52 protein-coding genes (1 of these 52 only partly in view) are annotated in these 56745 nt (G+C 68.9%); 27 read left to right on the top strand and 25 right to left on the bottom strand.

Annotated elements, in window-relative coordinates:
- The 7 genes from ACLJQ7_RS37430 to ACLJQ7_RS37400 form a co-directional block, all read left to right on the top strand.
- Positions 1-1581, top strand: partial view of a (Fe-S)-binding protein gene (locus tag ACLJQ7_RS37430; protein ID WP_410652909.1) — the 3' portion only. The gene continues 519 nt to the left of window position 1, outside the view; only the last 1581 of its 2100 coding nucleotides appear in the window; its start codon lies beyond the left edge, outside the window; the stop codon is at positions 1579-1581.
- A 48-nt stretch (positions 1582-1629) separates the two neighbouring features.
- Positions 1630-2544, top strand: coding sequence for a metal ABC transporter substrate-binding protein (locus ACLJQ7_RS37425; protein ID WP_410652908.1), 915 nt, complete (start codon positions 1630-1632; stop codon positions 2542-2544).
- A complete protein-coding gene (locus ACLJQ7_RS37420; RefSeq protein ID WP_410652907.1) occupies positions 2541-3284 on the top strand; it encodes a metal ABC transporter ATP-binding protein in 744 nt (247 codons plus the stop codon). The genes ACLJQ7_RS37425 and ACLJQ7_RS37420 overlap by 4 nt, the downstream gene beginning before the upstream one ends.
- Positions 3281-4150: a metal ABC transporter permease gene (locus ACLJQ7_RS37415; protein ID WP_410652906.1), complete on the top strand. Its 870-nt coding sequence runs from the start codon at positions 3281-3283 to the stop codon at positions 4148-4150. The genes ACLJQ7_RS37420 and ACLJQ7_RS37415 overlap by 4 nt, the downstream gene beginning before the upstream one ends.
- Before the next feature lie 72 nt (positions 4151-4222).
- Positions 4223-5038, top strand: a complete 816-nt coding sequence (locus ACLJQ7_RS37410; protein ID WP_410652905.1) for an ABC transporter ATP-binding protein — start codon at positions 4223-4225, stop codon at positions 5036-5038.
- A 17-nt stretch (positions 5039-5055) separates the two neighbouring features.
- Complete coding sequence (locus tag ACLJQ7_RS37405) at positions 5056-6033, top strand: ABC transporter substrate-binding protein (protein WP_410652904.1); 978 nt, start codon at positions 5056-5058, stop codon at positions 6031-6033.
- The gene (locus ACLJQ7_RS37400) at positions 6033-8048 is read left to right on the top strand and encodes an iron ABC transporter permease (protein ID WP_410652903.1); all 2016 of its coding nucleotides are present in this window, start codon (positions 6033-6035) and stop codon (positions 8046-8048) included. Before ACLJQ7_RS37405 ends, ACLJQ7_RS37400 begins: the two co-directional genes overlap by 1 nt.
- Before the next feature lie 83 nt (positions 8049-8131).
- On the opposite strand, the gene htpG is transcribed toward ACLJQ7_RS37400, so the two are convergent.
- From htpG to ACLJQ7_RS37380, 4 genes are read right to left on the bottom strand one after another with little or no spacing between them, the layout of a single operon-like run.
- Positions 8132-9997 carry a molecular chaperone HtpG gene (gene htpG / locus ACLJQ7_RS37395; RefSeq protein WP_410652902.1) on the bottom strand — a complete coding sequence of 622 codons (1866 nt, stop codon included), beginning with the start codon at positions 9995-9997 and terminating at the stop codon, positions 8132-8134.
- Positions 9998-10026: 29 nt separating this feature from the next.
- Positions 10027-11622: an alkaline phosphatase D family protein gene (locus ACLJQ7_RS37390; RefSeq protein ID WP_410652900.1), complete on the bottom strand. Its 1596-nt coding sequence runs from the start codon at positions 11620-11622 to the stop codon at positions 10027-10029.
- 50 nt (positions 11623-11672) lie between these two features.
- Positions 11673-12290, bottom strand: coding sequence for a hypothetical protein (locus tag ACLJQ7_RS37385; protein WP_410652899.1), 618 nt, complete (start codon positions 12288-12290; stop codon positions 11673-11675).
- Positions 12287-13513 carry a YncE family protein gene (locus ACLJQ7_RS37380; RefSeq protein ID WP_410652898.1) on the bottom strand — a complete coding sequence of 409 codons (1227 nt, stop codon included), beginning with the start codon at positions 13511-13513 and terminating at the stop codon, positions 12287-12289. Before ACLJQ7_RS37380 ends, ACLJQ7_RS37385 begins: the two co-directional genes overlap by 4 nt.
- A 105-nt stretch (positions 13514-13618) precedes the next feature.
- On the opposite strand from ACLJQ7_RS37380, the gene ACLJQ7_RS37375 reads away from it, so the two are divergent.
- Positions 13619-14797 (top strand): PucR family transcriptional regulator, encoded by a 1179-nt coding sequence (locus ACLJQ7_RS37375; protein ID WP_410652897.1) that lies wholly within the window; start codon positions 13619-13621, stop codon positions 14795-14797.
- Positions 14798-14859: 62 nt separating this feature from the next.
- Complete coding sequence (locus ACLJQ7_RS37370) at positions 14860-16521, top strand: sulfatase (RefSeq protein ID WP_410652896.1); 1662 nt, start codon at positions 14860-14862, stop codon at positions 16519-16521.
- 18 nt (positions 16522-16539) lie between these two features.
- Here ACLJQ7_RS37370 and ACLJQ7_RS37365 read toward each other — a convergent pair whose 3' ends face one another.
- Positions 16540-17499, bottom strand: coding sequence for a helix-turn-helix transcriptional regulator (locus ACLJQ7_RS37365; RefSeq protein WP_410652895.1), 960 nt, complete (start codon positions 17497-17499; stop codon positions 16540-16542).
- A 61-nt stretch (positions 17500-17560) separates the two neighbouring features.
- On the opposite strand from ACLJQ7_RS37365, the gene ACLJQ7_RS37360 reads away from it, so the two are divergent.
- Both ACLJQ7_RS37360 and ACLJQ7_RS37355 read left to right on the top strand, forming a co-directional pair.
- A complete protein-coding gene (locus ACLJQ7_RS37360; protein WP_410652894.1) occupies positions 17561-18718 on the top strand; it encodes an epoxide hydrolase family protein in 1158 nt (385 codons plus the stop codon).
- An 88-nt stretch (positions 18719-18806) separates the two neighbouring features.
- Positions 18807-19295, top strand: a complete 489-nt coding sequence (locus ACLJQ7_RS37355) for a hypothetical protein (protein WP_410652893.1) — start codon at positions 18807-18809, stop codon at positions 19293-19295.
- A gap of 196 nt (positions 19296-19491) precedes the next feature.
- Here ACLJQ7_RS37355 and ACLJQ7_RS37350 read toward each other — a convergent pair whose 3' ends face one another.
- Positions 19492-19851 carry an arsenate reductase family protein gene (locus ACLJQ7_RS37350; protein WP_410652892.1) on the bottom strand — a complete coding sequence of 120 codons (360 nt, stop codon included), beginning with the start codon at positions 19849-19851 and terminating at the stop codon, positions 19492-19494.
- A 51-nt stretch (positions 19852-19902) separates the two neighbouring features.
- On the opposite strand from ACLJQ7_RS37350, the gene ACLJQ7_RS37345 reads away from it, so the two are divergent.
- Positions 19903-20511 carry a YdeI/OmpD-associated family protein gene (locus tag ACLJQ7_RS37345; protein WP_410652891.1) on the top strand — a complete coding sequence of 203 codons (609 nt, stop codon included), beginning with the start codon at positions 19903-19905 and terminating at the stop codon, positions 20509-20511.
- Position 20512: 1 nt separating this feature from the next.
- On the opposite strand, the gene ACLJQ7_RS37340 is transcribed toward ACLJQ7_RS37345, so the two are convergent.
- Entirely contained in the window at positions 20513-21718 is a 1206-nt protein-coding gene (locus ACLJQ7_RS37340) for a PP2C family protein-serine/threonine phosphatase (RefSeq protein WP_410652890.1), read from the bottom strand.
- Between the two features lie 9 nt (positions 21719-21727).
- Positions 21728-22423 carry a TetR/AcrR family transcriptional regulator gene (locus ACLJQ7_RS37335; RefSeq protein WP_410652889.1) on the bottom strand — a complete coding sequence of 232 codons (696 nt, stop codon included), beginning with the start codon at positions 22421-22423 and terminating at the stop codon, positions 21728-21730.
- Positions 22424-22481: 58 nt separating this feature from the next.
- Here ACLJQ7_RS37335 and ACLJQ7_RS37330 point away from each other — a divergent pair, with 58 nt between their 5' ends.
- The 8 genes from ACLJQ7_RS37330 (at position 22482) to ACLJQ7_RS37295 (ending at position 31964) form a co-directional block, all read left to right on the top strand.
- The gene (locus ACLJQ7_RS37330) at positions 22482-23279 is read left to right on the top strand and encodes a thioesterase family protein (RefSeq protein WP_410652887.1); all 798 of its coding nucleotides are present in this window, start codon (positions 22482-22484) and stop codon (positions 23277-23279) included.
- Positions 23280-23357: 78 nt separating this feature from the next.
- Positions 23358-25400 (top strand): hypothetical protein, encoded by a 2043-nt coding sequence (locus ACLJQ7_RS37325; RefSeq protein ID WP_410652886.1) that lies wholly within the window; start codon positions 23358-23360, stop codon positions 25398-25400.
- A gap of 55 nt (positions 25401-25455) precedes the next feature.
- Positions 25456-25878 carry a DoxX family protein gene (locus ACLJQ7_RS37320; protein WP_410652885.1) on the top strand — a complete coding sequence of 141 codons (423 nt, stop codon included), beginning with the start codon at positions 25456-25458 and terminating at the stop codon, positions 25876-25878.
- A gap of 422 nt (positions 25879-26300) precedes the next feature.
- Entirely contained in the window at positions 26301-27593 is a 1293-nt protein-coding gene (locus ACLJQ7_RS37315; protein ID WP_410652884.1) for a sugar ABC transporter substrate-binding protein, read from the top strand.
- Positions 27590-28576, top strand: a complete 987-nt coding sequence (locus ACLJQ7_RS37310) for a carbohydrate ABC transporter permease (protein ID WP_410652883.1) — start codon at positions 27590-27592, stop codon at positions 28574-28576. The genes ACLJQ7_RS37315 and ACLJQ7_RS37310 overlap by 4 nt, the downstream gene beginning before the upstream one ends.
- A complete protein-coding gene (locus ACLJQ7_RS37305; RefSeq protein ID WP_410652882.1) occupies positions 28573-29403 on the top strand; it encodes a carbohydrate ABC transporter permease in 831 nt (276 codons plus the stop codon). The genes ACLJQ7_RS37310 and ACLJQ7_RS37305 overlap by 4 nt, the downstream gene beginning before the upstream one ends.
- A gap of 3 nt (positions 29404-29406) precedes the next feature.
- Positions 29407-30852: a glycoside hydrolase family 3 protein gene (locus ACLJQ7_RS37300; RefSeq protein ID WP_410652881.1), complete on the top strand. Its 1446-nt coding sequence runs from the start codon at positions 29407-29409 to the stop codon at positions 30850-30852.
- 137 nt (positions 30853-30989) lie between these two features.
- Positions 30990-31964 carry an LLM class flavin-dependent oxidoreductase gene (locus ACLJQ7_RS37295; protein WP_410652880.1) on the top strand — a complete coding sequence of 325 codons (975 nt, stop codon included), beginning with the start codon at positions 30990-30992 and terminating at the stop codon, positions 31962-31964.
- A 313-nt stretch (positions 31965-32277) separates the two neighbouring features.
- On the opposite strand, the gene ACLJQ7_RS37290 is transcribed toward ACLJQ7_RS37295, so the two are convergent.
- From ACLJQ7_RS37290 to ACLJQ7_RS37275, 4 genes are all read right to left on the bottom strand, one after another.
- On the bottom strand, positions 32278-33132 hold the full coding sequence (locus ACLJQ7_RS37290) for an NAD(P)-dependent oxidoreductase (protein ID WP_410652878.1): 855 nt from the start codon (positions 33130-33132) through the stop codon (positions 32278-32280).
- A 194-nt stretch (positions 33133-33326) separates the two neighbouring features.
- The gene (locus tag ACLJQ7_RS37285) at positions 33327-34064 is read right to left on the bottom strand and encodes a GNAT family N-acetyltransferase (protein WP_410652877.1); all 738 of its coding nucleotides are present in this window, start codon (positions 34062-34064) and stop codon (positions 33327-33329) included.
- A gap of 54 nt (positions 34065-34118) precedes the next feature.
- Entirely contained in the window at positions 34119-35123 is a 1005-nt protein-coding gene (locus ACLJQ7_RS37280; protein ID WP_410653024.1) for a glycosyltransferase family 4 protein, read from the bottom strand.
- Positions 35124-35270: 147 nt separating this feature from the next.
- Complete coding sequence (locus ACLJQ7_RS37275) at positions 35271-36059, bottom strand: inositol monophosphatase family protein (protein WP_410652876.1); 789 nt, start codon at positions 36057-36059, stop codon at positions 35271-35273.
- 18 nt (positions 36060-36077) lie between these two features.
- Between ACLJQ7_RS37275 and ACLJQ7_RS37270 the strand changes: the two genes are divergently transcribed.
- Positions 36078-36773 carry a creatininase family protein gene (locus tag ACLJQ7_RS37270; protein WP_410652875.1) on the top strand — a complete coding sequence of 232 codons (696 nt, stop codon included), beginning with the start codon at positions 36078-36080 and terminating at the stop codon, positions 36771-36773.
- A gap of 9 nt (positions 36774-36782) precedes the next feature.
- On the opposite strand, the gene ribA is transcribed toward ACLJQ7_RS37270, so the two are convergent.
- Genes ribA through ACLJQ7_RS37245 form a run of 5 tightly spaced genes read right to left on the bottom strand, consistent with a single transcriptional unit; the run spans position 36783 to position 41628 of the window.
- The gene (ribA, locus tag ACLJQ7_RS37265; RefSeq protein ID WP_410652874.1) at positions 36783-38351 is read right to left on the bottom strand and encodes a GTP cyclohydrolase II; all 1569 of its coding nucleotides are present in this window, start codon (positions 38349-38351) and stop codon (positions 36783-36785) included.
- Positions 38348-39166 (bottom strand): SAM-dependent methyltransferase, encoded by an 819-nt coding sequence (locus ACLJQ7_RS37260; protein ID WP_410652873.1) that lies wholly within the window; start codon positions 39164-39166, stop codon positions 38348-38350. The genes ribA and ACLJQ7_RS37260 overlap by 4 nt, the downstream gene beginning before the upstream one ends.
- Entirely contained in the window at positions 39163-40230 is a 1068-nt protein-coding gene (locus ACLJQ7_RS37255) for a glycosyltransferase family 4 protein (RefSeq protein ID WP_410652872.1), read from the bottom strand. The genes ACLJQ7_RS37260 and ACLJQ7_RS37255 overlap by 4 nt, the downstream gene beginning before the upstream one ends.
- Positions 40227-40625 (bottom strand): 6-pyruvoyl trahydropterin synthase family protein, encoded by a 399-nt coding sequence (locus tag ACLJQ7_RS37250; RefSeq protein WP_410652871.1) that lies wholly within the window; start codon positions 40623-40625, stop codon positions 40227-40229. Before ACLJQ7_RS37250 ends, ACLJQ7_RS37255 begins: the two co-directional genes overlap by 4 nt.
- A gap of 22 nt (positions 40626-40647) precedes the next feature.
- Positions 40648-41628, bottom strand: a complete 981-nt coding sequence (locus ACLJQ7_RS37245; RefSeq protein WP_410652870.1) for a zinc-dependent alcohol dehydrogenase — start codon at positions 41626-41628, stop codon at positions 40648-40650.
- 60 nt (positions 41629-41688) lie between these two features.
- Here ACLJQ7_RS37245 and ACLJQ7_RS37240 point away from each other — a divergent pair, with 60 nt between their 5' ends.
- Complete coding sequence (locus ACLJQ7_RS37240) at positions 41689-42384, top strand: CDP-alcohol phosphatidyltransferase family protein (RefSeq protein ID WP_410652869.1); 696 nt, start codon at positions 41689-41691, stop codon at positions 42382-42384.
- Here ACLJQ7_RS37240 and ACLJQ7_RS37235 read toward each other — a convergent pair whose 3' ends face one another.
- The 3 genes from ACLJQ7_RS37235 to ACLJQ7_RS37225 form a co-directional block, all read right to left on the bottom strand.
- Complete coding sequence (locus tag ACLJQ7_RS37235) at positions 42385-42747, bottom strand: tautomerase family protein (RefSeq protein ID WP_410652868.1); 363 nt, start codon at positions 42745-42747, stop codon at positions 42385-42387.
- A gap of 1 nt (position 42748) precedes the next feature.
- Positions 42749-43312 carry a TetR/AcrR family transcriptional regulator gene (locus tag ACLJQ7_RS37230; RefSeq protein ID WP_410652867.1) on the bottom strand — a complete coding sequence of 188 codons (564 nt, stop codon included), beginning with the start codon at positions 43310-43312 and terminating at the stop codon, positions 42749-42751.
- Between the two features lie 414 nt (positions 43313-43726).
- A complete protein-coding gene (locus tag ACLJQ7_RS37225) occupies positions 43727-46303 on the bottom strand; it encodes an EAL domain-containing protein (protein WP_410652866.1) in 2577 nt (858 codons plus the stop codon).
- A gap of 134 nt (positions 46304-46437) precedes the next feature.
- Between ACLJQ7_RS37225 and ACLJQ7_RS37220 the strand changes: the two genes are divergently transcribed.
- The 3 genes from ACLJQ7_RS37220 (at position 46438) to ACLJQ7_RS37210 (ending at position 49046) form a co-directional block, all read left to right on the top strand.
- Complete coding sequence (locus ACLJQ7_RS37220) at positions 46438-47589, top strand: beta-ketoacyl synthase N-terminal-like domain-containing protein (RefSeq protein WP_410652865.1); 1152 nt, start codon at positions 46438-46440, stop codon at positions 47587-47589.
- A gap of 109 nt (positions 47590-47698) precedes the next feature.
- Positions 47699-48364, top strand: a complete 666-nt coding sequence (locus ACLJQ7_RS37215; protein WP_410652864.1) for a DUF998 domain-containing protein — start codon at positions 47699-47701, stop codon at positions 48362-48364.
- Between the two features lie 55 nt (positions 48365-48419).
- Positions 48420-49046 carry an AAA family ATPase gene (locus tag ACLJQ7_RS37210; RefSeq protein WP_410652863.1) on the top strand — a complete coding sequence of 209 codons (627 nt, stop codon included), beginning with the start codon at positions 48420-48422 and terminating at the stop codon, positions 49044-49046.
- Positions 49047-49180: 134 nt separating this feature from the next.
- On the opposite strand, the gene ACLJQ7_RS37205 is transcribed toward ACLJQ7_RS37210, so the two are convergent.
- From ACLJQ7_RS37205 to ACLJQ7_RS37185, 5 genes are all read right to left on the bottom strand, one after another.
- Positions 49181-50335 (bottom strand): 4-hydroxybenzoate 3-monooxygenase, encoded by a 1155-nt coding sequence (locus tag ACLJQ7_RS37205; protein WP_410652862.1) that lies wholly within the window; start codon positions 50333-50335, stop codon positions 49181-49183.
- Positions 50336-50399: 64 nt separating this feature from the next.
- Positions 50400-51347 (bottom strand): DNA polymerase domain-containing protein, encoded by a 948-nt coding sequence (locus ACLJQ7_RS37200; RefSeq protein ID WP_410652861.1) that lies wholly within the window; start codon positions 51345-51347, stop codon positions 50400-50402.
- Positions 51348-51595: 248 nt separating this feature from the next.
- Entirely contained in the window at positions 51596-52111 is a 516-nt protein-coding gene (locus ACLJQ7_RS37195) for a lytic polysaccharide monooxygenase auxiliary activity family 9 protein (RefSeq protein ID WP_034317732.1), read from the bottom strand.
- A gap of 211 nt (positions 52112-52322) precedes the next feature.
- Positions 52323-54935 (bottom strand): CHAT domain-containing protein, encoded by a 2613-nt coding sequence (locus ACLJQ7_RS37190; protein WP_410652860.1) that lies wholly within the window; start codon positions 54933-54935, stop codon positions 52323-52325.
- Positions 54936-55016: 81 nt separating this feature from the next.
- The gene (locus ACLJQ7_RS37185) at positions 55017-55190 is read right to left on the bottom strand and encodes a hypothetical protein (RefSeq protein ID WP_410652859.1); all 174 of its coding nucleotides are present in this window, start codon (positions 55188-55190) and stop codon (positions 55017-55019) included.
- A gap of 366 nt (positions 55191-55556) precedes the next feature.
- On the opposite strand from ACLJQ7_RS37185, the gene ACLJQ7_RS37180 reads away from it, so the two are divergent.
- Together ACLJQ7_RS37180 and ACLJQ7_RS37175 are read left to right on the top strand one after the other, a co-directional pair.
- Entirely contained in the window at positions 55557-56189 is a 633-nt protein-coding gene (locus ACLJQ7_RS37180) for a hypothetical protein (protein ID WP_410652858.1), read from the top strand.
- Positions 56107-56526 carry a hypothetical protein gene (locus ACLJQ7_RS37175; protein WP_410652857.1) on the top strand — a complete coding sequence of 140 codons (420 nt, stop codon included), beginning with the start codon at positions 56107-56109 and terminating at the stop codon, positions 56524-56526. The genes ACLJQ7_RS37180 and ACLJQ7_RS37175 overlap by 83 nt, the downstream gene beginning before the upstream one ends.
- Positions 56527-56745 lie beyond the last annotated feature (219 nt).

Below are 56745 nucleotides of genomic sequence, written 5' to 3'. Positions count from 1 at the left end.
GCGGTCGGCGTCTTCCCGTACGAGTCGGGCGCGTGGGTTTCCCTTGGCGTGGGCGAACTCCTGGAACCGCTGGGCCCGTCGGTCACCGAGCCGCTGGAGACCGTGGGGCTGCTGCTGCACATCGGCGTGATGCTGGCGTTCCTGTCGATCGTGCTCTACTCAAAACACCTCCACATCTTCCTGGCGCCGGTCAACGTCACGGCGAAGCGGCTTCCGGACGCGCTCGGCCCGTTGCTGCCGATGGAATCGGGCGGCAAGCCGATCGACTTCGAGGATCCGGGCGAGGACGACACGTTCGGCCGCGGCAAGATCGAGGACTTCACCTGGAAGGGCATGCTCGACTTCGCCACCTGCACCGAATGCGGCCGCTGCCAGTCGCAGTGCCCGGCGTGGAACACCGGGAAACCCTTGTCCCCCAAGCTGTTGATCATGGACCTGCGCGACCACCTCTTCGAGAAGGCGCCGTACATCCTGGACGGCGAGGAAGCGCCGGAAGAACGTCCTCTGGTCGGCACCAAGGAGGACTTCGGTGTCATCGATCCGGACGTCCTGTGGTCCTGCACCACGTGCGGTGCCTGCGTCGAACAATGCCCGGTCGACATCGAGCACGTCGACCACGTCGTGGACATGCGCCGCTACCAGGTGATGATCGAGTCGGCGTTCCCGAGCGAACTCGGCGTGCTGTTCAAGAACCTCGAAACCAAGGGAAACCCCTGGGGCCAGAACAACTCCGACCGCCTGGCGTGGACGAAGGACCTCGGCTTCGAGGTGCCGATCTTCGACGGCGAACTCGCCGACGACGTCGAGTACGTCTACTGGGTCGGCTGCGCGGGCGCTTTCGACGACAACGCCCGCAAGACCGTCCGCGCCACCGCCGAACTGCTGCATCTCGCCGGCGTGAAGTACACGATCCTCGGCACCGACGAGTCGTGCACCGGCGACCCGGCGCGGCGTTCGGGCAACGAGTTCCTCTTCCAGATGCTCGCGCAGCAGACGGTCGAGACGCTGAACGCGGTGTTCGAAGGCCGCGAACCGGGCACCCGCAAGATCGTCACCACCTGCCCGCACTGTCTCAACACCCTAGGCCGCGAGTACCCGCAACTGGACGGGCACTACGAGGTCCTGCACCACACACAGCTGCTGAACCGGCTCGTCCGCGCGGGCAAGCTGACCCCGGTCAAACCGGTCGACGCCGGACCGGTGACCTACCACGACCCGTGTTACCTCGGCCGCCACAACAAGGTCTACGAGCCGCCGCGCGAACTCGTCGGCGCGACCGGCGCGACGCTCAGCGAGATGCCCCGGCACGCCGACCGCGCACTCTGTTGCGGTGCCGGCGGCGCGCGGATGTGGATGGAAGAGCAGATCGGCAAGCGCATCAACCTCGAACGCGTCGACGAAGCACTCGGCACGGACGCCGAAACCATCGTCACCGGCTGCCCGTTCTGCCGCGTGATGCTGAATGACGGCCTCGTCCAGCGACAGAGCGAGAAACGTGGGGAGAACGTCACCGTGCGCGACGTCTCCCAGCTGCTGCTGGAGACCGTGCGGGAGCGGGATCGGACGACCACCGAGATTTGAGGCACACGAGAGTTGGAAGTTCGGCGCGCCGAACTCTAGACTCACGGAATGGCGAATCTGCGCAAGACCGTGTGCGCGCTGGCGGCGTCCGCGCTCGTCCTTTCCGCGTGCGGCGGTCCCGCCGGAGGGACGGACGACAAGCGGCCCGTCGTGCTGACCACGTTCACGGTCCTGGCGGATATCGCCTCGAACGTCGCGGGTGACAAGCTCCGGGTCGAGTCGATCACCAAACCCGGCGCCGAAATCCACGGCTACGAGCCCACCCCGGACGACATCAAGAAGGCCGCGAAGGCCGACCTGATCCTCGACAACGGGCTGAACCTGGAGGCGTGGTTCGCCCGGTTCGTCAAGGAGATCGACGCGCCGCACAAGGTGGTCAGCGAGGGTGTCCAGCCCATCGCCATCGGTGAGGACGCCTATCAGGGAAAACCGAACCCGCACGCGTGGATGTCTCCGACGAATGTGGGTATCTACGTGGACAACATGGTGAAGGCGTTCAGCGAGCTCTCCTCCGGCGACGCCGCCGTGTTCAAGGCCAACGGCGATGCCTACAAGGCGAAACTGAAGGAGGTGCGGGACGAGATGACGGGTGCGCTGAACGGCCTGCCGCAGAACGAGCGAGCGCTGGTCACCTGCGAAGGCGCCTTCTCCTATCTCGCGCGCGACACCGGCCTCACCGAGCGGTACATCTGGGCGGTCAACGCCGAACAGCAGGCCACACCGCAGCAGATCACCCGCGCCATCGAATTCGTCAAGCAGAACAAGGTCCCCGCGGTGTTCTGCGAATCGACCGTCTCGGACGCCCCGATGCAGCAGGTCGTCTCCGCGACCGGTGCCGCGTTCGGCGGCGTCCTGTACGTCGATTCCCTGTCCGGTCCGGAAGGTCCCGTGCCTACGTATCTCGACCTCATCCGCCACGATTCGAAGACGATCGTCGCCGCCCTCACCGGAGCCAAGCCGTGACAGCCGCGATCCGCGTCGAGGACGTCACCGTGCACTACGGCGACGTCCTCGCGCTCGACGGCGTCGACGTCACGCTCGAACACGGTCACGTCTGCGGGCTGGTCGGGATGAACGGCTCCGGCAAGTCGACGCTGTTCAAGACCATCATGGGCATGGTCCGGCCGGACACCGGCACGGTGTCGATCGACGGCGGCACCCCCGCCCGCGCCCGCAAGACCGGCGTGATCGGGTACGTGCCGCAGAGCGAGGACGTCGACTGGTCGTTCCCGCTGTCGGTGCGGGATGTCGTGATGACCGGCCGCTACGGGCGGCTCGGCTTCACCCGGCGTCCGCGCCGCGCCGACCACGAAGCCGTCGACCACGCGCTGGAGCGGGTCGAGCTGACCGAACTCGCCGGACGCCAGATCGGCCAGTTGTCCGGCGGACAGCGCAAACGCGCGTTCGTCGCGCGCGGTATCGCCCAAGGCGCCCGTGTCCTGCTGCTGGACGAGCCGTTCGCCGGCGTCGACAAGCGGTCCGAAGCCACCATCACCCGGCTGCTCAAGGAACTCGCGGCCGACGGTGCCGCGGTCCTGATCTCCACGCACGATCTGCACGCGCTGCCCGGCCTGGCCGACGAGGCGATCCTGCTGATGCGCAAGGTGCTCGCGCACGGCTCCCCCGGCGAGGTGCTCCGGCCCGAGAACCTCGCGCTGGCGTTCGGACTCGATGTCCTGCAACGGGAAGAAGAACCCGCGTGAGTTTCTACGACCTGTTCCTCGAACCGCTGAGTTACGACTTCATGGTGCGGGCGCTGGCGTCCACGGTCATCGCGTCGGCGGTCTGCGCGGTGCTCTCCTGCTGGCTGGTGCTGATCGGCTGGTCGCTGATGGGCGACGCGGTCTCGCACGCCGTGCTGCCCGGCGTCGTGCTCGCGTACGTCCTCGGCGCGCCCTTCGCACTCGGCGCCGTCGTCTTCGGATTCCTCGCCGTGGCGCTGATCGGTGTCGTCCGCGACACCAGCCGTGTCAAGGAGGACGCCGCGATCGGCATCGTGTTCACCACGCTGTTCGCGCTCGGGCTGGTGCTGATCTCGGTGACGCCGAGCCAGACCGACCTGAACCACATCATCTTCGGCAACCTGCTCGGCGTCGACACCTCGGACCTGATCCAGATCGGCGTCCTCGGCGCGATCACGCTCACCCTGCTGGTGCTCAAACGCCGCGATTTCACCTTGTTCGCCTTCGATCCCACGCACGCCCACGCCATCGGGCTGAACCCGCGGGTGCTCGGCGCCGCGCTGCTCGGGCTGCTCGCGCTGACCGCCGTGGTGGCGCTGCAGGTGGTCGGCGTGATCCTCGTCGTGGCGATGCTGATCATCCCCGGCGCGACGGCGTACCTGCTGACCGACCGGTTCGGCCGGATGCTCGTGATCGCGCCGTCGTTCTCGGTGCTCGCGGCGGTGACCGGGCTGTACCTGAGCTACCACCTCGACACCGCGTCCGGCGGGATGATCGTGCTGGTCCAGGGCGCCGGGTTCACGCTGGTGTACCTGTTCGGGCCGCGGCACGGGATCGTCGGGAAGCGGCTGGCCAAGCGCAGGCGGGAGTTGTCCCGGGCAGCGTGACCGCGCGATCACCCCGCGCTCTGTGTCTCTCGCGACATGGGTCTGAACGCAGCCTTAGGTTAGGCTCCCCTCATGTCTACGGAAGACGCGCTGCTCACCGGCCATGACCTGGTGCTCGCGCACCAAGAGCGGGCCGTGGTGGACGGCGTGTCCCTGTCGCTGCGCGCCGGCGTGGTGACCGCGCTGGTGGGCCCGAACGGCTCCGGCAAGTCGACGCTCCTGCGTTCGCTGGCGCGGCTGCACAAGCCTCGCGAGGGCGGCGTCCGCCTCGGGGAACGCGCCGTCTGGGGCGGGAACGCGTTGTCCGGCAAGGAGTTCGCCCGGCGGGTCACGTTGCTGACCCAGCACCGGCCCACGCCGAGCGGGGTTTCGGTGCGCGACGTCGTCTCCTACGGCCGGTACCCGTACCGCTCGGGCTGGCGCGGGGTCGACGTCGACGGCGCCGCCGCGATCCGCCGCGCGATGGAGCTGACCGGCGTGACGCCGATGGCCGAACGCGGCGTCGACGAGCTCTCCGGCGGCGAACTCCAGCGCGTCTGGCTCGCGTCCTGTCTCGCCCAGCAGACCTCCGTGCTGCTGCTCGACGAGCCCACCAACCATCTCGACCTGCGCTATCAGGTCGAGATCCTCGACGTCGTCCGCGACCTGGCAGGAGAAGGCGTCGCGGTCGGCGTGGTGCTGCACGACCTCGACCACGCGGCGATCATCGCCGACGAGGTCGTGCTGCTGAGCGAGGGAACCATCGTGGCCACGGGTGACATCGGGCAGGTGCTCACCACCGAGCACCTCTCCCAGGCCTACGGCGTCACCGTCCACGTCGCGAACGACCCGGTGACGGGCGCGATCCACTGCAGGCCACTCGGGCGGCATTCGCCCAGGCCCGCCTGAGAAATCCAGGAAGAACCATGCGTTTGCCAACCCTTGCCGCCCTCGTCGCGGCGACGGCCCTGCTGCTGTCCGCCTGCGGCACCACCGAGAACACCGCCGCCGCGCCGAGCGACACCGCCGCCGCGACCGGACCGGTCACGGTGACCGACGCGCGCGGAAAGGCCGTCAACCTCAAGGCCCCGGCCAAGCGGGTCGTCGCGCTCGAATGGGGCGAGGCCGAGATGGTCGCGTCGCTCGGGGTCATGCCGGTCGGCGCCGCGGACGTCGCGGGCTACAACGTCTGGGACAAGGCCGCCCCGCTGACCGCCGAGGTCAAGGACGTCGGCAAGCGCAACGAGCCCAGTGTCGACGCGATCGTCGGGCTGAACCCCGACGTCGTCATCATGGCCGAGGAGCGCGACTCGACGCTGGTGCCGCAGATCGAGAAGTACGTGCCGGTCGTGGTCACCAAGGCCAGCGACGCGAGCCGCAACTTCGACCGCCTGCGCGAGGACTTCAAGCTGATCGCGAAGACGGTCGGCAAGGAGTCCGAAGCGGACAAGCAACTGTCCGAAATGGACGCCAAACTCGCCGAGGGCAAGAAGGCCGTCGAGGCCAAGGGCGCCGCGGGCACCCCGTTCCTGATGGCCGACGGCTATCTCGAAGGCAGCACCGTCAGCATCCGCCCGTTCGGCAAGGGCTCGCTGGTCTCCGACACCGCCGAGGCCGTCGGCCTGAAGAACGCCTGGACCGGCAAGGTCGACCCGCAGTGGGGTCTCGGCCAGACCGACGTCGAAGGGCTGACCGCGCTCACCGACCCGAAGACCGTGCTGTTCTACAGCGCGGCCGAAGAGGACGTCTTCACCACCGGGCTCGCGCAGAACGCCGTCTACCAGCGTCTGCCGTTCGTGGTCTCGAAGAAGATCCACAAGCTGGAGGCCGGCACGTGGACCTTCGGCGGGCCGAAGTCGGTCATCATGACCGCCGACCAGATCGTGAAGGCAGTCACGGCCTGATGCGTGCCCGCACCATCGCGGTGTCGGCGGGGCTGGTGGTGCTCATCGTCGTCCTCGCCGGCGTCCACCTGACTCAAGGCACCTCGACGTCCGGGCCGCTCGACGTGGTGAAGGCGATCTTCGGCCAGGGCGACGCGCAGACCCTCGCGGTACTCGAGGGTTCGCGCGTCCCCCGGCTGCTCGCCGCGTTGCTGCTCGGGGTCGCGCTCGGCGTCGCGGGCGCGGGAATGCAGTCCGTGGCACGGAACCCGCTCGCCTCACCCGACACCCTCGCGGTCAACGCCGGCGCGCATTTCGCCGTGGTCGCCATCTCCGCGTTCGGTCTCTCGCTGCCGCTCGTGCCGGTGGGCGGAGCGGCGTTCGCGGGCGGGCTCGCCGCGGCCGTCGTCGTGCTCGGTCTCGCCGGCGGCGGTTCCGCGAGCCCGCGGCTGGTGCTCGTCGGTTCGGCGATGCTGCTGGCGCTCCAGTCGGTGACCATCCTGCTGCTGCTCTTGTTCGAGGAGGAGACGAGCGGGCTGTTCGCCTGGGGCAGTGGCTCGCTCACCGTCGCCGATCTGCGCGCGACCGGCCAGATGACGCCGATCGTGGTGATCGCCGTGGTGGCGCTCATCGCGATGGGCCGCAAACTCGACGTCCTCGCCCTCGGCGACGACAACGCGACCGTGCTCGGCCTGAGGGTCCGCCGCACGCGGGTCACCGCGGTCGTGCTGACCGTCGCGCTGACCGCGGCGGCGGTGACCGTCGCCGGGCCGGTCGGGTTCGTCGGGCTGAGCGCGCCGGTGATCACCCGGCTGCTGCTGCCGATCGCCAAACATCGCGCGCTGCTGCCGGTCTCCGGGCTGGTCGGCGTCGTCACGGTACTCGGCGCCGACGTCGTCCTGCGGGCGATCATGGGCTCGGCCGCCGCCGTGCGGGTACCGACCGGTGTGGTGACCACGATCGTCGGCGCCGTCGTGATGGTGTGGCTGGCGCGGCGCGGGCGGGGAAGCGGCTCGCGTCGTCCGGCTCCGGCCGGACGGGTCGGCGTCGCCGGATCGACCAGGCGGCTCGTGGTCGTTTCCGTCGTCCTGGTGGCGTTGCTCGCCGTGGTCCCGGTGGCAGGCCTGATGCTGGGCGACCGCATGGTGCTGCTCGGCGACCTCGCGAACTGGGTCACCGGCAACACCGGGACCGCGCTCACTTTCGTGCTGGACCAACGACTTCCGCGGGTGCTGGCCGCGCTGCTCGCCGGTGCCGCGCTGGCCGTGTCGGGCTGCGGTATCCAGTCGGTCAGCCGCAACCCGCTCGCCGAACCGGGGTTGCTCGGCATCACCGCGGGCGCGGGGCTCGGCGCGATCACGCTGATCACCATCGTCCCCGCGGTCGGCGCCTGGTCGATCGCCGGTGCCGCCGGCCTCGGCGCGACCGTGGTGTTCCTGCTGGTCTACGGGCTGGCCTGGCGGTCGGGGCTGGATTCGGACCGGCTGGTGATCATCGGTATCGCGGTCTGGTCGGCCGGGATGGCGCTGATCACGCTGCTGATCGTGGTCTCCGACCCGTGGAACTCGGCCAAGGCGCTGACCTGGCTTTCCGGGTCGACCTACGGCCGCACGCTGGAACAGGTCGTGCCGGTGACGCTCGCGCTCGTCGCGCTGACGCCGTTGCTGTGGATCAAGCACCGCGAACTCGACCTGCACGCCCTCGACGAGGACACCCCGCGCGTGCTCGGGATGCGCGTCGAACGGTCGCGGCTGGTGGTGCTGGGAGCTTCCGGGATCCTGGCGGCGACCGCGGTGTCCGCCATCGGCGTGGTCGTCTTCGTCGGTCTGGTCGCTCCGCATCTGGCTCGTTCGCTGGTCGGTGGGAGGCACGTCCGGGTCGTCCCGGTGGCCGCGGCGCTCGGTGCGCTGCTGGTGAGCGTCGCGGACACCCTCGGGCGGACGGTCATCGCCCCCGCCCAGATCCCGGCGGGGCTGGTCATCGCGATGGTCGGGACGCCGTACTTCGTGCTGGTGCTCTGGAAAACCCGGCCGTAGACCTCCCCTGCCCCCTTACCCGGCCCAAGTCCGTGAAGGCCTCCTTGAGGGACTCTGGGTCCCTCAAGGAGGCCTTCACGGAACTACAGGGTTTTCTGGAGGTGGGTGGCCAGGAGTTTCGTGAAGCGGGCGGGGTCGCCCAGTTCGCCGCCTTCGGCCAGCAGAGCCATGCCGTACAGCAGCTCCGCGGTCTCGGCGAGCCCGTCGTTCTCGCCCTTCTCGGCGAACGAGGACCGCAGCCCGGAAACCAGCGGGTGGCCGGGGTTGAGTTCCAGGATCCGCTTGATCTGCGGCATTTCCTGGCCCATCGCGCGGTACATCTTCTCCAGCGTCGGGGTGACGTCGTTCGTGTCACCGACGATGCAGGCGGGCGACGTCGTCAGCCGCGACGAGAGCCGGACCTCCTTGACCTGGTCGGAAAGGGTCTTCGTGAGCCAGGTCAGCAGCCCGGAGAACTCCTCCTTCTGCTCGTCGGTGGTGTCGGAGTCGAGTTCGACCTCGCCCTTCGCGACCGACTGGAACTGCTTCTCCTCGAAGCCCGGGACCGCGTCGACCCACATCTCGTCGATCGGGTCGGTGAGCACGAGCACCTCGTATCCCTTGGCCTGGAAGGCTTCCAGATGCGGGGAGTGCTCGATGCTCTGCCGCGACTCGCCGGTCAGGTAGTAGATGTGCTCCTGGCCGTCCTTCATCCGCTCGACGTACCCACGCAGCGACGTGAGCTTCTCGGGATCGTTCGTCGAGGCGAACGAGCAGATGTCGAGGATCGCGGCACGGTTCTCGTGGTCGTCCAGCAGGCCTTCCTTGACGGCGCGGCCGAACTCCTTCCAGAACGTCTCGTACTTGTAGGGGTTCTCGTCGGCCATCATGGTCTTGACCGTCGAGAGGACCTTCTTGACCAGGCGGCGGCGGATCAGCTGGATCTGCCGGTCCTGCTGCAGGATCTCCCGCGAGACGTTGAGCGAGAGGTCCTGCGCGTCGACGACACCCTTCACGAAGCGCAGGTACTCCGGCATCAGCGCTTCGCAGTCGTCCATGATGAAGACGCGCTTCACGTACAGCTGGACGCCGCGTTTGCGCTCCCGCATGAACAGGTCGAGCGGCGCGTGGCCCGGCAGGAACAGCAGCGCCTGGTACTCGAAGGTGCCCTCGGCCTGGAGCCGGATCGTCTCCAGCGGATCGTTCCAGTCGTGCGCGACGTGCTTGTAGAACTCGTTGTACTCGTCTTCGGTGACGTCGCTGGACGAGCGGGCCCACAGCGCCTTCATCGAGTTGACCGTGACGACCTCTTCGCCTTCGGTCATCCGGATGGGCCAGGTGATGAAGTCCGAGTACTTCTTGACGATCTGCTTGATCTTCGTGGCCGAGGTGTAGTCGAAGAGCTGGTCTTCGGCGTCTTCGGGCTTGAGGTGCAGGACGACCGACGTGCCCTGCGGCAGGTCCGGCACCGTCTCGATGGTGTACGTGCCCGCACCCTCGGACTCCCAGCGGACGCCTTCGTCCGAGCCGGCCCGGCGGGTCAGCAGCGTGACCTTGTCGGCCACCATGAAGCTGGCGTAGAAGCCGATGCCGAATTGGCCGATCAGATCCTGCGAAGCCGCGGAATCCTTGGTCTCCTTCAGTTTCTTCAGGAATTCGGCGGTGCCGGATTTCGCGATGGTGCCGATCAGCGCCACGACGTCGTCCCGGCTCATCCCGATTCCGTTGTCCCGCACGGTGAGGGTGCGGTTTTCGGGGTCGGTCGCGATCTCGATGTGGAGATCGTCGGTGTCCGCCCGCAGTTCCTTGTCGCGGAACGCTTCGAGGCGGAGTTTGTCCAGTGCGTCGGAGGCGTTGGACACCAGCTCCCGCAGGAAGGTGTCCTTGTTCGAGTAGATCGAGTGGATCATCAGCTGGAGCAGCTGACGTGCCTCCGACTGGAACTCGAGTGTTTCGGCAGAGGTTGTCACGCGCCGATATTACCCAGCGCGGACCGGGCTCAGGCCAGCCTCCGCCCGGCCACCTCGACGAGTCCGTCGCCGGTGGCCTGTTCGATCGTCGTGACGCACGTCCGGCCCTCGGTCTCGACCGTGGCGATGACGTTGCCGAAATGCGGCCCGGACACCTTGGACCAGGTCAGCGGTTCGGGTGTGACCCCGCCCCGGCGGGCCCAGCGGCGCGCGAGCGCCGCCACCGGGGACGACCAGGTGGCGGCGAAGGCCAGCCGGAGTGGACGCGGCATGGCGTTGTGGACCGGGGAGCAGGTGAGCTGGAAGACGCTCGAAGTCACCGGCTCGGGATAGTGCGCCTCGGCGATGTAGGCGTGATGGACGTCGCCGGAGAGCACCGCGATGGTGGCGGGCGGATCCTCCCGGCGTCCCTCGCGCGCGATCATGGCGGCGAGCCGGTCGAAGGAGTCGCGGAACGACGCCCAGTGCTCGAGGTCGCCCGCCTGCCGGATCTTCTCCGCGAGCCTCCCCCGCCACCCGGGGCGCGCGCAGGCCCGTTCGTTGAGCGACTGGAGATGGGAGATGACCGGCGGCAGCAGCCACGGCAGCGACGAGCCGATCAGGAGGTGGTCGCAGGCGTCGGCGTCGTTGGCGGCGTTGTTCTCGATCCAGTCGAATTCGTCGTCGTCGACCATGCACCGCGCGCCGCCCGCCAGGATCCGCCCCGCCCGGCTGTCGATGACCAGCAGCCGCACTCCACCGAAGTCGCGGCGGTAACTCCAGCGCGCGCCTTTGGTCCCGTCGCGGTCATCGTCGGCCTCATCGACGAACGCGGTGAGCAGGCCGGCGTTGTCCCCGCCGGAGATGAGGGCCTTCTGGAAGGTCGCGTCCTCGGCGAGTTCGGCGGGGCCGAGGTTCCCCAGATGCTGGTAGACCCAGTACGACATGATCGCCCCGCGCAGCCGCTCCCGCCACCACGGCTGCGCGCGCATCCGCTCCCGCCACGTGTGCGAGGTGTTCCAGTCGTCGCGGACGTCGTGGTCGTCGAAGATCATCGACGTCGGCACGGTGGAGAGCAGCCAGCGGATCGTCGGCTCGCCCCAGGCTTCGAGGTAGAGGTGGGTGTACTCCTCGAAGTCCGTCACCTCGGTCCCGGGCGGCTTCGAGATGTCACGACGCCGGGAGAGCCATTCCTGCGTCTCGTCGGTGGTTTCGTCGGCGTACACCTGATCGCCCAGCATCAGCAACGCCTGCGGCCATTCGGATTCGTCGCCGTCGGCCATCCGGCGGGCGTACGCGGCCAGCGCGTCCGGGCCGAAGGTGTCGCCGTCGTGCGGTTTGCGGCAGGAGCCGAACACGAGCCGGACCCGGGACTCGTTCTCGGGCAGGGTCCGGATGCGGCTCGGCGGGAACTCGGAATCCGGCAGCGGCCAGGCCTTTTCACCGTCCACGCGCACCTCGTACTCGGTGCTGGTGCCGGGTTCGAGGCCGGTCAGCACGAGCAGGGCGTAGTGGTGGCCCTTGATCTCGAACGTCCTCGCGGTCGTGCCGAGTACCTCGACCTCACTCGCCGTGTCGGTCTCGACCCAGACCGTCGCCGACGTCTCGTCGACATGGCGCAGCAAGGGTCCCAGTCGCAGGCTCATTCCCGAAACGGTGCCACAGGGAAGCCAAGATCGTGCGCTGAGCGGACTCGTCAGCCGAGTCGCGAAAAGATCTCACGGATCTCGGCCAGCGCCTTTTCCCGTTCGGCGTCGTCCTCGTACCAGCCGTCGGCGGCCCGGTCCTCGACGATCACCTCGGGGGTGAACTCCTCGCCGAACCGGTAGTCGCCGAGGCAGTAGGTGAACCCCGACTCGCTCAGCGGGTCCAGGTCTTCCCGGCGGCAGTGTTCCAGGAAGCCATCGGCCTGCGCCCACCTCGTGCCGTCGAACCAGAACACGCCACCGGCGTAGTGGATCGCCGCTCCTGTCTCCGCGTCGACGAGGTTCAGGGACTCGTAGTTCTCGGGGCGGTTCCGCACCAGCGCGACGAGGTGTTCGGGGACGCCGCGGTAGAGCGCCTCCTGCACCGAGTAATCCTCCTCGGCGAACAGGTTCAACGCCGACTCGTGGTCGAAGGTCAGCAGCAGCGCCTGGTTGTCCGGCGTGAAGTACCAGACGGCCGACTCCCCACCACCGTTGTTCCAGGCGTAGCGCACCGCGCCGTCCACCTCGACCGGCTCGATCTCGGTGATCGCGTCGATCACCGCGGCACGCCGCCGCACCTCGTCGAGTGATGTCGCACCGAGGGCCGCCCAGATCTCTTCGCTCACCCGCGCAGACTACCGGTGCGCACGTGGCCGATCCGGATCCGCTGCGGGTGGTCGCCGACCGGGACGGACTTCACCTTCTCGCCGGTCGCGAAGTCGATCGCGGTCACCTGGTCCGAGGCGCTTTCCGAGATGACGCAATGCCTTCCGTCGCCGCTCACGGTCGCCCAATAGGGCTTCGCCGCCGTCACGAGCGGTCCTTCCCGCAGGCTCGCACGGTCCACAATGGTCGCGTAGTCGTCCATCGTCCCGGCGACGCAGAGCTTGTCGCCCGCGGGACTCATCGAAAGCCCGTGGTGGCGCGAGTCGTTGACCCAGGTCGTGCGGTCTTCACTGGTGTCCGGGTTCTTCGGCAGCGTCTTCGACCTCGTGATCCGGTCGCCGGCGACGTCGTATTCGAGTAGCCCGTTGAAGAAGGACACCTGGAAGTACAGCTTCGACTCGTCCGGGGTGAACGCCACCGGCCGGACGGCGTCGGACAGATCGCCGCGCCCGAAGGCGTCCAGGCGCGGGCGCATGTCGATCACCTTGACCTGCTGGAAGGTCTTCGCGTCGACCACGGTGAGCTTCCGGTCGCCCTTGGTGAAGTCCTGCCACGGCGCGTCGAGCGCGGTGTTCACCTCACCGATCGAGCTGTTCCAGAGGTAGCGACCACCGTCGGTGTAGGTGTTCTCGTGCGGTTTGTCGCCGGTCTTGAACGAGCCGAGCTGCCGTCCGGTCTCGATGTCGAGCACGTGGACGGTGTTCGACGTCGAAGCGGAGACCGCGATGCTGCGGCCGTCCGGCGACACCGCCATGTGATCGGACCGGAAACCCGACACCGGGAACCGCCAGTTGACCCGGCCGGTGGCGAGGTCGATCGACACGACGTCGGCGAAGCTCGGGCGGGACGCGACGACCGCGCGGCCGTCCGGGGTCGTGTAGAGGTCGTCGACGAGCTGGTCGTGTCCCTCGCCGACGCCGTTGCGGATGCCGAGGAAGAACGCGAGTTTGATCGGGTTCAGATAGATCTCGGTGAGCCGTTCGTCCTTGTCCGGCACCATGTTCACGCGCGCGATCTTGGCGTAGTCGCCCGACGGCGCGATGACGTCCGCGGTCCCCTCCCAGTTGTTGCCGACGAACAGGACCTGCCGCAGGCCGTCGTCCGCCGCGGCGGCGGGCACCGAGCCCAGGGCCGCGGCCAGGCAGGACACGAGGACAGTGGTCAGCAATCGGCGTTTCCGCATCGGGCGCACCTTTCGGCGAGGGCCTGTTACCTTTCGGTAGCTCACAGGAAACCAACCGGCCGGACACCCTCGGTAGGGGACGGTCGCCAAGGACCGCCGGCTTCGTTGTGCACCGCGCACAATCCGCGCGGGAAGGCGGTGGCGATGGCGCGCCGGTCGCTCCACGACGTGCTGGCCGAGATGGCGGCCGACGCCGAGGTCGTCGATGAAGTGGTGCGGGCCGCCCGCACGGAGTCGCCCGAAGTGGCGCGGTTGCCGGTGGGCGAGAACCGGCGGCACGTCGCGATCGTGCTCGCGGCCGGGCTCGCCTCGTTCGACCGGCCGGGCGGAGCCGGGGAGCAGGACTACGTCGCGGCCGCCGTGCTCGGCGCGGACAGGGCCGCGCAGGGCGTGCCGCTCGCCGCGCTGCTGCGCGGGGTGCAGGCGGGCCGCAGCCGCGCGGTCGAGATCGCCGTCGAACGCGGCAAGGCGGCCGGGGTGCCGGACGACGTCATGCTGGCGGCGCTGGTCGATTTCGACCGGAACACCCGCGCGCTCGAACGCCAGGTCATCGCCGGGTATCACGAAGCCGAACTCGAACTCTCCCGCACGGTGCACGACAGCCGCGCCCGGGTGCTGCGGCGGTTGCTGGGCGGCGACACGACGGCGCCGTCGGCCGAGGAGGTCGCGAACGCCGGGCTGAACCCGGGCGGGCGCTACCACTGCCTGCTCTCCGACGTCGGCGATCCGTACCAGGCAAGGGTCGTGGAGCGACGGCTCGGCGCGACGGGTGGCGTCTTCGGCCTGGTCGAGGGGCGACTGGCCGGGTTGGCGCCGCGGCTCCCCACGCAGGCGGCACTCGGGGACGACGTCCTCATGGTGGCCTCTCCCGCCGTCCCGCTCGCCGAAGTCCGCGGCACGTACGCCCTGTGCGTGATGGCTCTGCGGACGGCCGCGCGATCCCGCGGTCTGCACGCCGTGGCGGATCTGGCCGTGGAGACCGCGCTCGCCGCCCAGCCTGGGCTCGCCGCGTTGCTCGAAGGCATCTTGCTGAACGCGCTGGCACCAGGCGATCCCTTCCACGGACAGCTCGTCTCGACCGCGCTGGCCTACCTCGACCACGGGCGGCGGCTCGACCAGACGGCCGCCGCCCTGCACGTCCACGCGAACACCGTCCGGTATCGGCTTTCCCGGTTGGGCGAGATCACCGGAACGTCGCTCGACCCGCCGGAGGACGACGGCGGAGCGCATGTGCGGCACACCGTCAGCTGGTGGTGGGCGCTGCGCACGTGGCGCTCGGGCTGAACCGCCGGGGCCCCTCGTCCGTGTGACCCGACGAAGGCAGTCCACCCCGGAAGGAACCCGCCTTGTCGGTTTTACCGCGTCCCGCACTGGCCGGCCTGCCCGGCGACCGGACGACAGCCCGCGAAATCGCGTCCAGCGCGGCGACGACCGCGTCCGCGGTGCTCGTGCTGTTCGCCCTGCTCGCGCCGGACGGCCTCGACGGGCTGACGCCGGAGGCGTTCGTGCGGCTGCCGGTGGAGGCGCTGCTCGGGGTGGCCGTCGTGCTCATGCTGCGCGACCGCGCGCGGCGCGTCGTCGCGGTGTCGGCCGGCGTGGTCCTCGGGCTCCTGACCGTGCTCAAGGCCATCGACATCGGTTTCGGGCTCACGCTGAACCGGCGGTTCAACCCCGTGTTCGACTGGGGTGTGCTCGGCAACGGCGTCGACCTGCTCGGCACGTCGATCGGCCGGGCGGGCGCGCTCGCGTCGTTCGCCGGGCTGGCGCTGCTGGCCGTGGTCGTGATCCTGCTGATGGCGCTCGCCGTCCTGCGGCTGAGCCGGGTGGTGGCCGGACGGCGCACCGCGTCGACCCGGATGACGGCCGTGCTCAGCGTGCTTTGGATGGTCTGCGCGGTCTCCGGCGCGCAACTCGCTCCGGGACAGCCGTTCGCGTCACGCAGCGCGGTCGCCTTCGCCTACGACGACCTCCGTCAGGTCCGGGCCGGTATCCGGGACAGGGAGGCCTTCGCCGAGGAAGTCGCTGTCGACGCCTTCCGGGACACTCCGGCTTCCGGGCTGCTGAACGCGTTGCGCGGCAAAGACGTGCTGTTCACCTTCGTCGAGAGCTACGGGCGGGTGGCCGTCCAGGATTCGGACATCGCGCCGAAGGTCGACGCGGTGCTCGACGCCGGGACGACGCGGCTGAAGAACGCCGGATACGGTTCGCGCAGCGCGTTCCTGACCTCGCCGACGACGAGCGCGGGCAGCTGGCTGGCGCATTCGACGTTCCAATCCGGGGTGTGGGTCGACAGCCAGCACCGCTACGACGACTTCGTGAAGACCGACCGGTTCACCCTCGGTGGCGCTTTCGAACGCGCGGGCTGGGAGACGGTCGGCGTCGTCCCGGCGCATACCGAGGACTGGCCGGAAGGCAAGGTCTACGGCTACGACCGCTACTACGACTCACGCGGCATCGGCTATCGCGGCCCGCCGTTCTCCTACGCCACGATGCCGGACCAGTTCACCCTTTCGGCTTTCCAACGCGCCGAGCGCGCGAAGCAGAACCGGCCGCCGCTGATGGCGGAGATCGACCTCGTCACCAGTCACTGGCCGTGGACGCCGCTCCCCCGCCTGGTCGACTGGACCGCCGTCGGGGACGGATCGATCTACCACCCCATGCCCTCGCAAGGGAAAACGCCCGAAGAGGTGTTCACCGACCCGGCCAAGGTGCGCGGCGCGTACGGCGACTCGATCGCCTATTCGCTGAACTCACTCATCTCGTACGTGGAGACCTACGGGGACGACGATCTCGTGCTTGTGTTCCTGGGCGACCATCAGCCGAACCCGATCGTCGCCGGCGCGGGCGCGGATCACGACGTCCCGATCACGGTGGTCACGCGGGACAAGGCGGTACTCGACAAGATCGCCGGCTGGAACTGGCAGGACGGCCTGAACCCGGACCCGAACGCGCCGGTCTGGCGGATGGACACGTTCCGGGACCGCTTCCTGACTACCTTCGCTCACTGAAGCCCCGCATTCAGAGGACTAAACGCGGGTCGCGTCGCGATATCGGTCGGCCAACTCGCGCAAGTAGTCGACTAATTGCGGGGGTTCGGTGACCCGGAACGGGAGGTTGAGAAGTCCTAAGTGGACGGCCAGGGTCTCGATGGTGTCCGCGCCGGTGTGCAGGACGCACGTGGTCGCGTCGACGGCCACCACCGTCCCGACGGCCGGGTTGATCCGTGCGGTCACCTCCGCCGCGGACGCGTGCACGGTGACCTCGGCCCGGTACCGCCACGCGGCGGACGAGACGCCGCGCCGCACCCGGTCCGTGACGTCCTCGGGCAATTCGCGCGCGGTGAACCGCGGGCCGGTGGGGACACGCGGCGTCAGCCTGTCGACGCGGAACGTGCGCCAGTCGCCGCGGTCGAGATCCCAGGCGACGAGGTACCAGCGGCGGCCCCAGTTCACCAGGCGATACGGCTCGACCTTGCGGACGCTTTCCGAACCGTCGTGGGTCAGGTAGCCGAAGCGCAGCACCTCCCGATCCCGGCAGCACGCCGTCAGCACGGTGAGCGTTTCGGCGGCGACGCGCGGGCCGGGCTCGTCCCTCGGCACCGGGACCGTGTACGCCTGCAAGGCGTTCACCCGGCGGCGCAACCGGGACGGGAGCACCCGCTCCAGCTTGGCGAGCGCGCGCAACGACGTCTCCTCCACACCCGCGATGGTGCCGCCCGCCGCGGTGCGCAGGCCGATCGCGACGGCGACGGCCTCCTCGTCGTCCAGCAGCAACGGCGGCAGATCGGCGCCCGCGCCGAGGCGGTAGCCGCCGACCGAACCACGGGTCGCGTTCACCGGATAGCCGAGCGCGCGCAGCCGCTCGACGTCGTTGCGGATCGTCCGGGCGCTGACCTCCAGGCGTTCCGCCAGTTCGGTGCCCGTCCAGTCACGGGGAGTCTGCAGGAGGGAGAGCAAACGGAGTAGTCGTGCCGAAGTTTCCAACATTTCTTCAGGCTGCTCCTCCATTAGGAACGGGATGTTCCTAATGGCACCCTACCTTGGTCTCATGAACGAAAACACGGAGATCAAGCCCTTCCGCATCGACATCCCTCAGGCCGAGCTGGACGATCTGGCCGACCGCCTGGCCCGCGTCCGCTGGGCGAACGAACTGCCCGCCGACCAGGTGACCGACGGGGTGCAGCGCGGACCGGTCACGCCGGGCTGGGAGTACGGCGTGCCCCTGGAGTACGTGCGGCGCCTGGTCTCGTACTGGCGCGAGGGCTACGACTGGCGCAAGTGGGAGGCGAAGCTCAACGAGTACCCGCAGTTCACCACGGTCATCGATGGGCAACGGATTCATTTCCTGCACGTCCGCTCGCCGGAGCCGGACGCGACGCCGCTGATCCTCACGCACGGCTGGCCGAACTCGGTCTTCGAATACCTCGACCTGATCGACCAGCTGACCGACCCGCGCTCACATGGGGGTGATGCGGCCGACGCCTTCCACGTCGTCATCCCGTCGCTGCCCGGGTTCGGGTTCTCCGGCCCGACGCGGGAAAAGGGCTGGAACCGGTATCGCACCGCTCAGGCTTGGGCCGAGCTGATGCGCCGCCTCGGCTACGAGCGCTACGGCACGCACGGGAACGACGCCGGTTCGTTCGTCGCCCCCGAGGTCGGCCGCGTCGACGCGGAGCACGTGATCGGCGTGCACGTCACGCAGCTGTTCTCCTTCCCCAGCGGCGACCCGGCGGAGTTCGAGGGCATGACCGAGAAGGAACTGGAGTACCTGCAGTTCCTCCAGACCTTCAACGACGACATGTCCGGCTACGCCAAACTTCAGGAGAGCGCGCCGCAGAACCTCGCGCACGCGCTGGCCGACTCGCCGACCGGACAGCTGGCGTGGAGCGCGCAACTGCTTTCGGCCACGAGCGACGACCACGTGCTCACCAACGCCACGCTGTACTGGCTCACCAACACCGCGGCCTCGGCGGCGCGGTTCTACTACGAGGACAAGCACAGCGAGCACCCGGCCGAACCGACCACCGCGCCGACCGGCCTGGCGAGTTTCGCCTACGACTTCCGGCCGCTGCGGCGCTTCGCCGAGCGGGACCACGCGAACATCGTGTCGTGGCAGGAATTCGACCGCGGCAGCCACTGGGCGACGCAGGACGCGCCGGACCTGCTGCTGGGCGACATCCGGCAGTTCTTCCGCAAGCTGGCGTGACCGCTCGCGCGTCCGTGAAGGCCTCCTTGAGGGACCCAGAGTCCCTCAAGGAGGCCTTCACGGACCTGAGAACTCACTCGGCCAGGCGGTGCAGCAGGAAGATCCCGTTCAGCAGTGGCCGGTCGAGCCGTTGCCGGTCGGTCGCCACGTATTCGTCGAGGACGTCGAGGATGCGGTTGTCGAGTTCGGTGACCTCTTCCGGCGGTTCGCGGCCGAGCGGATCGAACTCGCGCTCGGCCGGTCCCGAACCCTGATCCTCAGCCTGCTCACCGGTGCCGCGTTCGCCGGAATCCCGGCGGTGACCGCGAATCCGTACGCGATCGGCGCGGTCTTCCTCCTCGGCGGGGCCGGGGTCACGGTGTGGAACGTCGTCGTCGTTTCGCTGCGGCAGCGGATCATCCCGGACCATCTGCTCGGGCGGGCCACCAGCGGCCACCGGCTCGTCGCATGGGGGACCAAACCGCTGGGCGCCGCGGCGTCCGGCCTGCTCGCGGAGGTCTTCGGGCTGCGACCGGTGTTCGCGGGCGCGGCCGCCGTGATCCTCTTGCTGGTGCTGCTCACCCCTCGCGAGTGGTAAGGCAAAGGTGGCGTGTTGCGAAAGCCACTTTCGCAACGTTGAAGGTTGGGAAAGTGGCTTTCGCAACGTCAGCGGCCTGCCAGGCGGTGGCACACGGGTCGCGAAAGCCGACGAGCCGACGAGCCCACGAGCCCACGAGCCCACGAGCGGACCACCCACCCCACCGGACACGTTTGCCTTGCCCCTTACAAGGAGGTCAGCCCGGCAGCACCGACTGAACGGCCTCCGGGGTCCGGGCGACGACGGTCGTGCCGTCGTCGGCGGTGATGATCGGCCGCTGGATCAGCTTCGGATGGGTGATCAGCGCCTCGATCCACCGATCGCGGTCGGCGGGCGTGCGCCCCCACGTCTTCAGTTCGAGTTCCTTCGCGATCGGCTCGGCGGTGCGGGTGATGTCCCACGGCTCGAGTCCGAGCCGCTTGAGGACGACCTTCAGTTCCTTCGCCGTCGGCGGCTCTTCGAGGTACTTCCGCACGGTGTACTCGGCTCCCGCCTCGTCCAGCATCGACACCGCGGACCGGCATTTGGAGCACGCCGGGTTCACCCAGATCTCCATCCGGGGCACCTCCCTTCGAAAAGCGCTCACTTGGTGAGCACTTTGCTTCCGATGATGGTCACAGACTCCTACGACGAAAGGAACCCGGCCATGGACGAGACCACCTTGACCGCCGCTTCCCCCGCCGAGTGGCGCGCGTGGCTGGCCGAGAACGCCGAAACCGCGAAGGAGGTCTGGCTGGTCATCCGCCACAAGGGCAGCGGCGTTCCCAGCGTCCGGATCGAAGAGGCGATGGAACAGGCCCTGTGCTTCGGCTGGATCGACGGGCTGCACCGCAAGAACGACGCAACGAGTTCCCGGCTGCGGTTCACTCCGCGCAACCCCCGGAGTTCATGGAGCCGGGTCAACCGCGAGCGGGCCGCCCGGCTGATCGCCGAGGGACTGATGACCGAACGCGGGCAGGCGATGATCGACCTCGCCAAGGAGAAGGGCCGCTGGCAGGTCGTGCCGGACGGCGATGGCGTCCCCGAGGACCTGCGTACCCGGCTCGACGCCGACGAGGCCGCCCGCACCCATTTCGAGAAGTTCCCGCCGTCGTCGAAAAGGCTGATCCTGGAATGGATCCTGACGGCGAGGAAACCGGAAACCCGGGAGCGCCGGATCGCCAGGACCGTCGAGCTCGCGGCCGTGAACCTCCGCGCCAATCACCCGGTCCGGTGATTCAGTTCCGATCGCACCGGGCCACGAGGAGGGCGATGTCGTCCTGCGCCGGCGTGGCGCCGACGAGTGCGGCCATCACCCGCGCGCACACCACCGACGGCGGGTCGGGGGTGATCACGTCGGCGAGCCGTTGCAAGCCGACGTCGATCAGCCGGTCCCGGCGCTCGACGAGACCGTCGGTGTAGAAAGCGAGCACGCTGCCGGGCGGCAGTGCGATGTCCGCTCTCCGCCGCCGCGGTCCGGTGACACCGATGGGCGGGTCGACCGGGGCGTCGACGAACACCGAAGGCCTGCCGGGTGCCGCGAGCACGGGAGGCAGATGCCCGGCCAGCGAGATCGCGATGCTCTCCCGCGAAGCCGACACCGCCCCGTACACGACGGTGGCCAGCGCCCCCGGCTCGAAATGCTGGACCTTCCGGTCCAGTTTGGACAGTACTTCCGCCGGGTCGTCCGATTCGAGCGCGTAAGCGCGAAGCGCGCTGCGCAGCCGCCCCATGATCACCGCGGCGTTGAGTCCGTGCCCGGCGACATCACCCATCACGATGCCGAGGCGGTCGTCCGGCAACGGGAACAGGTCGTACCAGTCACCGCCGACACCGGGCTCGGTCCCCGGCACGTACCGGGCGGCGAACTTCATCCCGGAGACGGCGGGCAGCCGGGCAGGCACCAGGCTCCGCTGGAGCGCCGCCGCGGCCGCGCGATCGCTGGCGGCGATCTCGATCTGCAACTCCAGCGCGAGCCGCCCGGCCACCAGCCGCAGCAGTTCGGCGTCGCTTTCGGAGAACTCCCGCGGCGTCACCGACCCGACGTGCAGGACACCGACCAGTTCGTCTTCGACCAGCATCGGCACGCCGAGCAGCGTGCGCAAGCCTCGTTCCCACAGGAGCGCGTTCACCACCGTGGTCTCGTCCACGTGGTCGATGATCACCGGTCGCCGCTGCTCGGCGACCCGTCCCGCGAAACCGGCTCCCACCGGGATCCGGACATCCTGGTAGACCTCCTCCTCGATCCCGGAGGCGGCGATGGCCTGCAGTTGCTGCGACGTCGGGTCGAGCCGGAGCACCGTGGCCGTATCGACCCCGAGGACCTCGCGGACGCGCGCGAGAAGCGTGGCCATCACCTTGTCCTGGCCGAGTTTCCCCAAGGACGTGTCGGTGATGGCCTCGAGCACCTGGAGCCGGTCGTCGGCGGTCGGAGTCTCGGGCATGCGCAGAGCCTAACCAGTCCGCCCCGCCCGTACCGCCCAGCCCGCCGCCAGTCCGTCGAGATCCTCCGCCAATACGGCACTCGGCGGAATGGCGTCCCGCGGGACCCGGCACGCGAGCGCGGTACCGAGGCCCGCCATCCGGATGACGGCGTCGATCAACGCCTCCGGTTCCTCCGGCCAGTCGAATCCCGGCTGGGCGATCAGCAGGCTCACGCAGCCGTGCATCGCCGACCAGAGCCCCATCGCGAGGACTTCCGGTTCGCCGTGCAGGATCCCGGCCCGCACACACGTGGCCGTCGCCTCGGCGAGGTACCGGAAGCAGGCGACCGCACCGGGTGACGAGCCGCCGGAGGGACGCATCAGGAGCACCCGGTACTGCACCGGATGGTCGAGCGCGAACCGTGCGTACACCCGCGCGCACCGGCTGAGCGCGCGCATCGGATCGGCGACGTCGACGGCGTGTTCGCGCATCCGGTGCGCCAGCTCGCCCCACACTCGCAGGCAGACGGCCTCCAGCAGGGCGTCGCGGCTCGGGAAGTGCGCGTACACCGACGGGGTGGAGACGCCGGTCCGGCGCGCCACGGCACGCAGCGTCAGCGCCTCGTCGGTCCCCGCCTCACCGAGCAGGGCGTCGGCGGCGCACAGGATCTCGCCCCGCAGCTTCTCCCCTTCACCCGGCCGCGCCTTCGTCCGTTTCGCGCCCATGCCGTGATGCTGCCAGTATTGACTTGACAGCGTCAACTTGACGATGTCAGCTTGAGCCATGGCGCATTTCCAGACCGCGACCGCGCTCGTCCGCCGGGGCGAGCGGCCGGTGTTCGACACCGAACTCGATCCACAGTGGACGATCGGCACGAAGCTGCACGGTGGCTATCTGCTCGCCGTGCTCGCCAGGGCCGCCGCCGAGGTCTCCTCCCATCCGCACCTGACCGCGATCAGCGGCTCGTTCTCCGTGGCCCCGGAACCCGGCCCCGCGGTCGTCGAGGTCGAGGTGCTGCGCGAAGGCCGCGGCCTCACCCAGGTGCGCGCGCGGCTGAGCCAGCACGGCAAGCCCTGCACCGAAGCCCTGATCACGCAGGGCGTCCTGACCGACGGTGACGCGTGGTGGTCCGGAGTGGACCCGGTCGAGATCCCGCCGGAGCCGGACTGCCTGCCCGTCCCGGCCGACGGCGGTGGCGGATTCCGCATCGGCCTGATGGACGTGGTCGAGCAGCGGATCGACCCCGCCTCGGCGGGGTTCGCGGTGGGACAGCCGTCCCGGAAAGGTGTCATCTCGTCCTGGCTGCGGCTCGCCGACGGTACCGACTGGGATCCGGTGAGCCTGCTCGTGGCGCTGGACCCGGTACCCCCGATCTCCTACGACCTCGGCATCGCGGGCTGGGCGCCGACGATCCAGTTCACCGCGTACCTGCGCGGGATCCCGGCGCCGGGTCCGGTGCGGGTGCGGATGCGCGCGGGTGAGATCGGCGGCGACCGGATGGACGAGGTCGCCGAACTTTGGGACGAAAAGAACAGGTTGATCGGGCAAGCGACGCAAATCGCCGCCGTACGCGTTCCCTGAACCACCCGAAAGCGGAGCCATGACGCGACGCCGGGAGTTAAGATCCGGCGTCGACGTCATTGTTCTGGGGGCAGGACCATGGAAGTGGAATCACGCCGCGCGGACGGCTCCGGCGAAGCCGAGATCACCCGGCTCTGCCGGACACTGGTGCCGCTGGCGGCCGCCGGCAAGTACGCCGAGGCCGCGTCGACCTACCGCTGGGTGACCAGGGCGTCCACCGGGGATCCGCTCCGTTACGGCGACCACGCGCTGCGCCTGGAGTTCTGCGCCCTCACCGGCAACGAGCACACCGGTGTCGATCTTCTGTCGCTTTTGGACGGTGTCGGTGACCATGCGGACGCCGTGGACAGGCTGGAGTTCTTCGCCTCGGCGGCGCTGCTCACCCGCCGGTTGACGGAAACCGGATACGGCGAGATCCCGTTCGTTCTCAACGGCCCGTACGACGGTGTTCCCCTGAGCAGGCTGCACCGGCGTATGCGGGCGGCGGCGTTCGTCGAAGCCGAAGAACTCGACGAACTCGATCACAGCGGCTATTTCACCGCGTACGCCGAACGGAAAATGGCCGCGAATCCGGTCGCGGAATTCGTGCCGCTCCTTCCTTCCGCGCTCCCCCGGGTCCCGATCGCGCCCCCGCCGGAGTTGTCCCCGGAGGAACTCGTCATCCGCGCGGAGATCCACAATCACCGGTGCGAACCGGAGGAGGCGCGCGCCTGTCTCGCGGCGATCGAAACCGTCCCGGACGAAATCGTCCCGCGGCTGACCGAACTGCGCGCGATCTTCTTCCAGGGCGAGGACACCGAGGAAAGGCTGCGCGACGCCGCGGCCGGTTTCCGGCGCCGGAACGACGAAATCCGGTTCCTGCTCAACCAGTGCTGGCTCGGGCTGTGGCTCGTCTTCGACGACCAGGCCGAGACCGGGGTCGCGCTGACCACGGTGGCCGCGGCGCGGTTGCGTGCCGGGACGGACGATCGCGCCGCCTGCTGGGGCGAATACTGGCTGGCGCACGTGCTTTCCGGGCAGGGCCGTACTTCCGAGGCGTACGAGGCCTTGCGACGGGGTGCCGGGCGGGCTCGCGAAGCGGGCGATCCCTTGCTCCACGGCACCCTTCTGTGCCTGGAAGCCTCGCTGCGGAACGGCGACGGAGAGGATCCGGTGACCACACTGGAACTCGCGCGGTCGGCGACGGACGCCTTCATCATCGGAAACGTCGGCGAGAAGGCCATCGAGGCCGTCGAACAGGTCCGGATCGCCTACGAGCGCACAGGGGCGCTCGACGAACTGGACGTCTTCGTCGAGCACATGCTGTCGACGCTGCCCGTGGGCGGCCCGGAACGGTTGCGCGGACATCTCCGCCATCTCCGGGCGCTGTCGCTGATCGGCACCGGCCGGTTCGCCGAAGCCGTCGACGACGCCTACGCGGCCCTCGGTGTCGCCGCGTCGAAAGGCAAGGACACCGCGGAACATTGGTACGTCCTCGTCACCGCGCTGCACGGCGCCGGCCGCTACGACGACGTGCTCGACGTCGCGCCCCGCACCATCGCCCTGCTCACCGGGTCGCCGGACTGGGCACACCGCTGCCGGTGGATGTACGCCGACAGTTACCGCGCCCTCGGCGAATCCGCACGCGCTTTCGACGAATACGCCGTCCTCGCCGAAATACTCCAGGACTCGGGTGACACCGGGCATTCCTACATCTCGGTGAGCATGGCCGCCGCCGAGCAACTCGACCTGCTCGGCTACGGCGCGAACGCCGCCGACTTCTACGCGCGGGCCGCCGACGCGGCCTCGGCGATCGGCGGCGGCTACGTGGCCGCCACCTGCCGCAACGCCGCGACGCTGTCCCGGCTGCGGTCCGGCGACCTCGACGCGGCGCTGACCGCGCTCGCCGCCGCGGAATCCGCCGTGCACGCCGTGGAAACCGAGACCGCGCCCGTCAGGGAGCATCTCGTCGCCCAGCTCGACCACGTCGCCGCCCACGTGCTCAGCGCCGCGGGCCGCGTGCGGGAGGCCGCCCGCCGCGCGCTCCGTGCCGCCGAAACGTTCCACCGGATAGGCGAAGCCGAGTCCGCCAGGGACGTGGACCTGTTGCTCGAACAGATCCTCCTCGGCGAACAGAAGTGACGTGTGTCCTGTTCTGTCAGTGACATGCCCGCTCACCCGGAGAAAGATGCCCCGCATGCCCGAAGGCGCCAGCGGTACCCGAAGCCTGCCGATCGGCTCGATCGTGCTGTGGGTCGTGCGCGTCGCGCTCGCCGCCGAGTTCCTCTACAGCGGCTACCTGCTGTTCGCGGGGGGCCATACCGAACAGACCTTCGCCGAGATCGGGCTCGGGCAGTGGCTCCGGTACGTCACCGGCGTGCTCGAAGTCGGCGGCGCGATCGGCCTGCTCGTCCCTCGCTTCGGCGGGCCGGCGGCGTTGCTGCTGGCCGGCGTGATGCTGGGCGCGAGCGTCACGGAACTGTTCATTCTCGCCAACGGCGGCCCGGTCCTCCCGCTGGTCCTGCTGATCGCCTGCGCGACGCTGGCGTGGTTCCTCCAGGATCAGACGCGCGCCCTGCTCGGCATCAAGCCGCCTGCCGAGGACGAGGACATCCGCTAGCCCAAGAGCCGCGAGAGCCGTTGCGAAAGCCACTTTCGCAACCTTCAGCGTTGCGAAAGTGGCTTTCGCAACGCGTCGGCGGCCCCGGCTTCGCCCCTGATCACCGTGCCGCGTCCCCGGTTCGCGAACGCGAGCCTCGCGTGCGTCCGAACGGCGCAGCGAGCTCCCGCCGAATGCCCCGGTCACCGGTACAGCCAAAGAAAAACCGCATGTCAGCGCGCCTCGCGAGGCACTGACGACAGTGCCGAAATCCGATCACGAGTGTGATCATGCGCTCACTCAAGGTGAAAGATTGCGGCTCGTTTACAACGAACCGGCCACCTGCTTGACAGTCGGAGTGGTACGTACCACGCTGCCCGCATTGGTCTACACCATTTTGTGGGAGCCCGGCATGGTGGCCGGGCATCGAAAGGACGGCACGAGTGAAGCGCTGGCTCAAGATGGCTGCGGGCGCCGCCGCCATCACCCTCGCGACGGCGGGCTGCGCCGGTTCCGGCAGTGGCGACAGCACGAATTCGAGCGCTCCGGCCTCGAACGGCACGCTCACGGTCTGGCTCATGACCGGGACCGCCCCGGAAGCCCTGACGAACTCGCTCCACAAGGAATTCGAAGACGCGCACCCCGGCGTCAAGGTCAAGTACGAGATCCAGCAGTGGAACGGCATCCAGCAGAAGCTGACCACCGCGCTGGCGAGTGACAACCCGCCGGACGTGATCGAGCTGGGCAACACCCAGACCCCCGCGTTCGCGAACCAGGGCGTGCTCGCCGACCTCACCTCGAGCGTCGGCGACTTCAACGGCGCCCAGTGGCTCCAGGGCCTCAAGGCCTCGGGCGAATTCGACGGCAAGACCTACGGTGTCCCGTTCTACGCGGCCAACCGTGAGGTCATCTACCGCAAGGACATGTTCGAGCAGGCCGGTATCACCGCGACGCCGAAGACGCGCACCGAGTGGCTCGACGCGATCACCAAGCTCAAGGCCAAGTTCGGCAGCGACCCCGAGTTCCAGGCCGTCTACCACCCCGGCCAGAACTGGTACGAACTGCTGTCCTACATCTGGGACGAGGGCGGCGACATCGCCCAGGCCAACGGGAAGTCCTTCAAGTCGACCCTGGACACCCCGCAGGCGAAGGCCGGACTGGAGTTCTACAAGCAGCTCACCGAGGCGTCGGGCACCAAGGCGCCGAAGGACGCCGACGAGGCCACCCCGCAGCAGGCCGGCATCTACGGCGCGGGCAAGGTCGCGATGATGATCGGTGTCCCGGGTGAGGTCGACACCGCGGCCAAGACCGACCCGTCGATCAAGGAGAAGTCGGCCGCCTTCCCGATCCCGGGCAAGACCGCCGGCAAGTCGGCCCCGGTCTTCCTCGGCGGCTCGAACCTGGTCATCCCGGCCAACAGCAAGAACTCGGCCGCGGCCAAGGACTACGTCAAGCTCTTCTCCACCCCGAAGTACCAGACCGAGCTGGCCAAGGCCGGTTACGTCCCCGGTACCTCGACCGACGTGTCCGCGCTCGAGTCGAACCCGCTCACCAAGGTCATGGCCGAGGCGTCCAAGAACGGCCGCGCCGTGCCGACCAGCCCCAAGTGGGGTGACGTCGAATCCGGTCAGAACCCGATCAAGGACATGCTGACCGCCTACCTGACCGGAACCAAGACGCTCGACCAGGCGACCGCCGACGCCAACGCAGCGCTCGACAAGCTCATCGGCGGATGACCACGACCAAAGATGTGACGAAGCCGGCGGGGGCCACCCCGCCGGCTTCGCCGCGCATCAAGCCGCCGAAGTCCAACCGGCGTCTCCGTCTCGGCGAACGGACGGCGCCGTACCTGTTGATCCTTCCCGCGCTGGTCGCGATCCTGGCCCTGCTGGGGTGGCCGACGCTGCAACTGATCGGGATCAGTTTCCGCAAGCTCGACCTCCGTGAGCTGGTCTCCGGAGAGATGGTCTGGGTCGGGTTCGAGAACTTCTCCGCGATCCTGTCCGACCCCGAATTCTGGGAGATCACCGTCCGCACGCTGGTGTTCACCGCCGCGGTCGTGATCACCACCCTGCTGCTCGCGCTGTTCATGGCGCTGCTGATGCGGCACCTCAACCCGGTGGTCCGGGTGATCCTGCAGGTCGCGCTGATCCTCGCGTGGGCGACCCCGGTGGTCGCGACCACCACGGTCTTCCAGTGGATCTTCGACCAGCAGTACGGGATCCTGAACAAGACGCTCGCGAAACTCGGCTTCGAGCAGTTCATCGGGCATTCCTGGTTCTCCACCGGCCCGAGCACGCTGACCGTCATCGGCCTGCTGGTCGTCTGGCAGGCGGTGCCGTTCGTGGCGTTCACGCTGTACGCCGGGCTGCTCGGCGTCCCGAAGGAGCAGTACGAGGCCGCTGGTATCGACGGCGCGAACGCCTGGCAGGCGTTCTGGGCGGTCAGCTGGCCGGCGATCCGGCCGATCCTGACCATGGTCACGTTCCTGTCGGTCCTGTGGGACTTCAAGGTGTTCGCCCAGGTGTGGGCGATCCGTCAAGGCGGGCCGGACGGCGCCAGCACGACGCTGCCGGTCTACATGTACCTCAAGGGCCTCGCGGGCAACCACTTCGGCCTGGCGGCGACCGCCGCCCTGCTGATGATGCTCGTGCTGATCCTGCTCACCGCCCGGTACGTCCAGCTGCTGGTGCGCACGAAGGAGGCCGACCTGTCATGAGGAAGTCCCTGTCGCAGCGGATCGGCCTCGGCACGCTCGGCGTGGTCGTGGCCGTCCTGTTCGTCTTCCCGACGTACTGGATGATCACCTCCTCGCTGAAGACGCCGGGCCAGGTCCTGTCCCCGGACTACGACCTGATCCCGCTCTCGGTGACGTTCGAAAACTTCATCTCCGCGCTGACGAAGCCCGGCTTCGTCACGTACCTCACCAACAGCCTGATCGTCACGATCGGCGCGGTGCTGTGCTCGCTCGTCGCGGGTGTGCTGGCCGCGGTTCCCCTGTCCCGTATGCGTTTCCGCGGACGCAAGGGGTTCCTGCTGCTGGTGCTCGTCGCTCAGCTGGCGCCGTTCGAAGCGCTGCTGATCCCGATGTACCTGCTGATGCGCGACGCCGGGCTGCTCAACCAGCTGCCTTCGCTGCTGCTGGTGTACTTCGCGGCGACGCTGCCCTTCACGTGCTGGATGCTCTACGGCTTCGTCAACGGCATCCCGTACGACCTCGAAGAGGCCGCGATGATCGACGGATGCAGCCGGGCGGGCGCCTTCCGCCGGGTGACGCTGCCGTTGCTCGCGCCGGGACTGGTGACCACCTCGGTGTTCAGTTTCATCACCGCGTGGAACGAGTTCCTGTTCGCGTTCGTGTTCATGCGCGACCAGAACAAGCAGACGCTGCCGGTGTGGCTGTCCTCGTTCCGCACGGCGTTCTCCGTGGACTGGGGCGGCATCATGGCGGCGTCGGTCATCTATGCCGTGCCCGCACTGGTGTTCTTCATCATCGTTCAGCGCAAACTCGTGTCCAACCTGACCGCAGGCGCAGTGAAGGGGTAATCCTTGTCTTCACCGGAAAAGCTCGCCGCATCCGTGCTCGTCTCGGGCTTCGACGGCACGACCGCACCGGATTGGCTGCGGCGCAAGGTGGCCGACGGTCTCGGCGGCGCGATCCTGTTCGGCCGCAACGTGGTCGACGACGAGCAGGTGGCCGCGCTGAGCGCGCAGCTGCGGGCGGAACGGCCCGACGTGCTCGTCGGCATCGACGAGGAGGGCGGTGACGTCACCCGGCTCGACGTCGCCACCGGCTCGTTCGTCCCGGGCCCGCTCGCACTCGGCGCCGCGGACGACGTCGAGCTGACGACCTCGGTCGCGGCGGCGCTCGGCGAACGGCTCGCCGCGTGCGGGGTCACGATCAACTTCGCCCCCTGCGCGGATCTGACGCTGGCGGCCGAGGATCCCTCGATCGGGGTCCGGGCCTTCGGTTCGGATCCGGTGAAGGCGTCGCCGCATGTCGCGGCGTACATCACCGGCCTGCAGAAGTACGGCGTCGCCGCGTCGGCCAAGCATTTCCCCGGGCACGGGGCGGCCACCGACGATTCACACCACGCGCTGCCGGTGCTGCCCAGGACCGAGGCGGAACTGCACGCGCTCGAACTCGTCCCGTTCAAGGCGGCGATCGCGGCGGGGGTGCGCGCGGTGATGACCGGGCACCTCGTCGTCCCCGCGTGGGGTGACCTGCCCGCGACGCTCAACCCGAAGGCGCTCACCGACGTCCTGCGCGGCGACCTCGGCTTCACCGGCGCGGTGGTCACCGACGCGCTCGACATGGGCGCCGTCGCCGGCGAACTCGGCAAGACCGAGGGGGTCGGCCGGGCGTCGGTGCGGGCGCTGATCGCCGGTGCCGACGCGCTCTGCCTCGGCGGTGTGTCGTTCGAAGAGGACGAGCTGAACCGGATCGCGGCGGTCATCGCGGCCGCCGTCGAATCCGGTGAGCTGCAGCTGGAACGGCTGGCCGAGGCGTCGGAGCGGGTCGCGGCGCTGGGCGCTCCCCCGGTGTCGACGCCGATCTCGCCGGTCGATCACCGGCTCGGCCTGGAGGCGGCGCGCAAGGCGTTGCGGATCCAGGGATCGCCGAAGCTGGCGGGGCCGCCGCTGGTGATCGACATCGAGACCGAGCCGATCATCGCGGCGGGCCCGATGCCGTGGGGGCTCGGCTCGCATCTGACCGGACTCGTGCCGGGCACGCGGGCACTCAAGGTCACCGGGGACGAGATCGCGACCGCGATCGACGCCGTCCAGGGCGCCCGCGACCTCGTGGTCGTCACGCGCGAGGCGCACCGGCATCCCGAGGTGCGCGAGTTCCTCGGCTGGCTGCGCGAGGCAGGCGTGGACTACATCCGGGTCGAAACCGGCGTGCCGGGGCCGGACTCGGGCGACGGCCCGCGGATCGACACCTTCAGCGGGTCCTACGTCAGCCTTCGGGCCGCCGCTGAGTACCTGGCCTGACCTCCTCCCGCATTTCGTCCTCTGAATGCGGTACTTGCGTGTGCATGTACCGCATCCAGAGGATGAATTGCGTTATTCGGTTGCGGTACCGAAGCGTGGAGTGCTGTAGTCGGGAAGATCGGTTCCCGGCTCAGGAGATGATCGTCTTGGTGTCACGGCTCGGAGTCAGGATCCCGCGCGAACTGCCCGCCGCCCGGCTGAAGAGTCTGGCCAAGCGCGCGGAACAAGAGGGCCTCGACGAGGTCTGGATCGTCGAGGACTGCTTCTACGCCGGCGGGATCGCGACGGCGTCCGCGGTGCTGGCGGCGACCGAGAAGATCACCCTCGGCATCGGCATCATGCCCGCCGTGGCGCGGAATCCGGCCATCGCGGCGATGGAGATCGCGGCGCTGGCGGAGCTGTACCCGGGACGGCTGATCGTCGGGTTCGGGCACGGCGTGCCGAGCTGGATGCGGCAGATCGACGCGTGGCCGAAGTCGGCGCTGGCCGCCTTCGAGGAGACGCTCACCGTGATCCGGCGGCTGCTGGCGGGTGAGCGGGTTTCCTTCGAGGGCAAGCACGTCCGGCTCGACGAGGTCGAGCTGGAGTTCCCGCCCGCGCTGCCGCCGAAGCTCATCGCCGGCGTCCGCGGCCCGAAGTCGCTCGCCGCGGCGGGCCGGGTCGCCGACGGGACGCTCCTCGCCGAACCGGCGACACCGGAGTACATCCGCGCGACGCGGGACCTCATCGGCGTCGAAGGCCATACGATCGCCACCTACAACTGGCTGGCCCTCGACGCCGATCCCGAACGGGCCCGCGAACGCGCCCGGGCCGACGTCGCTTCCGCGATCGGGCCGAACTCGGGCCCGGCGCTGGAACCGCTGGACTTCGGCGCCGAACTGCTGGCCGAGGTCGCCGCCGCGAAGGACGACCGGGCGGAACTGGCGCGGCGGCTGCGGCCCGAGTGGATCGACCGGCTGAGCATCAGCGGATCGCTCGACCGCTGTGTCGAGCAGATCCGCGCGCTGTACGCGGCCGGGACCGAGTCCGTCATCCTGCTCCCCCTGCTCGGTGAGCCGGAGGAGGAGTCCTTCGCCGCGGCGGGCCGGATCGCCTCGGCCCTGCGCGGCTGACCCCCTACCCGCATTTAGTCCTCTGGATGCGGGCGGGCGCCGGGATGAACGGGACTTTCCCCACATTCAATGCGGCGAAAGTTCCCTTCACAACACCCGATCCCTTCGCCTCGCCCTTCAAGCCGGCGTCGTCGTGAAGGCCTCCTTGCCTACCCTGACGGTAGGGAAGGCCCTTCACCACTCGCCGCTATTGGGACAGTGGTGACGTCCGCGTCCGGCCCTGAAGTCCGTGAAGGCCTCCTTGAGGGACTCTAGGTCCCTCAAGGAGGCCTTCACGGACCTACCACCCGACCCGACACGTTTGTCTTACCCCTCAATAGAGCGCCCTGATCACAGCGACCATGTCCTCCGCGCCGAAACCGAGCCGCGCGGTCTCGGCGTAGAGGGCGCGGGACGCCTCCAACAGCGGCAACTCGAGTCCCGCCTCCCTCGCCGCGGCCGCGATCAGCTCGACGTTGGCCAGGACGTTCGCGATCGAGGCCTGCGGCGCGAAATCCTCCTCGACGAGTTTGGGTGCCTTGACCCGCAGGATCGGGCTGGCCAGCTGCCCCGCGCCGAGGACGTCGGCGAGCAGAGCGAGGTCGAGTTCGTGGGCCCTGGCGAACCGCACGGTCTCGGCCAGGCTCGTCACGACCGCGGTCAGGTGCACGTTGACCGCCAGCTTCATCAGGAGCCCGTTGGGCACCGGCCCGCAGTACACGGTTTCCCGGCACATCGGCGCGAACAGCTCCCGGACCTCCTCGATCGTGCCGGGATCCCCCGCGAGCATCGCGACCAGTTCACCCGCCTCCGCCGGGATCCGCGAGCCGGAGACCGGCGCCTCCACGTACTTCGCCCCGGCCGCGAGGAGCTCGGCCTCCAGCCCGCGGGAGTGACCCGGCGCGGTCGTTCCCATGTGGACGATCGTGCGGCCGGCCACCCGGGCGCCGAACGCCGGCCCGCCGCGATCGAGCACGGTGTCGACGGCGTCCGCGTCCTTGAGCATCAGGATCACGACGTCGCACCGCGCGAAGAGCTCGGCCACGTCCTCGACCGCCTCGGTCACCCGGTCCGCCTTGCCCGGGGTGCGATTCCAGACGAGCAACGGGATTCCGGCCCGCGCCAGGTTCAGTGCCATCGGCCCGCCCATACTGCCCAGCCCGGCGAAACCGACTCGCGAGATACTCATGGACCCCACTGTGCGGCACGGCCGGACGCACGCGCGGCCGATGCGACGATTCCGGTGGAAGTCGCAAGGAATGGACACAGCGCCCTGTTGCCCCTGCCCCACCGGAGGTTGCGAAAGCCACTTTCGCAACCATCAACGTTGCGAAAGTGGCTTTCGCAACCTCCCTCGCGGCCCCCACCACCCGAGACCACCGATCAGAACGGGTGCTCCATCCACACGTTCGCCTCCACATAGACCCCGCAGTCCCGCTCGACGTTCGCGTGCACCGGCGCGATCCCGCCCGGGATCACGTTGTCGCCGTCGGCGAGTTTGACGCCGGTCCACTCGTGCCAGTCCGCGATCGAGCCCGAGATCGTCACCGCGAACGGGCACACCTTGATCATCCGCGCGCCGAGCCGTTCGTGGGTGCGCAGCCAGCGGTCGGCGAACAGCCCGTCCTCGCGCCGCCGGACGGCGTACTCCTCCATGGGCACATCGGGTTCGTCCTCCTTGCCGATCGGGCGCACGGAGACGATCAGCCGCTTCAACCCAGTCTCGGCCGCGCGCGCTTTGAGCGCCTTGAGCATCGGCGTGGACAGGCCTGTCCCGCGCATCCGCGGTGCCACAACGACTTCGAGGGCGCACAGGGTGTCCGGCGCGCGGCCGTCCATGAGGTCCTGCGCGGCCCACTGGATCGCCTCGTCCCAGCCGTGCGCCGGCAGTTCGCGGCGGTCCTCGGCCGGATAGGTCAGCGGGACCGACAGCGCCCGCGCGATCGGTTCGCCGTCGTCGTCCAGCGCGATCAGGAAATACCGGGACCAGTGGCGCAGAAACCGGTCCGGGGTGATCATCTTGCCGCTGAACCCGGCGTAGATGAACTCACCGCCGACATCGCCGAGGTTCAGCGCGGGTTCGAGGAGATCGGGACGGGACGCAAGATCGACGATTCGCATGCCGCCAAGTCAAGCGAGCCGGCGACCGGCCCGATAGCTGCTTCCGGGCGATGATCAAGCGGGCTGACGCGGCGCCGCCTGCAACCGGGAAAGGACGTCGGTGAGCCTGCCCGCGGCGACGTCCCATTCCTCCAGGACGCTGCTCCGCGCGAGCGCCGACTTCCGCAGGGAGTGGCGGAGTTCGGCGTCGAGCGACCAGCGCAGCAACGCCGCCGCCAGCGCCGAGGGGTTGTTCGGCGGCACCAGCAGGCCGGGGACGCCACCGCCGGGCGCCGTGCCGAGCGCGTCGTGCGCGCCGGCGGTTTCGGTGGCCACCACGGGAATCCCGCGCGCGAGCGCCTCGGCGACGACCAGCCCGGACGTGCCGCCGCGAGTGGGCAGGACCAGCAGATCCGTGCCGTCGTAGACCAGGTCGAGGTCGTCCGGCGGCTGGATGAGGCTGATCCGGGAACCGAGCCCGAGCCGCTCGACCGTCCAGCGCAGTTCGCCGACGTAGGCGGGATCGTGCTGCGTCGCGCCGGCGAACACGCATTTGAACGCCAGTTCGTCGACCATCGAAAGCGCGCGGATGAGCACGTCCTGGCCGTGGCGCGCGGTCATGGGCGCGAGGCACAGCAGCCGGGAGACGCCGTCGGCCCCGGCGGCGAGCGGGGCCGCGTCGGTGCCGGGTGTCGCGACGTAGACCCGCGTCGGGTCGAGGTCGTGCCGGTCGATCAGCTGCCGCGCGAGCCACGGCCCGGTGGCGACGATCATTCCCGTCAGCCGCAGGGTCTCCCGTTCGCACGCGTCGAGTTCGGCGGCCTGCGCCGGATCGAGTGCGGGGTCGTCGGCGAGCGGCCGGTGGACCAGGACGGCCAGCCGCAGCCGCCGCGCGTGCGGGAGCACGATCTCCGGGACCCCGCAGGCGACCGTGCCGTCGATCAGGACGACGGTGTCGTCGGGCAGCGCGGCGAGCGAACGGGCCAGTCTCGACCGGGACAGCGGCCCCGGCATCGGCCATTCGCCTGCGATCGGCAGTTCCAGCAGCGGGAGTCCGGTGGCCGGGAGGTTCTGGCACATCCGGCGGTCGTATTCGCCGTTGGTGTCCTCGGTGTCCCCCGGCAGGACGAAGACGACCGGTTCGGTCACGATTACCTCCAGATGCGGGCGCCTTACCGGTAGACACGGATGCGACGCCCGTCCGGTTCATTTCCGGCGTGACGAAGTTCAGCCCGCCGCTCGCGCCATCGCGCCGACGATCTCGTCACGCAGCCCGGCTCCGACCGCGATGGTGGCCGCCGAACGCACCGTGTGGTCGCCGCCGTCGGTGTCGACGACCACGCCTCCGGCCTCCCGTACCAGCAGGACACCCGCCATCGTGTCCCACGGCTGGTTGGAGAGGATGGCGCTCGCGTCGAGTTTGCCGTCCGCGACCCAGGCCAGGTCTATCGCCGCGGAGCCGAGGAAACGGACCCGCTGCACGCGCCCGCCGAGTTCGGCCAGCAGCGCCATCCGGACGCGGTTCTTGACCTCCGCGCCCTCGCCGAGCGCGAAGTCTCCGATACTCACGATCGCGTCGGACAGCTCCGTCGCTGTCGACGCCTCAAGACGCTCTTCGCCCGCGTACGCGCCTTGTCCTTCGGCAGCGGTGTAGGTGACGTCGAGGAACGGCAGGGAGATCGCCGCGACCGTGCTCTTGAGACCGTCGACGAGCCCGAGCGAGACGCCGCACAGCGGGATGCCGCGCGCGAAGTTCGCCGTGCCGTCGACCGGGTCGAGCGCCCACCAGAGGTCCTTGTCGCCCTCGTGCCCGCGTTCCTCGCCGAGGATGCCGATCTCCGGCGTCTCGCGGGCCAGGAATTCGCGGAGGGCGTCCTCGACGGCCAGGTCGACGTCGGTCACCATGTCGCGATCACCTTTGGCGGCAACGGAAAACGACGTCATCGAGCGGATGATCCCGGTCGCCTTGGCGACGGCCTCGCGGGCCACGGACAACAATGCGGCGTGGTCGGTCATATGGGTACCGTAGCCGGAATGGACCTGTTCCCGACGGCCACGACGGCCGACGAGCACACCCGCGGCGCCGAGGTCGCGGTGCTGCCCGTCGGCAGTTTCGAACAGCACGGAGCGCACCTCCCGCTCGCCACCGACGCCCTGATCGCGACGACGATCGCGGGCGCCCTCGCCGCGGCGTACCCGGTGCTGCGGCTTCCGCCGATCACGATCGGCTGTTCGCACGAACACGCGGACTGGGCGGGCACGGTCAGCGTTTCGGCCGCGACCCTGTACGCCGTCGTGAACGACGTCGCCGACTCCCTGCGCCGTTCCGGCGTACCGAAACTGGTGCTCGTGAACGCGCACGGCGGCAACTACGTCCTGTCCAACGTGGTCCAGGAGTCGACGTCGCCGATGGCGCTCTTCCCCGGTGTCGAAGGCTGGCAGGCGGCGCACGACGCGGCCGGGCTGGAGACTTCGCTGGACAGCGACATGCACGCCGGGGAACTGGAGACCTCCCTTCTGCTGCACGCACACCCGGCGCTGGTCCGGCCCGGTTTCACCCAGGCGGATCACCTCGCCGACGACAGGCGGCACCTGCTGACGGCAGGCCTGCGCCCGTACTCGGAATCCGGCGTGGTCGGGCGGCCTTCGCTGGCGACGGCGGAAAAGGGACGGCTGGTGCTGGAGTCACTGGTGGAGAGCTTCGGGGACACCCTGGCCGCGCTGGGCTGAAGGGGACCTTCAGCCCCCCGCGCCCACCGACTCGATCGCGTCCAGATGCGGCAGGAAGTGGTGCATCCGCTCCTGTTTCGTCCGCAGGTACCGCAGGTTCTCGTCGTTCGGCGTGACCAGCAGCGGCACCCGCTCGCTGATCCGCACCCCGTGCCGTTTCAGCTGGTCGACCTTCGCCGGGTTGTTGGACAGCAACCGCACCGACCGCACCCCGAGGTCGTTCAGGATCTCCGCGGCGGCACGGTAGTCGCGCGCGTCCACCGGCAGCCCCAGCGCGATGTTCGCCTCGACGGTGTCGAGCCCTTCATCCTGCAGCCGCATCGCCTTCAGCTTCGCGAGCAGGCCGATTCCGCGTCCTTCGTGGCCTTGGGCGTACACGAGGACTCCGGCCCCCTCGTCGACGATCACTTGCAGCGCGGCGGCCAGCTGGTCACCGCATTCGCAGTGCATCGAGCTGAAGACGTCTCCGGTGAGACATTCCGAATGGACCCGCGTCAGCATGCCGAAGGTCGCGATGTCGCCGTGCACCAGCGCCATCTGTTCGGTGCCGTCGGCGTCCAGATACCCATAGGCGCGGAAGACGCCGTATCGGGTGGGCAGTCTGGTCTCCACGACCCTCTCGACGGTCATCGGGTTTCTCCTGTCTGTTCGGTGACTCCTGACGGAACGCACGAGCAGGACGCCCGCACCGGGAAGGCTGGAAAAGAGCGCGAGCACGCCGTAGACGACGGCCACGGTGACGCCCTGCGCCGACCCGAGCCCCGCCGCGCCGAACAGCAGCGCGCAAACCCCTTCGCGCGGGCCCCAGCCGCCGATGTTCAGCGGCAGGCCCATCGCGAGCAGGGCGAGGATCATCAACGGCAGCAGGTCGCCGACCGGCGCGGTGACCCCGGCCGCGCGCGCGGCGACGACGAACAGCGCGAGATGCCCGGCCAGAGTGGCGGCCGAAAGCAGGCTCACACCGGGCCAGGTCTCCTTGGTCAGCAGACCGAGCCGGACGTCGGCGAGGGTGACGGCGAAGCCGCGGCGCCAGTTCGATCCACTGTGGATCCACCGCTTCCCTGCCGTCATCCCGGTGACGATCAGGGTGAGGGCGAGGGCGACGACCACGATCCCGGCGCCCGTGACGACTCCGCCGATCGGCGGCGGCACCACGGAAGGCGCGCTCAGCACGACGGCGACCGAAGCGCCGATGACCGCGATCTGCCCGGCCGCGCGCTCCAGCACCACGGCGCGGACGCCGCGCGGGACGTCACCGGCTTCGCGGCCGTGGTGCACGGCCCGGTTGACGTCGCCGAGGACGCCCGCGGGCAGGACACCGTTGAGGAACAGCGCGCGGTAGTACTCGCCGACCGCGCTCGGCAGCGACAACCGCAGACTGAGCCGCCGCGCGACCAGGCACCAGCGCCAGGCACTGAAAACCGTGGTGGCGAAACCGATCCCGAGCGCGGCGGCGATCCCGCCGGCGTCGATCTCGCGCAGCCCGTCCAGGAACGCGCCCGTGCCCAGCTGCCAGACGAGCACTCCGAGGATGCCGAGCGCGCCAAGGATCCGAAGCCACGGCCAGCACCGTTTCACGCGGGCACCACCAGGAGGTCTTCGTGCTGGATCACCGCGTCCAGCTCGCCCGCCGCGCACTGCGCGAGCCGCCACCGCAGGTAGACGTCCCCCTCCGGCGCCAGCTCCGGCCGTTGCTCGCAGGCGGCGCCGACCCAGCCGGTGAGCCATTCCGCCGTCAGCGCGGCCTGGTCGGCCCCGAGCCGCCACGGGCTGGGAGCACGCCGCACGGTGGCGCCGAGCCGTTCGAAGACGCCGAAGGCGACGTCCACCGCGTCCGGTCCGAGCAGCCACCGGCCGTCGGTCACGCGGCGCTGGTGCGCGTTGAAGGCGTCGGAGATTTCGATGTCGAACTTGTCCTTGGGCGACAGCACCACCCGGCCCGAAACGCTCAGCGTGAACAGGACCGCGCAGCCCGCTTCGACGCAGGCCTCCGCCAGCCGGGACATCTCCTCGGCGGTGAGCAGGTCGAGCAACGCCGACGCCGCCACCAGGGAGGTCCCGGCGAGATCCTCCGCGCGTAACTCGGTGATGTCACGCTGTTCGGTGACGACGGTGACCTCGCTTCCGTCCAAAGCGTGTGCCGGACGGCTGGTGCGCGACAGCGCGTGAGTGAGCAGATCGATGTCGCGGTCGTGCAGGATCCAGCGCTGGCGGCCGGGCAGCCGCAACGCCAGCCAACGGCCGAGCGAACCGGTGCCACAGCCGAGATCCCGGATGACGACCTCATCCTTTTCGCGCAGGAACGCACGAACCGGTTCGATCAGCTCGGTCGCCCGGGCGGTGGCGTCGGCGTCCTCACGCAACCGAAGCCAGCTGGGGGCGTACTTGGTCATGCCGCCGTCCTTTCGCGCAGCAGAACGGCGGCGACACCGCGGGCCGTCTCGTCCCAGCCGGTCAGCGTCTCGCGGCGAAGGCGGGCGGAGGCGCGAAGACGGTCACGCAGTTCAGGTTCGGTGAGCCAGCGGCGAAGGGCCGTGGCCAGCGCGTTGACGTCCTCACCGGGGACGAGCATCCCGGGCACGCTGCCGTCGGATGCCTGGCCGAGGGTGTCGGGCAGCGCGTCGACCGCGGTCGTCAGCACGGGAACGCCGTGTGCGAGCGCCTCGGTGACGACCATGCCGTAGGTCTCCGCGCGCGACGGCAGCACGAGAAGATCTGCGGCCGCGTACGTCGCTTCGAGCGCTTCGCCCGATCGCGGGCCGACGAGGGTGAACCGATCGCCGAGCGCATGTCGCCGCAGGCGTTCGACGTAGCGGGTCTCACGGGGAATGGCACCGACGCACTCACAGGTCCACGGTAGATCTTCGAGCGACTTCAACGCGTCCGCTAGCGTGCCCTGTCCTTTGCGCGGAGTCACGTTGGCGACGCAGACCAGCCGCGTGCCATTCAGGCTCCCGAAAGCGACTTCGGCCTTGTCCACCCCGGGCGGCACCACGTGCACGCGATGCGGGGCGAGATCGTGGTGCTCGATCAGCCGTCGCGCCGCCCAAGCGCTGGTCACGACCACGGCCTCGACCGCGGTGAGCGTCTCCCGTTCCAGCCGGTCCAGCTCGGCGGCGAGCGAAGGCGACAGGCCGGTCTCGTCGGCCAGCGGGAGATGCACCAGCACCGCGATCGACAGCCGCCGCGCGGACAACCCGATCACGTCGGGCACCCCGCAAGCGACCAGCCCGTCGATCAGGACGGCCGCACCGTCGGGCAATTCGGCGAGTTTCCGCGCCAGCACGGTGCGTGCCTCGGTGTCGGGCCGCGGCCAGTTCCCGCGCACGGCGATCTCGTGGACCGCCACGCCCGTCGCCGCGAGGCCGTCGCACAGGCGTCTGTCGTAGACGTTGCCGCCGCTGGGCGCGCTCAGGTCGTCGATGTCGTTGGGCAGTACGACGTGGAGCCCGGTCACAGCGCACGCTCGTAACTCGCCCAGGCGATGTGGGATTCGTGCAATGAGACGGTGAGCCCCTCGAGTCCGCTCGCCCCCTCGCCGAGCGCTCCCGCGTGGACGCGGTCGGCGAGCCTGTCCGCGATGACCTTGGCGAGGAACTCGGTCGAGGTGTTGACCCCGGCGAACTCGGGCACGTCGTCGAGGTTGCGGTAGTTCAGGTCGGCGAGCACCGCTTTGAGCTCTTCGGTCGCCTTGCCGATGTCGACGACGATGTTGTCGGCGTCCAGTTCGGACCGGCGGAACGTCGCGTCCACCAGGAAGGTCGCCCCGTGCAGCCGCTGCGCGGGGCCAAAGACCTCGCCTCGGAAGCTGTGGGCCACCATGACGTGGTCGCGGACGGTGATACTGAACAACGGGCCTCCTCCGGTCGTGCCCTTAACGCTTGTCCTCCAGCTGATAGCTCACACGGAGGCAGAGCGTTCTCGGTTCATTCGCGGCCAGACGCGGCAAGACGTCCGGTAGTTCACCGAACTGACATTGCCCGCTGACCAGCACCTCGAATCCTGGATCGGCCAGGAGACGCAGGGCGAGCGCCAAGCGGGCGGCGTAGTCCCGGTTCAGGCGGCGGGACGGTGAGACCATGCCGACCTGGCTGCTGCGGATCGTCAACCGTCGTGAATGGAAGTTCTCGCCGAGCGGGACACTGACGCGGCGATCGCCGTACCAGCTCAGCTCGATGACTTCACCCTCCGGCGCGAGCAGCTCCAGTGACCGCGCGAGCCCCGCCTCGCTCGCGCTGGCGTGCACGACCAGGTCGCAGTCGCCCAGCGCGTCCTCCGGTGTCGAGAAGTCGACACCGAGCGCCTCGGCGATCTTCGCGCGCTCCGGGTCGACGTCGATCAGCTGGACCCTGGTCGCCGGGAAGCCGGCGAGCAGTTTCGCGACGCTGCTTCCCACCATCCCGGCGCCGACCACGGCGATCCGGTCGCCGAGTTTCGGCGACGCGTCCCAGACGGCGTTGACCGCGGTCTCGATCGTCCCCGCGAGGATCGCGCGCTCCGGCGGGACCTCGCGCGGCACGGGCGTCACGGCCGACGCCGGGACGACATAGCGCGTCTGGTGCGGATAAAGACAGAAAACGACCTGCCCGACCAGGTCTTCCGGACCACGTTCGACCACGCCGACGTTGAGGTATCCGTACTTCACGGGCCCCGGGAAGTCGCCCTCCTGGAACGGCGCGCGCATGGCCGCGCGTTGACTCGGCGGGACCTCGCCGCGGAGGACGAGCGTCTCGGTGCCCCGGCTCACGCCCGTGTACAGGGTGCGGACCAGGACTTCCCCGTCGCCGACCGGAGGGAGCGAGACCGGCCTGATCTCACCGTCGCCGGAACCACTGAACCAGAAGGCGCGTTCCATCGTGTCCTCTCATGTCGGACCCTGGAAGCGGGGTCACCGCCACCATAACGAGGAGGCCTCGTGATCAACCCCGGATTTTTCCTGGGGATCCTCGTCCAACTGGCGCTGCTGGGGACGCTGGACGCCGTCGCCGGGCTGGGCCCGCTGGGCTGGCTCGCCGGCGCGGCCTACGGCCTCGCCGTGGCCGGATTCCTGACCTACGGCCTGAGCCGGAGCACCGCGCGCTCCCTCGGCCCCGCCGACGCCGTCACGCTCGTCCGGTCCGGGCTGGTCGGCTGCGTGACCGCGCTCGTCGTCGACACCGCGGGCCGGGAGATCGCCGCGATGGTCGTCCTCGCGACGGTCGCGCTCGTCCTGGACGCCGTCGACGGCCAGGTCGCGCGCCGCACCGGGACGGCGTCCCCGCTCGGCGCGCGGTTCGACATGGAGGTCGACGCGTATCTGATCCTGATCCTGAGCGTGGTCGTCGCGCAGTCGCTGGGCCCGTGGGTGCTTACGATCGGCGCGATGCGCTACGTCTTCGTCGTGGCGGGCAAGCTGTGGCCGTGGCTGAACGCGCCGCTTCCGCCGAGCATGGCGCGCAAGACGGTCGCGGCGGTCCAGGGCATCGTGCTGGTCGTGGCGGCGTCGACGATCCTGCCGCTCTGGGCCGGTTTCGTGGTCACGCTGGGCGCGCTGGCGCTGCTGACGTGGTCGTTCGGGCGCGACACGTGGTGGCTGCTGGAGCAGCACGCCTTCACCGCCGCGCCCGCCTGATCACGCGTACTGCGCTTCGCCGTTCCCGATCGACCAGTCGACCGGATTGTTCTCGGTGATCGTGATGAACACGTTCCGCGGCTCGGTCCCCGCGTACTCCTCGGCGAGCTCCGCGATCCGCCGGTACAGCGACTTCTTCTGCTCGTCGGTGCGCCCCGACCGCATGGTGATCGTGATGAACACGACCCCCTCGTCGCGGTGGATCCCCAGGTAGTCGTCGTATTTCAGGGTGCCCCCGCCGTTGAGGACCTGGAAGCGGTCGTCGGCCGGGATGCCGAGCGTCTCGACCATCGCGTCGTGGACGGCGTTGCCGAGGGCTTCGAGCTTGCCGGTCCCGATGGCGTCGATACGGACGAGTGGCATGTCAGTTCTCCTTGGTGGCGAGCAGGCCGAGTGCGCCGTCGACGGCTTTCGCGAACACGTCCGGGGAGCCCGCGGCGCGGGCGAGGATGTAGCCGCCCTGCAACGTCGCGACCAGCGCGGTCGCCGTGGCGAGCGGGTCGAGCGCCTGATCGAGTTCGCCGGCCGCGCGACCCTCTTCGAGCAGCTCGGCGATGCGGCCGGTGAGCCAGCCGAAGAACTCCTCGACCGGCTTTCGCAGTTCCGCGTCGGCCATCACGTCGGGATCCTGGGCGAGCCTGCCGACCGGGCAGCCCTTGAGCACGGCACGTTCGCGGCGCAGGTAGACGGTGAGGCGCTCGACGGCCTTTCCGGGCCCGGAGAACTCGGCCTCCGCCCTGGCGCGCAGATCTTCGGCGCTGCGGGCGATCGCGGCGAGCGCGAGTTCGGACTTGCCCTGGAAGTGGTGGTACATGCTGCCCTGACCGGCGCCGGAGCGTTCCTGGATCGCCTTCGGGCTGGTGCCGACGTAGCCGCGCTCCCACAGAAGCTCGCGGGTGCTCTCGATGAGCCTTTCCCTCTTGTCCACGATCCTGACCGTACATACTAGTAGGTACAGGGATCAAGTCGGCACCCCGGGGGAGCAAGGGACCTTTGCTACCACTTTCACGCAAATCCGCAGGTCAGGCGCCTAACGCCCGCAATTAGCCGACTAATTGCGCCCCCGGGAGGCTTCCAAGTACATGAAGGCCCCCTTCCTTGCGCCTAGGTACAGCAAGGGGTCCTTCATGTACCGCCAGATCGCCACATGTGCCCCACCGACCTCAAGCCCCACACCCAGCGCGCGTGAAGGCCCCCTTCCCGCGGCTCAGCCGAGGAAACTCGACCTTCGCACGCCCCAAAGTCCGTGAAGGCCTCCTTGAGGGACTCTGGGTCCCTCAAGGAGGCCTTCACGGACCACCCGAACGGACCCCGAGCAATCACGACGCGGCGGCCGCCGGGTTCATCGCACGACGTGTTCGTACGCGCGCTTTAGGTCCTCGACCCGGCCCGGCGCCGCGACGAGCGGCCCCTTCGCCCAATCGCAGCCGAGTTCGTGCAGAACCTCGAGCTGCCGCGCGGTTTCGACGCCTTCGGCGACCACCACGAGGTCGACGGCGTGCGCCATCGCCATGATCCCGGCGACGATCGGCTCGGCGTCGCTCGACCTGCCGAGATCGGCCACGAACGACCGGTCGATCTCGATCACGTTCAGATCGAGGCGGCACAGCTGGGCGAGCGAGGAATACCCGGCGCCGAACCGTTCCGCGGTCACCCGCACGCCGGTCTTCCGCAGCGCGTCGACCGCGTCGGCCGCGTCCTTCAGCGCCGTTTCGTCGACGTCGAGGCTCAGGTCCTGCGGCCCCAGCCCCGCGGCTTCCAGAGTTGTCTGGACCACTTGCAGCAGCGCGGGATCGCCCAGTTGGCGGACCGAAAGACTCACATTCACATTACAGTGCACACCATGATCGGCACGCCATCGAGAGATCTCGCGGGCGGCCTTGGCGAGGACCGCCGCCCCGATGACCGTCAAAAGATCGCCGTCGTCGGAGATCTCGGCCAATTCCGCCGGATCGATCGGTCCGCGCTCCGGGTGATTCCAGCAGGACTTCGCCTTCACCGCGACCATGTCACCGGTCCTCAAATCGACGACGGGCTGATAAACGGTCTCGACCAGGCCTTCGGCGACGGCGTTGCGCAGATCCTGCTCCAACGCGAAACGGTCTTGTACTCGTTTCCGCATGATCGGCGCATAGAACGCATAACGTCCCGGCCCGAATGTCTTGGCCTGATACATCGCCAAATCGGCGTCTTCCAGCAATTCGTCGGCACTGCGCCGATCGCCCGGTTCGGCGATCACTATTCCAATACTCGTATTTATATGCAGTTCGCGGCCGTGCACGGTGAGCGATTCGGCGAGCCGCCGTTGGAGATGGTCGGCCAGTGCCCGCACTTCGGCGGCTTCGGTATAACCGGTGGTGATGACCAGGAACTCGTCCCCGCCGAGCCGTCCGACCAGATCCGAAGGCCCGGCGGCGGCCCGCAGCCGGTCGCCGATGATGCGCAGCACCTGGTCGCCGACGGTATGACCGAGCGAATCGTTGATGATCTTGAACTTGTCGAGGTCGATGAACATCACGGTGGTCGTCCGCGCCGGATCGGCGATCGTGCGGCGCAGGTGGTTCAGCGCGAGCGTGCGGTTCGCGAGCCTGGTCAGCGGGTCGTGGGTGGCCTCGTAGGCCAGCCGTTCGCTGATCGCCCGCCGCTCGGTGATGTCGGCGAAGGACGTCAGCACGGAGGGCACGCTCTGCCCCGGTGCCATCAGCGGACCGGAGGTCAGCGAAAGCCATCGGTGCGCGCCGTCGCGCCGCCGCACCTGCACGACCCGCCCGGTCTCGACCTTCCCGGACCGCCGCACCCGCGCGGACGGCAGGTCGTCGACGGGCACCGGAACGCCCTGCTCGTCGTGCAGCCGCAACGTCCGGCTCTCCAGGCCGACCAGGGAACCCGGCGGCACCCCGGCGATGCGGTGCGCCGCGGAGTTCGCCAGTTCGATCCGTCCGCCGGGGCCGACCAGCAGCACTCCTTCGTCGAGCGTCTCGACGACGGTGGCGAATTCGGCCTCGGCCCGGCGTTGCGCGGTCTCGTCGGCGCACAGCAGCACATAACCGTCGAACATCTCGGCCGCGGAGACCCGCACCGCCAGCGCCGTGCCGTCGGCGCTGTAATGCGTGGCCTGCACGACACCGCCCGCGGCGACGACCTGCCGCGGGCTCATCGGCGCGCCGACGACCTCGGCCACCGGAACCCCGATGACCTGGTCGAGATCATGGCCGTAGACGGCCTCGGCCGCCGGATTCCAGCTGGTCACCAGCCCGTCGGGGGACGTCGCGATGATCGCGTCGCTCGCGTGCCCGACCAGGGCGGCCTGAAACCGCAGACCGGCCTCGGCCGCCTTCTGCGTGGTCAGGTCGCGCATGATCACCTGGTACGCGGGCTTGCCCTCCCACGTCGTGAGCACCGCCTGCGATTCGACCGTGACACTTCGCCCCTGAAGCGTCCGCAGCGTCATCTCGGTCGGCTCGCTGAACGAGCCGGGCGAAACCAGCGAGCCGATCCGTGCCAGCAGCGCGTCCTGCGAGCCGGCGTCGACCAGATCCGTGATGTGCATCCCGATGATCTCGGTCGACACGTGCGCGCCCACGAAGCGCATCGTGGCCGAGTTCACGAAGACGACTTTGCCCCGCTGATGGACACAGATCCCGTAAGGACTCGCCTCCACCATCGTGAGATATTGCGTTCCCAATGCGCCGCCGTCGGAATTTTGCTCCAAAAGGCGGTACCCCTGACCGAGAAAGGCGAGCGCGGGTTCGCCACGCTGATCCCTCTCGGCGGACAACTCGGTCAGCAGACGGACGAGCGACGTGTGCCGGTCGGGTTTTCCCACCGTGCGGGTCGCGGTGCCGTTCGCTGGCGAGGAATCCTGATCCGAAGGCCGGTGGGTGTCGGGAAGCCCACCGTCGAGATCGTCAGGATCCATCTGATCCAAACCCCCTACTCGACTGATGTAGCTTCCGATTAGATCACTAAATCGACGTAGCCGTCCTCCCCGGACAGCTGACCGGTGCGGCTATTCCACCCCAGCGTTGACTGAATGTAGTTGAAGGGAAACACGTGCGGAGCAAAACAGACATCTGCGGCATCGGCGCCGTAACCGCCTACGGCTGGGGGCGCGAATCACTGTGGGAGGGCCTGGCGAGCGGCGTCCCCTGCGCCCAATTCACCGAAGGCTTCGGGGAAACCCCGGATCAACCGGGCTGGGTCGCGCACGTCCCCGAGGGCGGGCGCGCCAGGGACGGCAGCCTGCACGCGCGCGCCTTGCTCGCCGCGGCACGGGAAGCCATCGAGGACGCCGGCGCGCGGGGCTGGACACCGGGGCACCGGGTCGGCGTCATCTCCGGCGGTGTCCGCGAAGACCTGCGCACCTGGGACCGGCTCACCGAGATGGGCGAGCAACTCATGTACCGGCGCGAATTCATCGGCATGATGCCCTCGACGCCGATCGCCACCCTGATGGCGGAGTTCGGTTTCCACGGCCCCTCCATGGCCACGTCCGCCATGTGCGCGACCGGCAGCGCCGCGGTGCTCACCGCGAAGATGTGGCTGGACGCCGGCATGGCCGACGACGTGGTCGTGGTCACCACGGATCTGTCCGCGACCAGGCCGATGGTGCGCAACTTCGTGCACTGCGGAGTGGCGATCACCGACCTGCCCCCGCTTGAGGCGTGCCGTCCTTTCCAAGAGGGCACAAGGGGTTTCACCTTCTCCGAGGCCGCGGTCGCGGTGGTGCTGACCCAGCGGAAGACCGAGTCGTACGCGACGTTGCGAGGCGGCGCCATGACGCATGAAGCGCACAACGCGATGGCGCTCGACCCCGATCCGGCGAACGCGATCGCGGCGGTGACCGGGGCACTGGAGAACGCGACCGCCGCGCCGTCCGACGTCCGCTACCTGAACGCGCACGGGACAGGCACGAAACTCTGCCATCGCACGGAATCCCAGATCCTCGAAACGGTCTTCCCCCGGCAGACCGAGATCTACTCGATCAAACCGCTGACCGGGCACAGCCAGTCGGGCAGCGCGCTGACCGAGATCGCGACGATCTGCCTCGCCGCGGAGCGCGACCTCATCCCGGCGCCGAAACCGGTGGCGGACGGTCATGCACAGCTGATGGAGGGACCGGCCCGGCCGGAAAGCGGGCTCACCGTCAAGACGTCGATCGGGATGGGCGGCTACGTCGCGGCTGTCGTGTTGGAAACCGGCTAGCGAGCAATTCGATAACACACGGTCTCAACGTCGTCACGAACCGTCATTTCCGGTGCTCAAGTGGTCGATACTTCCCGGTAGCGACAACGCACCGAGCACGGAGGCGACCATGAGCCCGCGAACGGCGACCGACAACCTCGTCCACAACTACCTGTTCCTGCGGCGTGCCATCGGTTTCCTCGGGACCGGACTGCCCTTCGTGCTGATCTTCGGGAAGCTGCTCGTCGACGGCGGCGGCCTGCTCAATTCGATCAGCGGGTACTACTACTCGGGAATGCGGGACGTCTGGGTCGGCGTCATGTGTGCCATCGGCGTCTTCCTGTTGTCCTACCGCGGTTACGGCCGGGTCGACGACATCGCCGGCAACATCGCGGCCGTGGCCGCCGTCGGGGTGGCGCTCTTCCCCACCACACCGGCGAACGGCGACCGTACCGACGAGATCATCGGTCTCCTGCACCTCGGCTTCGCCGCGGTCTTCTTCCTCACCTTGGCGTTCTTCTGCATCGTGCTGTTCACCAAGTCGGACAAGGAGATTCCCGGCGCCCGCAAACCCGTCCGGAACCAGCTGTACGTCGCGTCCGGCGTGATCATGCTGGTGTGCCTGGCGTTAATCGTGCTCTGCGGGCTGGTCTTCGACGAGCTGACGAAGGATCTGTACCCGGCGCTGTGGCTGGAATCGATCGCGATCCTCGCGTTCGGTGTCGCGTGGCTCACCAAGGGCGGGACGCTGCTGCCCGACAAGCCGGTGACGGCGGGGACCCGGGTGACGGCCTGACCTGCGCCGGTGATGGTAAAGGAACCTTTGCCATCCGCCGGGTCGTTGAAGCCTTATGACCGATCGCATCGCATTCCGCCTCGGCCGCCGCGACCTGCTGGTGGTCGCGGGGGTTCCCGGGGCCGGCAAGACCACCCTGCTGTCCCGGGCGGCGACCGGCGCCCTCCCGGTGCTCGACTCCGATCAGGTCCGCGCGCGCCTGCGCGCACGGCTGCCGCCCGCGCTGCCGTACCGGTTCTACCGGCCGGTGGTCCACCTGTGGCATCGCGCGCGGGTCGTCCGGTTCGCGCTGGCCGACGGCGGCCCGCTCATCGTGCACGAGCCGTCGACCCGGGCGACGACCCGCGGGCTGCTGGCCCTGCTCGGCCTGGTGAGCCGCCGCCCGGTCCGGCTGCTGTGGCTCGACGTCACCCCGGAGGACGCCCGAGCGGGCCAGGTCGCCCGCGGGCGCGTCATCCGGCGGCACTCGTTCGCCCGCCACGTCAAACGGGCCGAGAGGCTGCGCCGCGCCCTGCGCGAGGGCTGGGTGCCGTCAGGCTGGCACGGTGCGCGGATGGTGACCCGTGAGGTCACCGGGGCGCTGCGCTTCGTCACCGAGGAGGAGCCGGGGAGAGACCGCTCAGGCGACGTCCGGCTCCTCCGCGTCGAGCGGCCCGCGGCACCCGCCGTCCGCGCCGGCTAGCGGTTCCGGCTCGGGTTCGTCCGCGGGCACGGGACGGTTCGCGTGCGGGTTCAACGGCGTCCAGCGGAGGCGTACCGGCATCGTCGTTCGTCCTTTCCCTCTTGACCGGGATACGGATGCGACGAGCGATCGGTTCAGATACCCACGTAGTTCTCGGCGAAGAAGTCCTGGTGTGCGCGGGAAACCCGCAGGCTCTCCAGCCGCACGTCCCGCAGTGCCCGCTGAAAGACGGATTCGTCGTCGTATCCGGCGGGGCCGTGCAGCAGGTCGATCATCCAGAGGGAGAACTCCTGCGCGCGCCAGATCCGGGGCAGGCAGTCGGCTGAATAGCGCTCGAGCGCCGTCTTGTCGCTCTCGGTGCAGGCTTCGATCAACGCGTGCGCGAGGATCTCGGCTTCCATCAACGCGAGATTCGCGCCCTTCGCCGCGGCGGGACTGATCAGGCTCGCCGCGTCTCCGGCGAGGAACAGATTTCCCCGCTGGATCGTGTCCATCACCCGCGAGGCCAGGTCCACGATCCGGCGCTCGATGATGGCGCCGCGTTTGAGCTCGCCGTAGCGGTCGGCCCGCATCCGCACGTGCAGTTCGTCCCAGATCCGGTCGTCGTCCCAGTTCTCCGGATCCTCGCCGCGCGGTACTTCGAGGTAGTAGCGCGTCACCGTCGGCGTCCTGGCCATATGCCCGGCGAATCCGCGTTCATGGATCGCGTAGCCGACCGCGGACATACTCGGCGGCGCCTCGGCGAGGATCGCGAGCCACGAGATGTCGTGGTCCCGCCGGAAGACCCGCGCGGGCACGGATCTCAGCGAAATCCCGCGCCTGCCGTCGCAACCGGCGATGTACTTGGCACGCAAGAGAAGATCGTCGGCGATGACCGTCGCGTCCATCCCCGACACCGAGGTGACCTCGGCCCCGAACCTGATCTCCCCGCCACGGGCGAGGAATTCCGCGATCAGGTCGGTCACCAGGAACTGTTGCGGATAGACGGTGTGCACCTCGCCGTTCCCGAGTTCGCTGTACTTGAGCTCGAATTCGGCCTGATCATCACGAAAGGCGCAGGTGTCGTGCCTCAGGCCTTTCTCGAGCAGCCCGTCGGCGAGCCCGTTCTCCGTGAGCACGCGGACACTGTTCTCGGCGAGAAAGCCCGCCCTGGCCCGGTTTTCGACATACTCACGGCTTCGACGCTCCAAGATCACGCAGTCGATTCCGGCGGCCCGCACCAGGTTTCCCAGCACGAGCCCCGCCGGGCCTGCCCCCACGATCAGCACGTCGGCATCGATCTTTCCCACGAAGCCCCCAGTACCTTGCCCGCCCCCGGTCCAAGGTACACAAAACCCCGTGGCGTCGCGGGCGTCAGTCCTCCCGAGCGCGCGCCCTCGCCCTGCGTTTCCCCTCGTGCATCGCCACGACGCGGGCGATCGGGATCGTGTGCCCTTGCGCGACCAGATCGGCGGGCAGCGTCTGCGGCTCCGGCATCGACTCGGCCCACGGATCCTTGTCCCCCAGGAGACCCGGCGCCGTGTAGACGGTGAAATCGGCGGGGACCACGTTTTCGAGCTCGTCCCAGGCCACCGGGAACGACACCGTCAGCCCCGGCCGCAAGCGGGGGCTGTACGCCGCCGCGACCGTGTTCCCGCCCGCCCGTGTCGAATCGAGGAACACCTTCCCCTCACGGTCTTCCACGATGTACGCGGTCGTCGCGACCGCCGGGTCGACCTGCTCCGCACGGGCGGCGAGGGCGCGGGTCGCCGCCGCGACGTCGTCGACGCCCTGCCCCGGCGCCAGCGGGACGAAGATGTGCACACCCTTGGAACCACTGGTCTTCACCGCCCCGGCGAGCCCCGAGTCGGCGAGGGCCTGCCGCACCAGCATCGCGGCCTTCACGACGTGGGCGAAATCGTCTCCCGCGGGCGGGTCGAGATCCAGCACCAGATGGGTCGGGCTCGCGTCGACGTCCGCGGTCATCAGCGTCAGGTGGTATTCGACGGCACGCTGGTTCGCGAACCACAACAGCGTCCGGCGGTCGTCGCAGAGCGCGTACGACACCTGCCGTTTCGACCTCTCCGCCCACATCTCGTACCGCTTCACCCAGTCCGGCGTGTATTTGGGCAGGTTCTTCTGCATGAACGGGCCCTGGCCGCGAAGGACGCGGATGACCGAAAGCGGCCTGTTCTCCAGGACCGGGAGAATGCGGCCCGCGACGGCGTCCAGATAGTCCACCAGGTCGCGTTTGGTCGCGCTCTCGAACAACGGCTGGTCGAGGTTGGTCAGCTTGACGCCGTCACGCTCCTCATCGCTCATGAGGTGAGCGTGGCACAAAAAATCTCGTGAGTGGTAGTGACGGCGTCACTACCACTCACGAGAGTCGGTACCTAGGCCGTGTCCTGTAAGTCTGTTCGATGGGCTTCGTGATCCAGGTGGTTCCTGGCGGTGCGGGCGGGCCGGCCTCGTACCGGGTCGTACTCGGCCGCGTCCGCCCCGTGCCGCCAGGGACCACTTGGGCGCGGAGACCGCGAACAAGACTTGCAGGACACGGCCTAGGCGCTGTCCTAGCTGATGTTGGCGTCGATGCAGGCGTAGAACGCGTTGGCCGTGTCGTAGACGTTCCAGCGGGCGAGGATCTTGTGCCGCCCGCTCTGCTGCAGGTTCACGCTGTGGGTGACCGTGGCGCCCGGCTGCGCGCCGCCGTCGTTGAAGCTGGCGACCTTGGCGCCGTCGACGAAGTACTCCCAGGTGCTGGTGCGGTGGCGAGCCGTCAGCGTCCACCGGAACGTGGTGGTACGGCCGAGGGAATGCACCTTCCAGCCCTTGCTGTCGTCATTGAGGTCCGCGAAACGGCCGACGCCGCCGTTACAGCTCATGAGACCCTTGGGGCCCTCGACACTTTGCGGCTCCCATTTGATGGAGCCACAGGAAACGGTGTTCTGCGCACACTGTGCCTGCCTGCTCGCAGGCGAGGAAACATAACCGTGCGCGTTGGCGGTGCCCGCCGGGATCGCGACCAGAGCCGCCGGCACCATCGCCGCACCTGCCGCCAGGGTCAAAAGCCGTCGTTTGAAGCTCATGCCTACCCCTTTCCCATCTCTACACCCACCGCCGACTCGAGATTCCTGGGTCACAGCGAGCGAACTACCAATGAAGGTCGGGACACATCCACCGAAACTCCGACCAGGCGAATGTGGTCTAGACCATAATTGGTTCAGACGACTCGGTCAAGAGTAACCAACCGAGCACTTGGAGTCGTGAAGATCGAACAGGGGTTGTCAAGCCGGACGTTCAGCCCGCACCCAAACAGACGAACGGTCGCCGGAACGGATCAACGGCGATGGTGTCCGCCAGGGCCGTCGCCGGTCCGGCCCCTTCGGCGAGTCCGCGGTGGTAGTCGTCCATCGCGGCCGCCGCGGCCTCGTCACCGACTCGGCTCAACGGCGCGATCACCGTCCGCGAACCGCTCGCGAGCAACGCGCTGGCGAAACCGAGGACCTCGTCGCCGGGCCGGATCCGGTTCAGCGCCAGTTCACAGGCCGCGAAGACGACCTGCGCCGGAGGCTGCGCGAGCCCGGCCATCTCGTGCGCGAAGAGCGCGCCGTCGGCCAGCTCCAACCGGGAGAACAGAGCGTTCTCGGGTTCGTGCGCGCCGTGCGCGGCGATGTGCGCCAGCTTCGCGCCGTCCAGCGCGCGCAAGACGGAGGACACGGTCGCGTCGGCCCCGGCCAGCGTATGCGCGGCCCGGTAGTGCGTGGCGAGTTTGTCCAGCTCACCCCTGGTGCCGACGAGGCCGGGCCCGCGGACGAGGACGACCTTCCGCGCACGGGGCGTCGCCGCGCGCTCCGCGCCCAGCCACGCCGTCGCCGACGGGGCCACGACGATCGGCCGTGACCGCAGCGCCGGCAGCACTCCCCAGGGAACGGCGAACAACGGGCCGGTCGGCACGACGACCAGACCGCGATCCCCGAGCAGCGCCTCGAGCGGCCTGATCAACTGGCCGTCCAGCCGTTCCGCCTGTTTGCGCGCCGAAGCGAGCACCGACTGGACCAGCGGCGACGGCAGCCGATCCGGGGCGAGGGCGTCGAGATCGATGTTCAGCGTCCGCGCGGACTCCGCCGCCCGCTCGGCCGAACCGAGCCGCACCAGTTCGCATCGCCCGCCGACGACGACCATCGCCACCAGGTCGTCCCCCGACGACGCGAAACTCACCAGCGCGCGTTCGTCCAGCTCCCCGGCGACCTCGGTGAGCCGCGCGACCGGCCGCGGCCTGCCCCAACGGCCCGTATGCCACCCGAGCCGATGCGCCTCGCGCAACCGCTCGGCGTGCTTCGAGCGCAACGCCGCCGTCGGATGCCCGTCGTGCTGCGCCTGGTGGATCGCCTGATCGAGGCCTCGGACCTCACCGACCCGCTCGGCGAGCTCCGGATCGGCCGCCATAACAGGTTCGTACCGGTAACTTTGGGCGCGAGTCCGCTCCGTCCAGCCGAACAACCGGACCGCGTCGGCGCGCTCCAGGACGATTTTGACGGCCAGATCCGCCAGCTCCCTGCCGTGCAGCGCCGTCCCGGACACCAGCTCGATGCCGCCCATCCGATCGCGGACGCGGTCGAGTTCGGTCAGCCCGGCCCGGATCTCCGCCAGCGCCCTGGTCTTGTCGCCCTCGGCCACCGCGAGTTCCGCACGGCAAAGCCTGCGCAACATCCGATAATCGACGGACGTCAGCCGTCCCGGACGCGGAATCCGGTCGAGCAACTCGGCGGCGCGTTTGCGTTTTCCCTTGCGCAACTCGACCCGGACGGCCAGCATCCGCGCCAGCGCCGCCTGATCGGCGAGCCGCGGCATCGGCATCCCGTTCGCCGCGCGCAGCGCGCGAGACGTCAAGGTCGGCGGGATCACGTTGGTGCGCAAGGCTTCCTGCACGTCGGCACGAAGGCCGACGATGGTGGCGTTGGCGACGCAGGTCTGGCAGCCCCACCGCAGCATCCGGCGGCGTGCGGACGCGGCATACGAACGGGCGAGTTCGAGATCGTCGCTCATCAGCGCGGCGGACGCGCGATACAGCTCCACATCAGCGAGATCACGGCTGATACTTCGTTGCGCGAGCATTGCCGGCAGCACCTCGTCGAGGTGTCCTCCTGCTTCTTCGGCAAGCCCCGCCGTCAGCAAAGCCTGGGCTTGCGCGAGCCGCAACAGCGGAGGGACCTTCATGTCGAGCGCGCGATAAATGTGCTCGCCCTTGGTGAAGACGCGCAGTGCCGCGGGCACGTTCCCCACCCTGAGCTCCAGGGAGCCGAGCGGCCTCATCACGTCAGCGGCCTGCGCCTTGAGGTCGTGCCGCTCCGCGAGCTCGATGGACCGCGTCAGGTCGTCACGCGCCTTGCGCACGTCGCCCAATCGCGTATTGGCCAAGCCGCGTGTCGCCAAGGTGCCCAGATAGGGCCCCAGCAACGGAGCCGGGTTCTCGGCGGATGCCAGGGCGACGTTCTTCTGCCCGATGGACGAATCGAAATACGCCAGGCTCTCCTCATTCCGGCCCGCGGCCATGAGCAGAAGGGCGTAATTATGGTCCAGCTGCCCTCCGAGTTCGGCACGCAGAAGCGGATCGGACACGGATTCGAGCAAGAGCCGAACCTCGTCGAGACCGGCGATGCCCGCCTTGACCTCACCCGCGGTTTCGGACGAGAGCGCCACGATGGTGCACGTGAGCCGGATCCTGGTCGCCAGCCAGTCATCGTGGTGCTCCGGGGCGACCGGCCGAATCGAATCGAGCAGCGCCAGACCTCGACGGAGCAGCCGGACACCTTCGCGCTGGCGAGCCGAGCACGCCGCATCGACGCCGGCTCGGTGCAATTCGCGAGCTTCGCGGATGACGTCGGGTTGCTTCAGCTCAATCACAGGCACCGAACTATGACAACACACTTAGTAGTCGAAAGAAGCCCGGCCACTGAGTGACTCCGCGACCGGGCCCCTTTCGATACCGGATCAGGGAGTGGGCGGCGGGGTCTGAACACAGCCGCCCGAGCATTCCAGCAGCTTGTCGCGGGAGTGCTCGCAATCGGGGCTGTGCAGGTGTTCCCCCTGGTCAGGCTGAGGCAGAACCGGGTTGACCGGCTCCTCCTCGCCGATGGGGTCCTTGACGTCCGTAGGCGTCGACATGTGACGATCTCCTCCCCTGATGATCTTTCCTTGTCGTACCAGGCAGCCTCGCTACGACGGCCCCCTCTGTTCACAGGCCCTCTTCCTGCGAACGGGGCAATAGTGCCACAACGGAGCAGTGATCGGGAGTTTTTACCTACACTGAGTCATCGTCGGCACCCGAAAGAGGGATGTCTGGTTAGCGAGCCTCACGATCTCCGCCGAATGGCCGCACCGCCCCACGAGAAGACGCGAATCGAGATCATTCCACTGCGCCATCCGGCCTAAGATCCAAAATTTCCTGCGGCACAAGGGTTTCCGGCCGAGAAACCGGGGAACTCACGACCTGTCGGGGGTTGACCGGCGAAAAATCCGGAGGAGATAACGATGCCCACGTGGTTGGTCATCATCATCGTCATCGCCGCGATCCTTGTGGTGGGCGCGGCCGCTTGGTTCGTCGTCGCGGAGCAGCGCAAGCGGCGATTGCGAGAGACGTTCGGGCCCGAGTACGACCGGGCGATCAAGGAACACGAGAGCCCGAGGGAAGCCGAACGTGAGCTTTCGTCGCGGGTGAAACGACATTCGGATCTCGACATCCGGCCGCTGCCGGAGTCCACAAAGGACCGGTACGCCCAGGAATGGGCGCTGATCCAGGAACAGTTCGTCGACCGTCCGTCCGGTGCCGTCGTCGAGGCGGACCGGGTACTGGTCTCCTTGATGGCCGAGCGCGGTTACCCGACCGAGGGGTACGACCAGCAGCTCGCGGATCTGTCCGTCCGGCACGCGAACGCGTTGCGGCACTACCGCGCCGGACACGACACGCTGGTGCGGCATCAGGAATCCGAAATGTCCACAGAGGACATGCGTGAAGCGATGAAGCACTACCGCGAAGTATTCGAAGATCTGTTGACCGACGCCGGCGAAGGAGCGGAAAGCCATGGAAAGCAGGCCCCTGGAAACCGAGGGAACGGAACGCGTCACGGGGACGACGGATCGGCTCGGCGAGGAACGGACCGCTGACGGGCAGGCCTTGAGCACCGAGGACCTGGTCGCGACCGAGCCGGAGCCCGAACGCGGCGGCGAGGACGAAGCCCAGACGTTGTTCGCCGACACCGACATCGACAGGTTCCGCGAGAGCTGGCAAGGCATCCAAACGGCGTTCGTGGACGATCCGCGGCGGGCGGTCAAGGAGGCCGACGAACTCGTCGCCGTCGTGATCCAGAATCTGGCCACGACGTTCGCGGACCACAAGAAGGATCTGGAATCCGCGTGGAGCCAGGGCGAACCGGCGACCGAAGACCTCCGGATCGCGCTGCGCCGCTACCGGTCGTTCTTCAACCAGTTGCTGAGCGCGTAGGCGAAACTCGTGAGTGGTACGGGCGGTCGAACCGTCCGTACCACTCACGAGACCCAATTGGCCGGTGTTGCGAAAGCCACTTTCGCAACCCTCAACCTGGATCCACCGGTGAATTGTGGTGGTGGGTTGTGTCGTGGTGGGGCAGATGCCCTCTGGCTTGGGATGATTGTTCTTGCGACGGAACAAAATCCATTGAGCGAGAGGGCATCTGCTGGATGC

Source organism: Amycolatopsis sp. cmx-4-54 (assembly GCF_046548895.1).
Classification (GTDB): Bacteria; Actinomycetota; Actinomycetes; order Mycobacteriales; family Pseudonocardiaceae; genus Amycolatopsis.
This window is presented reverse-complemented; position numbering and strand designations above follow the sequence as displayed.

Excerpts from the sequence above, each read along its gene's own strand:
- ACLJQ7_RS37330 (WP_410652887.1), top strand. The coding sequence starts at position 22,482 with ATGGCGCATTTCCAGACCGCGACCGCGCTCGTCCGCCGGGGCGAGCGG.
- ACLJQ7_RS37180 (WP_410652858.1), top strand. The coding sequence starts at position 55,557 with ATGCCCACGTGGTTGGTCATCATCATCGTCATCGCCGCGATCCTTGTG.
- ACLJQ7_RS37175 (WP_410652857.1), top strand. The coding sequence starts at position 56,107 with ATGGAAAGCAGGCCCCTGGAAACCGAGGGAACGGAACGCGTCACGGGG.
- ACLJQ7_RS37320 (WP_410652885.1), top strand. The coding sequence starts at position 25,456 with ATGCCCGAAGGCGCCAGCGGTACCCGAAGCCTGCCGATCGGCTCGATC.
- ACLJQ7_RS37340 (WP_410652890.1), bottom strand. The coding sequence starts at position 21,718 with ATGCCCGAGACTCCGACCGCCGACGACCGGCTCCAGGTGCTCGAGGCC.
- ACLJQ7_RS37360 (WP_410652894.1), top strand. The coding sequence starts at position 17,561 with ATGAACGAAAACACGGAGATCAAGCCCTTCCGCATCGACATCCCTCAG.
- ACLJQ7_RS37245 (WP_410652870.1), bottom strand. The coding sequence starts at position 41,628 with ATGGAACGCGCCTTCTGGTTCAGTGGTTCCGGCGACGGTGAGATCAGG.
- ACLJQ7_RS37305 (WP_410652882.1), top strand. The coding sequence starts at position 28,573 with ATGAGGAAGTCCCTGTCGCAGCGGATCGGCCTCGGCACGCTCGGCGTG.
- ACLJQ7_RS37400 (WP_410652903.1), top strand. The coding sequence starts at position 6,033 with ATGCGTGCCCGCACCATCGCGGTGTCGGCGGGGCTGGTGGTGCTCATC.
- ACLJQ7_RS37295 (WP_410652880.1), top strand. The coding sequence starts at position 30,990 with ATGATCGTCTTGGTGTCACGGCTCGGAGTCAGGATCCCGCGCGAACTG.
- ACLJQ7_RS37290 (WP_410652878.1), bottom strand. The coding sequence starts at position 33,132 with ATGAGTATCTCGCGAGTCGGTTTCGCCGGGCTGGGCAGTATGGGCGGG.
- ACLJQ7_RS37270 (WP_410652875.1), top strand. The coding sequence starts at position 36,078 with ATGGACCTGTTCCCGACGGCCACGACGGCCGACGAGCACACCCGCGGC.
- ACLJQ7_RS37425 (WP_410652908.1), top strand. The coding sequence starts at position 1,630 with ATGGCGAATCTGCGCAAGACCGTGTGCGCGCTGGCGGCGTCCGCGCTC.
- ACLJQ7_RS37380 (WP_410652898.1), bottom strand. The coding sequence starts at position 13,513 with ATGCGGAAACGCCGATTGCTGACCACTGTCCTCGTGTCCTGCCTGGCC.
- ACLJQ7_RS37200 (WP_410652861.1), bottom strand. The coding sequence starts at position 51,347 with ATGAGCGATGAGGAGCGTGACGGCGTCAAGCTGACCAACCTCGACCAG.
- ACLJQ7_RS37345 (WP_410652891.1), top strand. The coding sequence starts at position 19,903 with ATGATGGTCACAGACTCCTACGACGAAAGGAACCCGGCCATGGACGAG.
- ACLJQ7_RS37280 (WP_410653024.1), bottom strand. The coding sequence starts at position 35,123 with ATGTGCCAGAACCTCCCGGCCACCGGACTCCCGCTGCTGGAACTGCCG.
- ACLJQ7_RS37210 (WP_410652863.1), top strand. The coding sequence starts at position 48,420 with ATGACCGATCGCATCGCATTCCGCCTCGGCCGCCGCGACCTGCTGGTG.
- ACLJQ7_RS37260 (WP_410652873.1), bottom strand. The coding sequence starts at position 39,166 with ATGACCAAGTACGCCCCCAGCTGGCTTCGGTTGCGTGAGGACGCCGAC.
- ACLJQ7_RS37310 (WP_410652883.1), top strand. The coding sequence starts at position 27,590 with ATGACCACGACCAAAGATGTGACGAAGCCGGCGGGGGCCACCCCGCCG.
- ACLJQ7_RS37195 (WP_034317732.1), bottom strand. The coding sequence starts at position 52,111 with ATGAGCTTCAAACGACGGCTTTTGACCCTGGCGGCAGGTGCGGCGATG.
- ACLJQ7_RS37335 (WP_410652889.1), bottom strand. The coding sequence starts at position 22,423 with ATGGGCGCGAAACGGACGAAGGCGCGGCCGGGTGAAGGGGAGAAGCTG.
- ACLJQ7_RS37225 (WP_410652866.1), bottom strand. The coding sequence starts at position 46,303 with ATGGATCCTGACGATCTCGACGGTGGGCTTCCCGACACCCACCGGCCT.
- ACLJQ7_RS37215 (WP_410652864.1), top strand. The coding sequence starts at position 47,699 with ATGAGCCCGCGAACGGCGACCGACAACCTCGTCCACAACTACCTGTTC.
- ACLJQ7_RS37185 (WP_410652859.1), bottom strand. The coding sequence starts at position 55,190 with ATGTCGACGCCTACGGACGTCAAGGACCCCATCGGCGAGGAGGAGCCG.
- ACLJQ7_RS37325 (WP_410652886.1), top strand. The coding sequence starts at position 23,358 with ATGGAAGTGGAATCACGCCGCGCGGACGGCTCCGGCGAAGCCGAGATC.
- ACLJQ7_RS37350 (WP_410652892.1), bottom strand. The coding sequence starts at position 19,851 with ATGGAGATCTGGGTGAACCCGGCGTGCTCCAAATGCCGGTCCGCGGTG.
- ACLJQ7_RS37285 (WP_410652877.1), bottom strand. The coding sequence starts at position 34,064 with ATGCGAATCGTCGATCTTGCGTCCCGTCCCGATCTCCTCGAACCCGCG.
- ACLJQ7_RS37275 (WP_410652876.1), bottom strand. The coding sequence starts at position 36,059 with ATGACCGACCACGCCGCATTGTTGTCCGTGGCCCGCGAGGCCGTCGCC.
- ACLJQ7_RS37410 (WP_410652905.1), top strand. The coding sequence starts at position 4,223 with ATGTCTACGGAAGACGCGCTGCTCACCGGCCATGACCTGGTGCTCGCG.
- ACLJQ7_RS37365 (WP_410652895.1), bottom strand. The coding sequence starts at position 17,499 with ATGTTGGAAACTTCGGCACGACTACTCCGTTTGCTCTCCCTCCTGCAG.
- ACLJQ7_RS37405 (WP_410652904.1), top strand. The coding sequence starts at position 5,056 with ATGCGTTTGCCAACCCTTGCCGCCCTCGTCGCGGCGACGGCCCTGCTG.
- ACLJQ7_RS37390 (WP_410652900.1), bottom strand. The coding sequence starts at position 11,622 with ATGAGCCTGCGACTGGGACCCTTGCTGCGCCATGTCGACGAGACGTCG.
- ACLJQ7_RS37235 (WP_410652868.1), bottom strand. The coding sequence starts at position 42,747 with ATGCCACTCGTCCGTATCGACGCCATCGGGACCGGCAAGCTCGAAGCC.